The sequence below is a fragment of the Leptotrichia massiliensis genome, from assembly GCF_900104625.1.
GTDB lineage: Bacteria > Fusobacteriota > Fusobacteriia > Fusobacteriales > Leptotrichiaceae > Leptotrichia > Leptotrichia massiliensis.
In genome coordinates this window covers 576,716-634,386 of record NZ_FNVZ01000005.1, presented here as the reverse complement: position 1 = coordinate 634,386, position 57,671 = coordinate 576,716, and the positions used below count along the sequence as shown (strand labels likewise).

Below are 57,671 nucleotides of genomic sequence, written 5' to 3'. Positions count from 1 at the left end.
AGAACTTTTTTCAGGCATTGGCATATTAGGATATTTATCTTTAACAACATTACCTTCTGATCTTATTCCTATTTTTTCCATTTCATTTATAGTTCCTTGCTTTGTATAAAATTTCAGTTGAATACCATCATAACTATCTGTAAATCCTAAATTAGGTGATATTGACGTTTCTCCTGTTCCTTTTAAATTACCTGTATTTTTTAATATATCATAATGCTCTTGACCTATTGTTCTATAATAAATTTCATATATGGAATAATCATTAATAAAAAATATTAATTATTATTCATTATAAGCAACTGAAATTTCTTTTTTTATTGTAGCTGTTTTACCTTCATTTTCTATTACAAATTCTAAATCAAATCCTTTTTCCATATAGATAGATGTGGTAATTTTATATTTTTCGTTTTTGGAACCTAAAATATCGGTTATTTCTTTATCTATTGAATAAATAAATTCTTTTTTATTGACATTAATAAACTTAGCACCTTTTAAACTATCAATTCCCAATCTTTCATTTACAATAATTTCACCAATTTTTTTAACTTTATAATAATATTTTTAAAATAATCAATTTCAATATCTTCAACTTCAAAAATTTTTTCTTTATTATCAGAATAAAAAAATGAAATTGAGTAAAATCCTTCTTTTTTTACTTCTCTTGAATTATTAAAATAAATAAATATAACTAATATAACTAATATAATTAATAATAATACAATAATTTTTTTCATTTTATTTTCTGAAACTTTCTATCCAACTTTCAAAAAATTCTTCTTGTTCCTTAACACTGCCAATTTTTAATTCACTATCGTAATCAAAAATATCTACTACATCAGATAAAGTAGCTTGTTTTCCCATTTGTAATTTATACGCCTTTGTCCCTCCAAATTCTTTTTGCATTCCAGAAGGATAAACATTAATAACCGAAGCATTACAAAGTAAATAAATGTTATTTAATTCTAATTTTTTTCGCAATTCTACAACAGAATCAAAGATATTATCACTTTTTGAAAAGTATATTGTTCTTTCAATTTCTATTTTTAAATTAATTTCATCTTCAATTTCTGATAAAAATAGTTTATTTTTTTCTATTTTTCCATTATTAATAATGTTAATCTCCAATATTTCCATATTATTTTGATCTTTCATATTTACCAATCCTTCTTTCACTTTCAGTTTCTATACATTTCTCCAAAAACACCATTTAAATTTTCCGATATACTCAATTCCAGTATTTTCCAATACCAAATCCTATTCTTTTTCTCCAGTTCATTTTAATACAATTTTGTAATCTTTTTTTAATATTTTTATATTTTTTTAATTTATAAATTTATAACAAAAAAATACAAATCAATTTTTTTTAACTTCTTCTGAAAAAAGTAAAAAATCACTATATTATTCTTAATAAAATTATTATATTGTACCATTCACAATTTGTCAATATTTGGGATTCAAGCTCTGATTTAATTGCTCCAAAAACTTTTCATATCATAAAAAAAATGATATAATTTACAAAACAAATTTTATAAAAGGAGCAATCGTGAATTTATTTAATCAAGAAAAAAATAACGAAAATGAAAATATAGATAATGAAAAAAATATGAGTTTTTCTAATGTTCAAGAAAAATATACAAAATTGAGAAATGAAATCGAATATCATAACAATCTTTATTATAATGAGGACAAGCCTCTTATTTCGGATATGGAATACGACGCTTTAATGCGTGAATTAAAACAGCTTGAGCAGGAATATCCAGAATTACTGAAAAATGAAAAAAATGGAGAAAGTTCGCCTACTGAAAAAATTGGGGGTACTGCGAGCGAAAAATTTTCAAAAGTACGACATCGGGTACCTATGCTTAGTCTGTCGAATACTTATAATATTTCTGAAATTGAGGATTTTGATAAAAGAATCAAAAAAATTATTTTATCTGAAAATGTTAAGGAGCATTCAAAGGAACTAGAGTATATTCTGGAACTGAAACTGGATGGGCTTAGTATAAGCTTGATTTATGAAAATGGAGCGCTTATTCAGGCTGTAACACGGGGAGATGGGCAAGTTGGGGAAGATGTGACTGAAAATATTATGGAAATTACAACTATTCCTAAAAAATTGAAGGAGAATATTTCGTTGGAAGTTCGTGGAGAAATTATCTTGCCAATTTCAAGCTTTAACCGAATAAATCAAGAACGGGAAGATGATGGTGAAGATATTTTTGCAAATCCTAGAAATGCGGCTTCAGGGACAATAAGACAGCTTGATAAGACAATTGTTGCAGAACGTGGGCTTGACTGCTATCTCTATTATCTTGTAAATGCTGAAAATTACGGAATAAATACTCATTTGGAAAGTATTGAATATATTGAAAAACTTGGATTTAAAACAACAAAAATATTTGAGAAATATACTGATTTTAAAGAATTGGAAAAATCTATCGAAAAATGGCATAACGACAGGAAAAAACTTGATTATGAAACAGATGGGCTTGTTATAAAAGTAAATAATTTTGCACTTTACGAAACACTTGGCTACACAACTAAAAGCCCACGATGGGCAATTGCTTACAAATTTCCTGCTGAACAAGTAAAGACTAAATTAATGGACGTAACTTTTCAAGTTGGAAGAACTGGTGTAATTACTCCTGTTGCTGAACTTGAAGCCGTGAATTTATCAGGTTCTGTTGTGAAAAGGGCAAGTTTACACAACTTTGATGAAATTCGCAGAAAAGATATAAAAATTGGCGATAATGTTATTGTAGAAAAGGCGGCAGAAATTATTCCGCAAGTTGTAAATGTTGTGTTTGACGATAGGACTGGACAAGAAATTGAAATTCAGGAGCCAACAAATTGTCCTGTCTGCAATAGCGAGCTTGCACACGAAGAAGGACTTGTCGCCTTAAAATGCCACAATCCACTTTGCCCCGAAAAAGTTAAACGCCAAATTGCCTATTTCGTTTCTCGTGATGCAATGAATATTTCTGGACTTGGTGACAAAATTGTCGAAAAATTTATTGAATTAGGAAAAATAAAAACAATAGTCGATATTTATTCGTTGAAAAAATACCGTGAAGAATTGGAAAATCTGGAAAAAATGGGACAAAAAAGTGTAGATAACTTAATAAATAACATTGAGTCCAGTAAAAATCGTGATTTTTCAAAAGTTCTCTACGCACTTGGAATTCCTTTTGTTGGAAAATTCAATGCGAACCTTTTAACAAAAACTTTTAAAAATATTGAAAATCTGAAAAATCAGTCAATCAAAAATTTACTGGCTGTAAAAGGTATTGGCGATAAAGTGGCAGTTGCTGTAAATACTTTCTTAAATGATGAAAATAATTGGAAAATTATCACAGATTTAAAAAATATTGGATTGCAATTTGCTGTTGATGAAACTAATTCAGAAGAAATAGCAGATAATCCAATAAAAGACAAAAACTTCCTTGCAACTGGAAAACTACAAAAATACAAACGAAACGACATAAAAGATATTATCCTGTCCAAAGGCGGAAATTATCTGTCAGCAGTTTCAAAAAATCTAGATTTTCTAATCGCTGGGGAAAAGGCTGGAAGTAAACTGGAAAAAGCTGAAAAATTGGGCGTTCGGGTGCTTACGGAAGATGAATTTGAGAAGGAATTTTTGGAAATTTAATTTTTAACATATCACCGAACACTTTCAATGTTAAATAAATTCAATAGGTTTAATAAATTTTATTTATAAAAAAATAGGGATTTCTTTAAATTACAGTAATCCCTATTTTTATTTCAATGAATTGTTATTTTATTATATCATTCGTTTCTTTGTCTAATTTATTTTGAGTCATCAATTAACCATTTTCCATTTTGTTTTACAAGTTTTAATGTTATCTCTGTTCCACCTTGATGACCTTTTCTACCATCAACAACAAAATCTTCTTCGTATTTATCTTTTAAATAAACTGTTTTAGACTTAGAATCATATTTTTTCAATTGAAATCCACTTTCTTCTCTTATATCCATTATTCCTGATCCTAATAAAGGGTCATAGTCATAATTAATATCATCATTTTCTTTTAAAAATTTCTCATCAGCAGGAGTTAATTTCCCTTCAAGTGATTTTTGACTTAATTCTATATATTTTTCTCTTCTTCTGTATTCTTTTCTGAATTTTTCTGTAATTGGAGCTTTTGCAAGCCATTTATCAAGTTCATCAGGATCTCTAATTTCTATATATTCATTCATAAAGTTTATTGCTGTATTTATCGCTTCTTTATCCTCACTACTTAATTTTGTATTTGCCTGATTACTTTCTTTAACTGTTTTTTGAACTTTACCTACTTTTGATTTATTTCTTGTAACTGACATTCCTAAACTTGCTACGATCAACATAGCTATTCCTATTTTTTTTAACATTTTTATCACTCGCTTTTATTTTTTATATTTATCATAATTTTTCAAACTATTATTTAATTTTCCAGCACTATAAAGAGAAACATTTATAAATGTATGGTCTACTGCTCTATATATTTCAATGAATATATTACTTCACTATCTCATTTGTTTCTTTGTCCAATTTATTTTGAGTCATCAATTAACCATTTTCCATTTTGTTTTACAAGTTTTAATGTTATCTCTGTTCCACCTTGATGACCTTTTCTACCATCAACAACAAAATCTTCTTCGTATTTATCTTTTAAATAAACTGTTTTAGACTTAGAATCATATTTTTTCAATTGAAATCCACTTTCTTCTCTTATATCTATTATTCCTGCTCCTAATAAGGCATCATACTCATAATGAATATCGTCATTTTCTTTTAAAAATTTCTCATCAGCAGGAGTTAATTTTCCTTCAAGTGATTTTTGACTTAATTCTATATATTTTTCTCTTCTTCGGTATTCTTTTCTGAATTTTTCTGTAATTGGAGCTTTTGCAAGCCATTTATCAAGCTCATCAGGATCTCTAATTTCTATATATTCATTCATAAAGTTTATTGCTGTATTTATCGCTTCTTTATCCTCACTACTTAATTTTGTATTTACCTGATTACTTTCTTTAACTGTTTTTTGAACTTTACCTACTTTTGATTTATTTCTTGTAACCGCCATTCCTAAACTTGCTACTATTAACATAGCTATTCCTACTTTTTTTAACATTTTTATCACTCGCTTTCATTTTTTATATTTATTCATAATTTTTCAAACTATTGTTTAATTTCCCAGCACTATAAAGAGCAACATTTATAAATGTATGGTCTACTACTCTATATATTTCAATTATTTTTTTTGAATTATATAATAATAAAGCTCCTTTACGCTCTTTTATATTCATTTTTTCTTTAGAAATCTTATTTATATTTTTTTTATAAGCTTCAATTATTTTTGCATGTTCCTCATCTGTTGTTACTGAATCAAAAATTGTCGAATACAACTTATTTTCAGAAAAAGCAAAACTGTTAAATTGTCTTTTTACACCTAACGGATCCTCTACATTTGCATAATAATAAACAGCATAACTACCATTATCGTGTGAATTTGACAACGGTTCACTTTTCACAATATTTCTCAATTCTTTTGGAGAAATTTCAAAATTAATTTTATTTGTAACTTTTTCTCCAAATACTATTGCTGATAATAGCAACATCATAAATAATAACATTTTTTTCATAATTAGTTCTCCTTTATTTTTTTTTTAATTATTTTATTTTTGATTCATCAATTAACCATTTTCCATTTTGTTTTACAAGTTTTAATACTATTTCTGTTCCACCTAAATAACCTTTTCTACCATCAATAACAAATTCTTCCTCATACTTATCTTTTAAACGGACTATTTTAGATTTAGGATTATATTCTTTCAGTAGAAATTCACTTTCCTGTACTAAATCTCCTATTCCTAATCCCAATAAAGGATCGTATTGATAATAGGAATATATATCATTATTTTCTTTTAAAAATTTCTTTTCAGCAGGAGTTAATTTTTCTTTAGGTGATTCACTTGTTACTGCATACAATTCTTTTTCCTTTAAATCTATATATTTTTCTTTTCTAAAATATTCCTTTCTAAATTTTTCTGTAATTGGAGCTTTTGCAAACCATTTATCGAACTCATCAGGGTTTTTTAATTGTATATATTCATTTGCAAAGTTTATTGCTATATTTATTATTTCTTTATCTTCATTGCTTAAGTTTTTATTTACCTGATTACTTTCTTTAAATGTTTTATGGAATTTAATTTGTTTTGATTCATTTGTTGTAGCCGCAATTCCTAAACTTGCTATAATTAACATTGCTATTCCTATTTTTTTTAGCATTTTTTATCCCTTGCTTTCGTTTATATTTTTTTTAAATATTAATTTTATAATTAACCTGCTGGATAATATTCCAATACATTCTTTATATTACCATTTTTATCAGTAATTACAACCTTTTTAGTTTTTTCATCAAATCCAAAGTACAATTTAGGATGTTTTTTCCCATCTTGACCAATATAGTTGTCTATATAATAAATTCCTTTTACAGCTGTTTTTCTTATTTTATAATATGAAACATAAGCTTCAGAATTTTCATCAAGACTTTCTTTAATGGTAAAACCATTTAAATTTTTGATATTATTAAAATCTGATACTAACGGAAGACCATTTTCAGGTTTTTCATCATAATATGATGATAGATAAAAGTTATTATTTTTAGCAGATTCTAATTTCCCTATTTTAAAGCTATATGTGTTATATACACCCTCTACACCATCTTTTTTATCCAACCAGCTAAAATTCATTATACTGATTTCCTGTTCGGGAACTTTATTTTCTTTTTCAATTTTCTCCCAGCTTTTTCCTGTTGTAGTAATTTTTGCTGCAAATGCCATTGCACTTAATACAAGTAATCCTGTTAAAACTAATTTTTTCATGTTTTTCTCCTTTCCCTTTGATAAATCTATTTTAACAAATGAACCTTAAAATTAACTGAAAATTTTTAAAAAAATTAAATTATACTTGAGCGTATTTAAAATTGAACTACTAAAAATTATATAAATTTAAAAAATAGTCGTAGCTTTTGAGTACTATTTTAAAGAAGTTTTACTATACAATAAAAAAATTGTAAATCAAGAAAATTTCAAATACAGTTTTTTTATTACTCCTAAGTTTGTTTATGATAATTTAGTGTTTTTATTATGATTTATAACACTAATACATAATTGGTAACGGAGTGTATTCTCTTACACTACTATCTTTTTTCTCTGTCAGTTCCTTAAGTCTTTCAAAATCATATCTGTAAATAGTATCTTTTATATCCGTTATATTTATTTTACTTAAAGTTTTTGATGCTTCTTCAAATTTTCCTAAACGACGCTCAGTTTCAGCTTTTAAAATTATAGATAGATTATATTGAATTTTATCAGCACCATTATTTTTAGAAATCATTTTTACTAATTTGTCAGCATAGCTTAGTGCTTTTTTCAAATCATTTTCTGTTGCTAAATTTTTTTCATCATAGACATCACCAATACTTCTTATAGGCTCGTCTAAATAATATGACACAATTGAACTCCAGTATTCTGATGGTGCTTTAGAAAATATCTCGTCAATTGCCTTTTCATTTCCTAAAGATTTGTATAAATCTACCAGTCTGAAAAGTTCTTTCTCTGAATAACGTTCTTTATTTTTCTTAATAGCATCCTGTAAGTAATACAACGCTTTTTCTCTAAATTCTTTTTTTGTTTTTTTATCAATACTTTCCTTATTAAAATCCATATAGTCATAACCATAATAGTTTATTTGAGATTTTTCTATATCAGAGAGAGTGTAGTAAAAATTTGCTATTCTTTCCAAATGAATGTTCTTATCCTGTTTTTCCACTAAGGCATTTGCTTTACCAAATTCTTTGTTACTAATATATAAATAAGCTAAACTCCAAGGAAATTCACTTTCATTTTCCATAGGCAAAGATTTTTCAAGATAACTTATCCCTTTTTCCAAACTTTCCTTTAAAGTATTAGTATTTTCAAAATTCCAATTAATTTGTGCTCTATACGCTTTGTAATACGTTTCACCTATTTCCTTATCTGAAAATCCTCCTGCCATTTCATAAAATCTTCCTAAATAATATTCTTTAGGCAAATTTTTAGGAATAGCCTTATACTCTTTTGAGTTTATTATTTTTTTATATTTTTCCAATTCTTCTTTTGTAAATTCATTCTTGAACATTACAAATTTATTAGTCGGACATTGTGGCGAATAATCAATGCTTCTAAACTTCTCTTTTCCTATTGGACAAATATAATCCTTTTCTATTGCTGGTACAGAAAATCCATTTGTAACATAAAGTGTTAATCCTGCCACAACCAATGCTAATAAAATTCTTGCTTTCTTCTTCATAATAATTCCCTGCTTTCTTATCATAAATCTACCTTAAATATTATGATATGTTTAAATTTAAAAAGATTCAAGTATATCTTAGCAAATTAACCTTAAATTTAACTGAAAATTTTTACTTTTTTAGATTTTATTTTTTCAATTTCCATTTTAGAATTTCACCTGTTGACAAATTAATTTTAAAATTATACTCTATATAATTGGCTTTTATTGTACCCTTATAGATTGATTTTTCAGCATTTACAAGTATAATTTCTTCAAATGAAGCATTATTCAGATCGTCATAAACATTTTTCTTCAATTGCTCTAAAATGATAATTTCCACATTTTTTTCTTTCCTACTGAAGTTGTATTTAGCTCTGTCATAACTTTCTTCCTCAGTTATTCTTTTGCTAAATTCTAATTTACTCTGCATATCAGCATATGCATCAGGTTCAGTCCTTTGTTCTATTGGTGCTGGTGACGGTGCTGCTGCTGGTGCATTTTTCGCTTGGAATGTTATATCTTTTCCAACTCCCCAACGAGAATCAGATATAAGTCTTTCAGTAGAACTATATGTGATTACTTTTCCTGTATTTGCATCAACATTATATCTATATCTTTTATTTTTATAATAAAATTCAATTGCATAAACATATTTTTTATTTTCTTTTTCTAAAATAAGTTTTGTCAATTTTGCATTATTTGAATGTATTTTAGAATGTTCAAAAACAATTTTTTTGGCTCTTTCCAAATTTATTCTCACTCTATTGTTTCTTATTGTTACAGTCGTTATTTCTGCAGAATACAAATTTATGTCAGCTGAAGCAGACAACATTGCTAAAATTAAAAATGGTGTCATTCTTTTTTCTAGTATTTTCATTTTTTTCCCTTTCTATAAATAAAAATATATTATATTAATCAAAATAACCTACTTAGTCAGGTTACAAAATTTTTTCAGGTAAGTAAAAAGTAAAAACAGTTCCTTTCCCCAACTCACTTTCTACCATAATTGTCCCTTTATGCTCTTCAATTATCCATTTTACAATAGAAAGCCCAAGTCCTGAATTATCACTGGAACGGGAAGAATCAACCTGATAAAAGCGATTCCATATTTTATTAATATGTTCACTTGAAATTCCAATTCCGTCATCAATAATTTTACATTGTATTTTATCTGAATTTTTTATTTTGTCTAAAGTTATTGTTATCATTCCATTTTCATTCCCATAAGTAATTGCATTTGAAATAAGGTTTATAAAAACTCGTGTAAGCATATCCTTGTCAACATCTGCAAAAATATCATTTTTCTCATCGTAAATAATTTTAATATTTTTTTCTTTAGCATAATTGCTTTCAACTTCAATAACTAACTGAATAATTTCATTCAAATTCTCATTCTTGATATTAAGTTTTTGATTTTTTTTATCCATTCTGGCAAGCATAAGCAATTCAGAAATTAAACTTGACATCTTTTTGGATTTTTCTAAAATATTTTTTAATATATCTTTTGATTCTTCATTTAAGTTCAAATATTTCAAACTATATTCACTTTGCATACGAATTGCTGAAAGTGGAGTCCTTAATTCATGAGCAACATCCGATGTAAACTGAGCCTCTCTATCAAATGCCTCCTGCAAACGATTAAACATCTGGTCAAAAGTTTCTGCTAAATCATAAATTTCTCTTTCCCCATTTTGCAAATTAATCCTTTGAGACAAATCATCTCCCTTTGAAATCTTATTAACTGTTTTAACTATTTGCTCAATTGGACTAAAGGATTTTTTTGTTATAAATTTTCCACTTAAAACTGAAACAAATATTAAAAATGGAAATATAACAATAAATATTAAAATAATTAGTTCTATATTTTTTTCAAGGCTGGAAAAAGGTGTAATTCCCCTAATTAATATTTCTCCGTGTCCGATAAAATTTTTCCTTATATCATAAACGTACCATTTTGAATTTGAATTTTTCTGTTTTACTATTTTTACTTTATTGCTTTCATCAGAATTTTGAGAAACTTCTAAATCAATATCTGTGTTTCCGTATATAAAGTTAAGATTTTTATCATAAATTGAAATAAAAATATCATCGGTTATTACGCTAAGATTATTGTCAATTATTAACTCCCCATTTTCAAGTTCAATGCTCTTATTGATTTTCTCTACTGTTGTTTCAAGCCTTTTATAAACAGAATTTTTCACAGCAATAGAACTGATATAGAACATGGCTCCCAAAAAGCACAACACAATTATAATTATCATGCTTGTATACCATAACGTAATTTTTGTTTTTATTGAAATTCTTTTTTTATTATAATTAATCTTATTATTCATTTTCTTCCTTCAAGACATATCCTACACCTCTTATAGTGTGAATTAATTTAGGCGTAAAATCTGTATCAATTTTTTTTCTTAAAAGCCTTATATGCACTTCTATTACATTACTGTTTATTTCAGAGTCAAAATCATAAATATGCTGCTCAATTTTTTCTTTTGAAATAACTCTTTTTTTGTTTCTTATCATATATTCTAATATTGAAAATTCTTTTGGAGACAACTTTATTTTCTTTTCATCCCTGAATACAGTATGCATATTGCAGTCAACCGTAAGATTGGCTATCTTAAAAACATTTCCTACTGAATCAGACTTTATGCTATTTTTTCTAAGAATTACACGGATACGTGCAAGCAGTTCTTCAAAATCAAATGGCTTTATCAAATAATCATCAGCTCCATAATCCAGCCCTTTTACTCTATCCTGAACACTTTCTCTCGCAGTAAGGAACAATACAGGAGTCTGTATTCCCTTATTCCGTATTCTCTTCAACACTTCAAACCCATCTAATTTAGGAAGCATTATATCTAGTATCAGCACATCATATTCTGCAGAAAAAATATAATCTAACGCCTCTTGCCCATCAAAACAACTATCAACACTATAATTCTCTTTTCTTAGCGTTCTAGCTATAATGTCATTTATCATTCTCTCGTCTTCTACTATCAAAATTCTCATTTTCCAAATCCTCGTTCTCATTATTTTGTTTCCAATTAAATATTTTTTATTTATTCAAAATTTATTTAATATCATCCTATTAAATTAATTGTTTTCTAAATTTGATTTTAAAGTGATTCTGTTATGTATTCATTCTCAAATTCTTTTGAAGCATGCTCCAGCACTTTAAAGTTATTTACTCTTCTATACATTTTTTTCTGCGATTCACTTAATTTCTCAAGATTTTTTGTAAAAATATTATATATTTTTTCAGCTTTTGCAAGTATAATATTTTTATTTTTTTCACAATATTTCAATTGATTTTTTAATAATCTAAAATATTTTATGTCATCTGTATTTAAACTCTTACTTAGCATTTCTAAATCCAATTTATTTCTACATATATCATTATTGATAACAGGTATCATATTGTTAAAATTAATAATTCCTAAGTTACCTTTATCTATTTTGAAAAAATCTATATTAGTTTTCATTCTTTTATGTTTTTCTTTTGGAGAAGATAATGGTGCAAAATACTCTTTGTTATTTACCTTAAAAACTATTCCTATAAATGGTCTGTTTGCTTTTAATGAAACTTTATTTTCATAAATCCCTAAATATTTTAAATAATTTGACGTTAATGTTATAAAATATAATTTATCCTTTTCATTCATCTAATTTCCCCTTTCATTTAAAAAGGCGATACACAACAATATCGCCTAAAAAATACTTTAAATTAATGACTAATAAATCAGGAAGACTTAGACTACTCGCTCCTTTAGGGTCTAACTTTTTAATACCTGACTGAACCAGGAAGACTCAGACTTGCTCGCTCCTATTATGACCTAACTTTTTAATACCTGACTGAACCAGGAAGACTTAGGTTTACTCACTCCTTCATGTCTAACTTTTTAATACCTAACTTTTATTAATCCTTTTCAAGTATATTATATCTTATTCTCGTTTATTTTTCAAGGCAAATTTTTAATTTTTTTATAATTTTCTAACAAATCAGTTTTTTAATATCTTCTAACTTCTATTTATACTCATTCAAATCAATCCCCTGATCCATCGCGGCAAATACGCATCCACAGTAACATTGCCTATACACATCATATTCTGCACACATATCAACTGAACGTTTGTATCCGTTATTTTTCTTAAAGTCAGATGGCAGATATTTTACATCAAAAATTTCCTGAATTTCGAGTCCCAACGTGTTTATCAGCTGGCTGTTCTTATGCGGACTTAACGTCAAGGCGCTTCCAAAATAGTCAAACCCCAATTCCTGAGCCTTTTTTGCCACAATGTCAAGCCTCATCTGAAAACAGGCAGTACATCTTGCTCCACCTTCCTTCTCCTTTTCCAGCCCTTTCACAGCTTTATAAAAGACCATCGGCTTATATTCATCTTCAATAAATCCAACATTATTTCCAGTACGCTCGTTGAACTTCTTAATAAATTCCTCCTGTACCAAGGCTCTTTTCATATATTCTGCCTTTGGATGAATGTTATTATTTGCAAACAGAACGGTCACGTCTGCATATTGCGTTAAAAATTCCAGCGTATAAGTACTGCAAGGCGCACAGCAACTATGAATCAATATTTTAGGACGAATATCCTTGTTTTTCCAATCTGAAATCAGTTTTGTCAAAATCGTATGATAATTAATTTTCTGATTAGGATTCATTCTTTCCAGAATTTCCTTTGCATTTTTTATATCCCTTTCAATATAACTTTCCGTATTTTTTGTACTTTCCAATTGTTCAATATTTCCAATATTTTTCATTAAATTATTTTCTCTCCCAAATTTTTTTATATATTTATACTAAACCCCATTTAAAAAATAGTAATAAAATTCTATAATAATTAATTTAATAGTCTTGTCAAAAAATGCTTTAATTCTATGGATTTCATGATTTTTACTATTTAAATGGGAAATAGTATTAAATAATCATAATTTTACTTTCTCTACAATATTATAAAATTAGACTTGTCTACATAATCAAGCGTTTTGAATTATTAAACAAGTCTACTAAAATTTTAAAAACTATTTTTTATTATACTCTTCCAGTGCCTTTTTCAACACTTTCATTCCATTTTCAATTTCAATCAAGTTATGTGTACAAAACGAAAATCTAGCTTCCTTTGTACCTTTTCCTGGCGTTGTATAAAATCCAGGCCCTGGTGCAAACGATAATGTTTGGTTTTCATATCTAAATTCAGTCAATAGCCAGATTGCAAATTTTTCAATATCATCTACTGGAAGTTCTGCAATTAAGTATAATGCACTGCTTGGCTTATATGTTACAACTCCTGGTATTTTTATGATATTATTATAAATCATATCACGTCTTACTTTGTATTCTAATTTTGTATTGTCAATGTAAGTATCCAACGTATTAATTAAGTTTGTACTTGCATATTGCTCAATTGTCGATACTGATAGTCTCGCTTGACAGAATTTTAGCGCTTGTGCTAAAAAGTCTTTATTTTTAGAAGCAATAACTCCTATTCTTGCCCCACATGCACTATAGTGTTTTGAAATACTGTCAACTAAAATCACTCTATCTTCAATTTCTTTTATTGACATAAACGACTGATAACTTTTCTCAATTTCTTCATCATAAATAAACTGTCTATAAACTTCATCAGTAATAATATATAAATCATGTTTTATTGCAATATCCCTAATTAACTCCATTTCTTCTGTTTTGAAAACAATTCCAGTAGGATTGCTTGGATTTGAAAACATTATTGCCTTTGTTTTTGGAGTAATTAATTTTTCAATTTCTTCTCTTTCTGGCAAGTGATAATGATTTTCAATAGATGTTTCAATTGGAACTAACTTTGCGTCGGCAATTCTCAAAAAACTGTCATAATTTGTATAATATGGTTCTGGGACTAAAACTTCATCTCCTGGATTACAAATAGTTTGCAATGTAATTTGAATAGCCTCGCTTCCACCTTGAGTAATCAATATATCTTCAGGCAAAATATCAATTCCAACTTTTGCATAAGATTTTGAAAATGATTCCCTCAATTCAATGATCCCTGCCGAATTTGTATATTTAACGATTTTTTCCTTATAGTTATTTAATCCTTCAAAGAATGTATCTGGCGTTTCTACATCAGGCTGCCCTATATGTAATTGATATACTTTCACACCAGATCTATTTGCTTCATCAATATATGGCACTAATTTTCTAATTGGTGAATAGTGCATGTCTAAAACTCTTTTTGAAAATTTTTTCATATTGTAATTTCCTTCCTCATGTAATTTTCTAAAATTTAATTTTTAAAAAGGGCTAAATTACCCCTTGATTAATTATTTACTATTATATTTATCATTTAATGCTTTTAAGATCGCATAAGTTTCCAAATCAAGTTTTCCATCATACTTAGACGGTCTAAAATGATATTGGAATACTTTTATTACATTTTTAGTTTGCTCGTCCCATTTTCCTGTTGTACTAATTGTATATCCAAATTTATTAAATTCTGCTTGTACAGTGGCAGCTGGTAATGTATTCCAAGTACTTGAATATTCAGTTTCGTAAAATGATTTTTTATCATTATCATACCACATTCCTATGTTATGTTTTCTATACAATTCTTCCCATGGAAATAATGGACCTGGATCAGGCTTTCTTTGAGGAGCAATATCTGAATGTCCCAAAATATTCGTTGCAGGAATTTCATATTTATCCGCTAAATATTTTACAAGAACAGCAACTTCCTTAATTTGAAAATCTCTAAATGGCTCGAAATTTCCACTTACATTTCCATTATTAACAATTTCAATTCCAATTGAACTATCATTTAGATTTTTACTGGTTTTCCACTCACTTGCTCCAGCATGCCATGCTCTTTTATTTTCATCCACTAAATAGTATACTGGATCATTTTTTTGATCTGATATTAAATAATGAGCACTCACTTCGTTGGTTGTCAATGCTTTAAGTGACCCTTCTCTGTTCATCGCTGTATAATGTAAAATTATAAATCTTTGTCTATAATTTTGTCCTGTTGAAGTGTAAGAAGAATCAACTGTTATTGAACCTGCTGAATTTTTAATTGTTTGTGTGCCACCTCTTCCAGACTGATTGTTATTATTTCTACTACTGTTATTATTACCTGTCTGATCTTTCATTACTTGTCCATTTTCATCAATACGTATATTTATTGGCGGTTTTTTTACATCATTCGAAACATCTTTATTATGAGCATTCATAATACTTCCAATTGACAAAATTGACGTTAGTAATAATAATTTTGTTATATTTTTTTTCATTATACTTAGTCCTCCTTATATTCTATTTCATTAAATTATTTAACATTTTCAAGTTGTGGATTATCAGTTTGTTTAAAACTGTATTTTATAATGTTCTTTAAAAGAATATAATAACCGATTGCCAAAATAGCAATAATAATTCTTATAATAGCTGTAATATTTCCATCAAAGTCTAACCAGATCATTACTGAAACTGCTCCATTTAATAATGATATGATAAGTAAAAATATATTTCTTCTGCTCCATGCAATAAAACCAAATACTATTGCTGAAAAAATAAATAAAACTCTTGTTCCACCAAAAAATAAAACATACGAATTCACTGTTGAAACAACATCATTCATATATGGAGAACTTTGTAAGATAACACGTGAAATATTTACACAAACTAAACTTATTAAAAATAATGCAAAACAGATTAATAAATCCCGTATATCTTTTTTTTCTTCTAATTTAATAGTTTCTGGAGTTTTGCCATTTGAATCATTACTAATACTCTTGTTTTCTAGATAAAAAACCGAATAAAGCAACATAATCCAGAAAAATACTTCTACAATTCCAAGCCATAATGTTATATTAAAAATTTTGGCATTTGTATATTCATGATAAATAGAATTATAGAAATTGTAATTTACAAAAATGTAAAAGAATGATACTATTATTGCCAATATTTTTTTATAATAAAAAAACATAGTTATTCTCCCGAAAATTTATTTATCCAGCTCAAATAATTTGAGTCTGTAATATTCAATGCTTCTATATTTGCTTGAAAATTAACATCATCATCATATATTTTAAATATGATTGGTGCAAGTATTTTTAATGTCTGTGTTTCAAATATTCCGTGAATATTCATACTATAAATAATTGGTTTTTGAAATTTTAATAATTGACTGTTTGTTTGTTTTATTTCATACAAAAGTTCTAACAAGTTGATTTTCTTCAAGTCATTATTTCTATCTTCAAGCACCACATCAATCTGATCAGAAAGTAATTTTTTGTATCGCCACGATTGATGCTCCTTATGAACTTTGCTTTGAATCAAAAATTTCATTTTTGGTGAAAATAAAACTAGGTTATTCATATTTTTTTCATATTTTATCGCAAAATCTCTTTCAAAAAAACTGCTTACTGATTTTAATAAATCATTTTGAACATTATAAATCGTATTTTCATCATAAATTTTATTAATCAAACTTGACTTTTGTTCATTAAAAGTATCGTATAAATAAATTTCAATTTCATATTTTTCAACATTCGGCATTTTTAAAATATTCCCAGCCAATACAAAATTTAAATTATTGTTCTGTTGTCTTATTAGTTTCATATAATCTGTACTGTAACGTTTTTTAGATACAAAAAGATTTTCATTATTATAGGCAATTGCCAACTGATAATTTAAGTTTGTCTTATAATGTAAATTTTCATTTAAATATAAAGGCAGAGAAATTGCAAGATTTTCAGCCAATTCTGATTTTTCTCCAATTGATGTAAATGTCAAAATAAGAATATTTGGTTTTACACGTCTATTTTGGTTCAACATAAATTCAGGATGGTTAAATTCATAATACCAAAGAGGTTTATTTGTTGAAAAAAATCGATTTGCTGTTTTCTCTTGTTTATCTTTATTTTCTGCCTTCACTTTTAACTTCCAAAAATAATCCTCGTAGTACATAAATTTTTTGTAATGCTCTATCCAAGGGAATTTTGAAGTAAATTTACAAAGTTCTAGTCCTTCTTTATACATATCTTTTACTTTATAATATTTTAGTACATTTAAAGCAGTGTGGGCATTATGATTTTCAGGATTATAATATGCCAATACATATTGCTTAAATTCATCATAAAGCTCGTTCAAAATATAAATACTTGATGTAATATACATTACTTCTGAATTATATCCAGACTCTTTCAAAGCCGTTATCAAAAAATAATTTCCAGTTTCCTTATCGCCTTTTTTGAAATAAACAACCGCTTGCATCATTTTTGCTCGCCAGTTTCCTCTTATTGCAGACAATTTTTCCATTTTATTTTCATATTCGCTACTGCTTCTTTTTTTCACAATATCAAAATATTTTTTAAATGCTGTTGCAGAATTTGGATTTATTTCTAATGCTTCATAATATTTTTTTTCAGAATCTGCAGCACGTCCACAAAGTTCCAATGCTTCAGCATAAGCTATACAAAGTCCTTCCGTCATATTATTAATATTTAGATTTTTTTCATAAAGCTCAACAGCATTTTGATAAGCTCCCGTTCTCACATGATAAGTTCCAAGCAAAATTAGTTTTCTTTCAAAATCTTCATCAGCCGCATAAAATCTTAACACAGCTTCTTTTATTTCAGGATAAACTTCTTTTGAAAAAGCATCCTGTATTATAGGATATAATCCGTCCATATTACTCCAGTTTTTTCTTACAGCTGGATATAATTTCTTATTAAGCCAGTCCTTTTTAGGCATTTTAAATTCTTTTCCAAATTCATCGTAATAAGAAATTTCCTTAAAATCATCTGAATAATTATTATTTTCCATAACTTCTGATTCATTATTTACAATATCGTAAATTTCTCTTCTAATTTGACGGTTGGGTTGATTAACATTAGTATTTATATTATTTTCATTTATTTCATTATTTTTATTTCTCCTCTTATCAGAAGATTTAAAAAAATCAAAAATCCCCATATATCCTCCTATCTAAAATAACTTTTTGCCACAATTTCTTTTTCAATCTATTTTTAAAAATATATTTACATAAATTTTTATAAAAATAGTTCTATCTTGTATCCTTTACTTAAATATGGTTTAAATTAAAACTTATCCATTTTCAACTATACTAATTTTATCACAGATAAGATAAAAATACAACGGAGTAAAGATGAAAAAATTAAAAATTACTTTTTGAAAAATTTACACAAAATATTGATTATTTAACTCTTTTAAACAAAATGATTAAGATAACCTATTCCTAAAGTCTTCATATTCAAATTTTCTAATGACCTCAACTCCACCTTTTTCTGTATAAACTGCAATCACAGGCAAATTTATCCCATTGAAAGTATTCGTCTTCACCATGCTGTAATGTGCCATATCAGTAAAAATAAGCTTATCTCCCACTTTTACAGGATTATCAAAGGAATAATCTCCAATTACATCTCCAGCAAGGCAAGTAGGCCCTCCCAATCTATAAGTATATTTCTTCTCATTTGGCATTCCTGAGCCGAAAATAAATGGACGGTATGGCATTTCGATTACATCAGGCATATGGCATGAAGCTGAAGTATCCATTAACAATATATCCATCTCATTTTTTGTAATCTCTAAAACTTCTGAAACTAAAAATCCTGTATTCAAGGCAACTGCTTCTCCTGGCTCCAAATACACTTCCACATCATATTTTTCTTTTATATAATTTATACATTTTACAAGTTTTTCAATATCATAATCTTCTCTTGTAATGTGATGTCCTCCACCGAAATTAATCCATTTCATATTATGTAAATATTTTCCAAATTTTTCTTCAAAAATTTTTAATACATTTTCAAGGGCATCCGAATTTTGTTCACAAAGTGCGTGAAAATGAAATCCATCCAATCCTTCAAGCTCATCTTCCTTAAAATTTTCAAGTGTTACTCCGAATCTCGAAAATCTTCCCGCTGGATTATAAATCTCAGTTTCAACTTCTGAAAATTCTGGATTTAATCGAAGTCCACAGCTAATTTTTTTATCATTTTTTTCTTCAAATTCCCTTACTCTACTCTTAAATTTTTTCCATTGATTAAAAGAGTTAAAAACAATATGATTTGTTATCTCCATTATTTCATCAAACTCATCTTCCCTGTAAGACGGATTAAAAATATGAGTTTCCAATTTTTTGTTAGGATTTTTTAACTCCATTTCCTCGTACCCAAGTCTTGCCTCAAATAGGGAGCTTGCAGTAGTTCCATTTAAGTATTCACTAATTAACGGATAGAAATAAAACATCGAAAATCCTTTTTGTGCAAGCAATATTTTACATCCTGTTCTATCAATTACACTTTTTAATGTTTCAAGATTTCTTTTTAGCAGCCTTTCATCAACTATAAACGCTGGTGTTGGCAAGTTTGTTATATCCATATCAAGATATTTGTTTTTTGACACTTTTTATCATCTCCTTTTATACTTTACACTTCTCTTATCAATATTATAATTCAAATGTATTTAAAATTTATTCCTTATTATATCACACTTTTCTCAAAATCTATAAAAAAAGATTATCCTAAATTTAATTTTTTAAGATAATCAATTTTTATTTTTATTTAAACATAATTCTAATCTGTTCTCAGTGCTTCCATTGGCTCCAATGCCGCGGCTTTTTTCGCTGGATAAACTCCAAAAATTAATCCTATCATTGTAGACACCAGTATGCACACAAATACTATAACTGGACTTAAAATTGGCGAAGTTTGTATAAACATTCCAACCAAAAGTGCTAACGAATACCCAATTACAACTCCAATTATACCTCCAAAAAATGTCAAAATAACTGCTTCTATAAGAAACTGAATAAGAATATGCCCTGTTTTCGCTCCAATCGCCTTTCTAAGTCCAACTTCTCTTATTCTCTCGGTAACACTTACAAGCATTATATTCATAACTCCTATCCCACCTACAAATAATGAAATAGCAGCAACTCCGCTTATAAAAAGTGAAAGCATATTAAGAATATTGTTAAATTCATCCAGCCCTTGACTTGTTGAATTTACATTGTAAACATTAGGCTCACTCCCTCTTGTTTTTAGCTTTTCTTTTACAACTTCCATTATTCTGCTCATTTCATTAGCATCCGTAGTCTTTATCTGAAGAGCAGTGTATTTATTCTGCTCATTTCCTTCCAAATGGTTTAAATAATTATTAGGAAGAAGTCCCATAGCAGGCATTTGAGCTCCACCTCCCAGACTTGCATAAGGATTTTTAAACACTCCAACAATTGTCACAGTTTGACTATTTTTTCTAAAATTTAAAGTCAATTTCTTTCCTATCGGATTTTCACCAGCAAATAGTTGATCAGCTGTTATATTATCTATTATTACATATTTTCCATCTTTTCTATATTCATTTGGTAAAAATTTTCTTCCTTTTATTATTGTGTAATCTGAAATTTTAAAATAATCTTCTGTGACTCCCGTTCCAGTAAACATCTTATCTGAACCATCATTTGTAGATAATCTTGCAAAAGTGCTAGAAGTTGGAGTAACAGCTTCAACACCTTCTATATTCTTTAATTCTTTAATATCCTTAGGTGTCAATAAATCCTGCGACTTATAAGTCTGCCCTGGAGAAGTATCAATTGACACTTCAAAGTTTGATACTCCAAGTTTATTCAAATCTCCGGTAATATTCTCTTTAACTCCCGCTCCTAATGAAGACATCATTATAACTGAAGATATACCGATTATTATTCCAAGCATTGTCAAGAAGGAACGTACCTTATAGCTAAATAAATTTGATACTGATAATTTTAGTAATTCCATAAAATCCATTTACACTACACTCCTCTCCGATGCTGAACAATTTCATCCTTTTCTATTACACCGTCTTTTAATCTAATAATTCTTTTACAATGCTCTGCCACATCTTCTTCATGTGTAACCATAACTATCGTTGTTCCATTATCATTCAATTTTTTAAAAATTTCTAGAACTTCTTCTCCAGATTTTGAATCCAGATTTCCAGTTGGCTCATCTGCTAAAAGGATTTTTGGATTATTTATTATTGCCCTTGCAATTGCTACCCTTTGTCTTTGCCCTCCTGACATTTCATTAGGTTTATGATGAATTCTTTCACCAAGTCCCACACTTTCCAAGGCTTCTGTTGCCCTCTTTAGTCTCTCAGCTTTTTTTACTCCAGCATAGAGAGCTGGCAAAGCCACATTTTCCAAGGCAGTCATTTTAGGCAATAAATTAAAAGTTTGAAAGACAAATCCTATTTTTTTGTTTCTTATTTCAGCAAGAGCATTTCCTTTTATAGTCGAAACATCTTGATTATCTAAAATATAAGTTCCAGATGTAAGGCTGTCAAGACAGCCCAAAATATTCATAAGAGTAGATTTTCCACTTCCAGATGGTCCCATAAAAGCTACATATTCACCTTCACTTACAGAAAGATTAAGCCCCTTCAAAACCTTTAATTCCATGCTTCCATTTTTATATATTTTTACTATATCGCTTACTTTTATCATAAAAATTACCTCTAAAGTTTATTTTCCTATCTTGGTGGTGGTCCTCCAGGTCCTCCACCTTTTCCTGTTTGTTTTTCCTCCTTAAATATTACACCATTAGGAGCTACTTTCTGTTTTGACGGATCTGCAATTTTTATTTTTTGTCCGTCTTTCAATCTCTCATCCGCAACAGTAATTACTCTTTCTCCTACTGATACTCCTGATTCTACAGCATAAAAAGAATCATCATTTATTCCAATTTTAACTTCCCTTTTTGAAACTTTGTTGTCTTTTCCTACAACAAAAGCGTAATATTTACCATTTTCATTAATAACAGAGCTATATGGCAGTTTTGTTACATTTTTACTTTCTTTGTAAAAAATTGTTGCCGTTATTGTAGCACCTGGTTTTAAACCTTTAGTTTCATTTATTTGGATTTTTACAGTAGTATTACTTTCATCAAGTGTTGAGCTTTTTTCAGCCACTCCAGAAATTTGCAAAACAGATCCTTCTATTTTCTCTCCGTCCGGCAATGAATCTGAAGTAATCTCAACTCTTTGTCCAACTTGAATATTTTTTACCTCATTGTCTGAAAGGCTTACCTCTACCCTCATGTTTGTTGAATCCGATACTTTAAACAAAGTCGTTTCAGTATTTACACGGTAATTTTCATCTGCAGTCATTTCTGTAATAACACCATCAACTGGACTTGTTATTTCATCTTTTATAAGCGACAGATCTTCCTGCAATGTAGCCAGTTCTAATTTTGCTGTCTTTAATGATGTTCTCGCATCTTCAATACTGGCCTTCTGCTCACTGTCAACCGTATCCAAATCCAGCCTTGAATTTCTTAGATCCTTTCTTGCATTGTCTACATTAACCCTTGTTTCTCCACCAACTTTATACAATTCTTCAGCATTATATAAATCTCTTGATTTTTGCTGAATTTCCAAACTTTTAGACTCTTTCTTTCTTCTAAGTGACCCTTGGGCATCAACCAAATTTCTTTCATATTTTTTAATTTCTAAATTTTTCATTTGTATTTTTCTCAAAGTCTCATTTTTGTCAACTGGATAAAATGTCAAAACTACATCGCCTTTTTTTACATTATCCCCTTTTTTAAAGAACACTTTGTTTACTCTTTGGCTTGAAGTTGTAAATACTGAAACCGCATTATCTGATACAACTTGTCCATTTTTTGAAACTGATAGCGAAATATCTCCCCTATCAACAGTTGTCACTTCATATTCAGGCTCAGCTTCTTTTTTTCCGCACGCAACTGCGGCAAACAATATTACAGCAAATATTGTCATAAATTTATAAAAATAATTTTTATTTTTTGACTTTTTCCTCTTTGATTCAATAGTTTTAACTATTTCAGAAAATTCTGTATTTATTTCCACAAAATCACCGCTTTCCTAATTTTTATTTTTATTTTTTACATTAATAATCTCTATTTATAATATTTTATTTTTTTAGTAAATGCCGCAAGTTCATTTTTGGCGGTTTCATAGTCTATCACAGCTTTTTTATAGTTATTCCGCTTTTCCACGTAGTTGGAATATGTGTCAACTCCCAGTTCGTATTTCTTAGCATAAATTTCATATTCTTTTTTCTTAATATTCATTGTATTTTGAGCTGTCAGCTCATTTGTCTGGTAAGTCGTGTAAGTTATCATCTGCTGTCCAGCATTTGACACTAGCTCATTTTTTTTCTGTTCATACTGCAGTTTTAATTTATCTGCTTCATTCTTCAAATCCTCAAGAGTATCATTGTGTATTTTGAAAGTTTTTGACACAGATAACCCAACAACAACAGAATGATCCTTTAACGAATATCCAATATCTCCTGATAATTTAGGATACTTATAGTCAATATTTTCCTTTCTTAACTGTTCATTGTTCAGCTGTGAATTCAATTCTATTGTTTCAGCTTCTGATAATCTAAGAGCATAGAAATCATCCTTTTTCAGCTCAACTTTTTTCAAGTCATCAAGTTTCTCTTTTTCAGGCAAAGCAACATTGTAAACTGTAAACCGTTCCCCTAGAATCTGCAGTTCCCGTCCAAGATTTTCATATTTGAGCTGAGAATTTTCATATTCTGTTTTTGCCAGCTCATAGTCATACTGCGTCGCCGTTCCCAGTTCCAATTTTTTAGTCTGAATAGTATAATCTTTTTTAGTATCTTCTAACGTAAGTGCTTCCTGCTCAATTTCTTTCTGCTTATTTTTATAATTTTTGTATAAATCTATCAAATCACGTATTTCTGAATTTTTTGTAGTTTCATTGCTAATTTTCTGTATATTTCGTGAAATTTGATTAGTTTTTTTATTATAATTAACATCACTATACCCAAAATAATCATTTAAAGTTTTAGAAATACCAATTTTATTTTCTGTAAGTTCACTGCTTCTAAAATTATATGCATTTCTATAATAAAACATCCCATACTTTACATTATTTTGCATAGTTAGACCATTTGCTACTCCGTGTAATGTATAATTATTGTCTGAAGTTACACTAACTTCATTCCACTCCCCATTTTTTAAAGCTCTGTCCTTTATATCAAACTTTCTCATATTTTTTTCATTAATTTTTGTCGTATACGAATTTTTTTCATACTCAGAAATCAAGTCATCCACATTAACTGCAAACCCTACTACACTAAACGTGAATAATGCTGATAAAACCTGTATTTTTCTATTTTTAAAATTCAAAAATATCTTAACCATGTAATCTCCTTCCCTCTAGAATGAACAGCTTATTTTTATCAAGATTTATTATAACACCTATTTCATAGAATATCATTTTTTTTTGACAAATTTATGTCATTTTTTTAAATTTTTTATTTAATTAACCTTAAAATGAATCGATTATTTTTTTATATTTTTAAGTACTAAATTTGTTTAACAATGTAATTTATCAAATTGTATAGTCTTTGAGTATTTAAATTAGTGATTTTAAGATAAAATTATTAAACAAACTTAATTTTTAAAATATTGAAATATAATAAATAAAATGATATACTTTTATAAAATAAGCAAGATTTATAATTAGTTTTTAATAAAAAACAGCAACATAAATTAAATGATATAAATTGGAGGATGATTTAATGGAAAAATCAGCATTTTATCATAGAACTGAATCTGAATACGCCTACCTTTATACAGAAGATGAAATTCACATTAGACTAAGAACTAAAAAGAACGATGTTGCTCAAGTAATACTTCTCTATGGAGATACAGCTCTATTTGACTTTACGCAAGATTATCAGTATCATATTTCAATGTCAATAATTACAAGCGATCTTTGTCACGATTACTGGCAAGTCAGTGTAAAAGTTGATTATCGTCGGATTTCATATTTATTTGAAATAATAGGCACAGATGGGGAAAAAGTATTTTTTGGTGATATGGGAGTTGTTGAAAATCAGCCATATCAGTACCAAGCTGGGGCAAATAGTTTTAAAATACCATATTTACATGATTCTGATAGGGTAAAAGTGCCTAAATGGGTTCGAGAAACTGTATGGTATCAAATTTTTCCAGAGCGTTTTGCTAATGGAAATCCTGAAATTTCCCCCATAAATAGTTTGGCTTGGGATACAGATATTTCGCCTAAGCACGATGATTTTTTTGGTGGTGATTTGTATGGGATACTCCAAAAACTTGACTATTTACAAGATTTGGGTATTACAGGTCTTTATTTCTGCCCTGTATTTGAAGCTCCAAGTAATCATAAATACGACACTGTCAATTATTTTGAAATTGATAAGCATTTCGGAGATAAAGAAATTTTCAGAAAATTAATTGAAGAAGCTCATAAACGAAATATGAAAATTATGCTGGATGCTGTTTTTAACCATATTGGAAATCATTCAGCACAATGGCACGATGTTATAAAAAATGGAGAAAATTCCATTTACCGTGACTGGTTTTACATTCACAGTTTCCCAGTTTATACAAACACAGAAAAAATTCCAGATATTCACCATTACTTAAATTACGACACCTTTAAATTTAGTCCAAAACTTCCTAAACTAAATACTTCAAATCCTGAAGTTAGACAATACCTGCTCGATATTGCAACTTATTGGATAAAAGAATTTAATATTGATGCATGGCGACTAGATGTGGCAAATGAGGTTGAACATCAATTTTGGAAAGATTTTCATAACACAGTAACAGCTATTAAACCAGATATTTACATACTCGGAGAAATCTGGCACAATTCACATACGTGGCTAAATGGTGATGAATTTCACGCTGTAACAAATTATCCTCTTGCTGCTAGTATAAAAAATTATTTTCTAACAAAGACACTTTCAGCAGAAGAATTTAAGAATCAGATTAACAGCCAACTTATGTATTATCGTCAACAAACTAATGAAGTTATGTTAAATATGCTTGACTCCCACGATACCGAGCGTATCCTCACTACAGCCAAAGAAAATCATAATGCCGTTAAATCTGCACTAGTCTTTACGTTCCTGCATTTAGGATCTCCATGTATTTATTATGGTACTGAAGTCGGTATGAAAGGTGGTTCAGATCCTGATTGCCGTCGAGTTATGCCTTGGGATGAAAATAAGCAAGATACAGAAATGAAAAATTTTATTAAGAAATTGATTGCTTTAAGAAAAGAGTACATAAACTGGATTATTTATGGAAAACGAAACATTGAAATCCTTGAAAATAATATTTTGCAAGTTACAATTAATTATAATAATTTTAAGCTTACTATAAGCTATAATAACACAAGCAATATTATTAAATTGGAAAATACAAAAAAAATTCTTTTAAGTAATTCTAAACTTATTTCAGAAGATAGCACTATTCTTCTTGAACCTGATACCTTTGCAGTGCACTTATATTAAAACAAACTTAAGTTTTAGATTACCAATTTTAAATCAAATTTTAGAAAATTCCTCTTGTACGAGAGGATTTTTTATTTCAAAAAATTCAAAAGAAAAAAATAAAGATAGAATAAAAAATTTCTTACTCCATCTTTATTATTATAATTTGTTTTGTTTAGTTAAATTTTATAATTTAATTCTTGAACTAGATTTTCCTAAAACTATTAAAACTTATAAAGTTAATTTTAAATTGCATTTACTAAAATGCTTGTTAGTCCAGAAATTTTTACATTTTTCCCGTCTACGTTTACATTTTTTTCTGTATCAGATAAATTATGTAAAACAATTACTGATTTATTTTTATAAGTCCTTTTATATGCTAATATCTGGTTATCATTAACATTTACTATTTTTAAATCACCATATTTCAAAGCTTCATTTTCATTCCTTAGAGCTATCCATTTTTTGTAATAATTGTATAGTGAATCAGGATTTTTCTTTTGAACTTCCAAAGAAGGTGTATTTGTATTATTTTTTATTTCTTCCCAGTTTGTCTGTCCTACTTCACTTCCCCATAAATAAGGTTCTCTTATTTCTTCATCAGGTTTGCTTCCTTTCATTCCCAATTCTTCTCCATAATATATAAACGGATTTCCAGATAAGGTTAATAGTATTGAAGCTACTAATTTTTGATGCCTTAAATCAAGTAAGCTATTCGCAATTCTATTTTGATCATGATTTGTTAAAAATGGTGCATCAATATAATTAGATGCGACTTTTCCATAAGTTTCATATATTTTTGATAATTTATCAGAAAAAATCGTAGCATCTTGGGAATTTATAGCTTCGGCTATACCGTTTTCTGATATTCCAAAATCAAAATTTGAATCAAAGGCTGTATAATAAGGAGCAATCTTATTTGTATCATTCCAAACTTCACCTACAATATAAATATTCGGATATTCCTTTTCAAGACTGTTTCTAAATTCCTTCCACCAGTTTATATTTTCCTTTTCCAAATCAACCTTTTCAGGATATTCCCCTTCACCATATATATGATACGCTCCATCTATTCTATAACCATCTATTTTAGCTTCACTAATCCAATATTTTGCAATCTTTTTTACTTCTTCTCTGACTTGTTTATTACTGTAATTTAAATCAGGCATGCCTTCCCAAAATATAGCATAATACTGCTCTTCATTATTTAATTTATTCCAACTTTTATGATCCATTGCATAAGAATTTAGATTTAAAGACTTATCATTGTTTTGGGCTACTCTATAATAAGACTTATATTTACTGTCTTTATTCTGAACCGCATCTTTAAACCATGGATGTTCCTTGCTTGTGTGATTTACGGGTAAATCAAGAATAATTTTTATCCCTTTACTATGTGCTTTTGAAACTAGATTTTTCAAATCTTCTTTTGTCCCGTATTCTGGATCAATGGTATAATAATCAGTTACATCGTATTTATGATAACTAGGTGATTTAAAGATAGGAGTTAGCCATATTCCCTGTATCCCTAATTCCTTTAATTCATCAAGTTTATCAGTTATTCCTTTAATATCTCCTATTTTATCATTATTACTATCTGCATAAGATCTTACAAATATTTCGTAATAAACTCCTGATTTTTCAATTTTACTTTTTTCAGTATTATTAAAGTCTTTTATATTTTTATTGTGACATGAAAAAATACTTAAAATTAATGCTGCTATTAATAAAATCCACCTATTTATTTTTTTCACAGATTTAACTTCCTTTCGTTTTGGAAAATCAAGATTATCCTTTTGAAGCTCCAGCTGACAGTCCAGCTACAATATTTTTCTGTAACAGTACAAACAATAAAGTTATCGGTATCGCAACAAGTATTGCTCCTGCCGCGAATAATGTATAATTACTATTATTTAGCCCTGAAATCCATTCAAAAAGCCCTACAGCTAATGTCTTTTTCTCTGGACTCAAAAGAATCATTTTTGGAAATATAAAATCAAACCAAGGTGCAGTAAAATTAATTAATGCAATAAATACTAATATCGGTTTTGCCACTGGCATAATTATTTGAAAAAATGTTCTTAAAGGTCCTGCTCCATCAACTCTTGCCGCTTCATCCAAGCTCGCAGGTATTCCATCAAAATATCCTTTTGCAAGCCATGAATTGTATGGAATTTGCCCTGCTATATATATTACAAGAAGTCCTAAATATGTATCAACCAAATTAAGTCTTTTTAAAAACGCATATATTGCAGTCATTGCTAAAAACGATGGAAACATTTGTAATATAAGAACTGTTACCATTGTCTGCTTTTTCCCTTTAAATTTGTATCTTGAAAAAATATACGCTGTTAACGTTGTTATAAATAATGAAATTATCATATTTACTACCGCTATGAAAAGGGTATTTAAATACCATCTCGGATAATCTGTTTTAAATAGTTCTGCATAATGAGCAAAAGTTATCTGTTTTGGAAAAATGTCAGTTCCAAATATTGAAGTACCAGGTCTAAGCGATGCTCCTACAATCCATATTACAGGAAATATTACAATAAGTGATATTACAACAAGCAATATGTATATAAAAACAGTTAATATATCAAATTTTACTTTTTTTTCTGCCATTTTACAACACCGCCTCCTGATTAAATGTTTTAGATCTTGCCAATGTTAATAAAGATATACTTGCTACAAATAAGAATATAAATATAGTTACTGTTGCTGCTAAACTAAATAAGTTATTATCCATTGTAAGTTTATATATCCAAGATACTAATATGTCGGTATGTCCTGCATATCTTAGGCTAGAATCTGCTGGAAGTCCATTTGTCAACAGATAAATTGCTCCAAAATTATTAAAGTTAAAAGCAAAAGTCAATATCATTGTAGATCCTAGTTGAATCCACAACATTGGAAATGTTATATTTTTAAATTTTTGCCATTCAGTCGCTCCATCTATATCTGCTGCCTCATATAACGAACTCGAAATATTAGTCAATGCTCCTGATATTAATACCATAAAATATGGTGCTCCTAGCCAAGTATTTACCAATATTGCGATTATTTTTGCACCTGTTGGATCAGTCAAAAATGGAATATTTGTATGCAACAAAGCATTTATCGGTCCTAATCCATTAAACATAAGTCTAAATACTAATAACGATACAAAAGAAGGAACTGCATAAGGAAGTATGAATATTGCTCTCCAAAGCCCTTTAAATTTTATTCTTCTACTGTTAGTTATAATTGCCAAAAGTAATCCTGCCGCAAAATTAAATATAGTAGTTAAAATAGCCCAAACTAGAGTCCATCCTGCAACTACAAAAAAAGTTTTAGATAATTCTTTATATTTTATAAGTCTTACGAAATTATCAAATCCTACCCAATCAAACAGATTTTTAGGTGGAAGATGATCTGGTCCTGAATAGTTTGTAAATGCTATCAAAACTGTCAAAAGCATAGGAAAGAATACAATAAAAATTGTTCCTAAGGCTCCTGGTGTTAAAAATGTTGGCATAAAAAATTCATCCATTACATAATCTCTATATTTTTCACCTTTTGGTAAACTATTTCCTGCATCAATGAATTTTCCAAGTTTTTTTGCATCTTTTAAATTATATACATAAAAAATTGTAAACAAAATTAATATTATAAAAAATAAAGCACCATTTACCAAATAATCAAGCGAATTGTCTCCAGCTGTAGTTTTAAATATAGTTCGTACTTCAGGTTTATCTCCCAAACTTACAAATTTGTAAAGTACATTGCTAAATAAACCTGCTAAAAGTATTCCTCCCATTAATAAATGCATTATAACAAAAAGAACTCCCTTAACTATATGTCCAGCTAGAAATTGCCCAGCTCCCGGTAAAAGTGCCGAAGCTATTAAAAATTTCTTTTCTTTATTCATTTTACTTCCACACTTTCTATATTTATTTTGTGTCTAAATATCTTAAAATCATACAAAAATTTTAAATAATAAAATTATTTTAGCCAAACTACTTCTTATCTTAAAGTTCAAAAAGCAGTTTGACTATATATTGTTTATTAAATCTCTAACTAAAAAGTTTTTTAATTTATTATTTTATTTTTTTGTTGCTGCAACTTGGTCTTTAATTGCTTTTACAGCGTTATCAAGTGCAACTTTTGGTTGTGCTTTTCCTGCCCAAGCATCTCCTAAAGCAGCTCCCATTGGTGTCCATACTGCTCCCATTTCAGGTACTGATGGCATTGGTTCAGCAACTGAAATTTGTGCTAAGAATGCTTTTGAAATATCATCAGTTGGTTCAAAAGTTTTTAATGGAGGAATTTGCCCTGTCATTTCAAATCTTTTTTGAAGCATTTCTTTTGAAGAAGCAAATTGTAAGAATAACACTGCTGCTTGTGGATATTTAGTAGTAGAATTAATTCCTAATATTCTTACACCTGAGAATGATTTAGGTTTTTTACCATTAATTGTAGGTAATGGTACTACACCGTATTTTACTTTAGAATCTTTTAAATCACTCAAGAACCAAGGTCCATTTATCACTGCTGCAACTTTTCCTTCATTAAATAATGCTTTTATAACATTTCCATTTACATCTTCAGCTTTATCAGCAGAAATTTCTTTTAATTTTAACATTGCTTCAAGTCCTTTTACAGCACCATCATTATTAAGTCCCATATCGTTAACATCTGTTCCATTTTTAAACACATAACCTCCGTCAGCTGAAAGGAATGCGTAAGAAAAATAGAAATTCGCTGGTTCAAATAAAATTCCAAATTTTTGTGCACCTTTATTAGTCAATGATTTTGTAGCTTCAATTAATTTTTCAAATGAATCAGGTGCTGTTGGTAATAAGTCTTTATTATAGAACAATGCATAAGTTTCCATTGCTAAAGGTACACCATAGTGTTTGTTGTCCATTGCTTTAGATCCACTTACAGCTCCTGGATAAAAATCTTGTTCCACTTTATTTACCAATTCAGGTACATCATCCAATGTGAATAACAACCCTGCACTTGCAGCTGTTCCTATATTATCATGCGGGAAAACTACCAAGTCAGCAGCTCCAGAATCTGTTTTTCCTTCAGTTTGTAATTTTTTTACTACATCTGGTGCTTCTACATTTTCATAAGTTACTTTTACATTATATTTTTTTTCAAATTCTTCAGCTACATATTTTATCCAATCTGCTTCTTTTCCTTTAGATTCCCAAACTTTTAAAGTAGCTCCATTTTCTGGTTTTATTTCTGTCGCTGGTGCAGCTTGTCCGCCTCCATCTGTTTTTTCAGCTTCTTTTTTTCCACAAGAAAGTAAAATCATCATAGCTGAAATAATTAAAAATATCTTTTTCATTTTTATATCCTCCAATTTGTTTTTAAATCAATAATTTTTTATTAGAACCAAACTTCTGTTTGAACTCCAAACAATACTCCTTTATTATGTCCTTTACCATCTAAGTCTGTTCTTATGATTTTCTTATCTCCAAAACCATGTCCATAAGTTACAAATGCTCTAATTTCAGGACGTCCCCAGAAGTTTCCTGTATCAAGTTTCAAAGTAGGTGCTACTGTTAATTTGAATAGTCCGCTATCATAGTTTGTTTGTCCTTTACGAACTTTTACATAGTCAATTCCTGTTTCATATTGCATAGCAAAATGACTTGTTATTGGATTAGCAACTCTTACTCCTGCTGTTACCCATTGTTGTCTTTGGTCTTTTGTTCCCCAGAAGTTTTTGTCATATCTGTACCCTAATTCAGGCATAATTTGCCATCTGTCTGAAAGATTTGCTTGTCCATATGTGATTAAGTTTACAGACACAGCATCTTTTCTACTGTCTCCCCACGAAGTAGCACTTCCAAGTCCACTTGCAGAACCAAGTCCTACCCCACCTTGCAATACAATTTTAGAAAATCCATTATCTTTAAATCCATAGAATCCTGGTAAGCTATAAGTAATTGCAGCTTGTGTCCCCCATTCAGCTATATCTCTGTCAGTAGAATCTGATCTCATTGTATGTCCTGCTAATTCAAATGCCCAAGAACCTACTGAATATTTAGTGTGAAGTGTATATTCAGGATGTTTTCCAGGATCTGTTGCTATTACTGCAACATCAGCTGTCCCTGAACCAAGTTTTATGTTTTGAACCCCTGCTCCTGTTCCTGAGAAGTCTTTAATATAATAATCATTTATATGAATGTCTTCTCTAGCATAATATCTTTTCCCAGCCCAATATGTTGCTCCACCATTTGGTGTTATATCAACATAAAATTGTCTAGTTTTAAATGAATCATTTTCAGAACCTGGATCATTTGGATTTGCTGAAGACCATGTTTTATAGTCGTTTCCTGAACCTGCTTTTGTTGAAAACATAAAATGTACTGATCCTTGTGCTCCGTTTACATCAAATTTTTTCACTAATTCCATTTCTGCATATGTATCATCTTCATTACCAAGTCTATATTTTTTTGCAAATCCTTCATCTTGCACTTTGAAAGCAGATCCTTTTTCACCTTGTTGATCTATAAGAAGTCCTGCTCTCCCATAACCATGAAATTCAAATCCATCAGTTAAACTTGCCATACTGAATGCTGGTGCAGGAGCTGGTGCTGGTACTTGTTTTTCAGCTATTTGTTTTGTTAATTCCTGTTTAGTTTCTCTTAATTCTCTTTCAAGTCTTTCAACTCTTTCTTCCAATGATTCGGCATTTACAAATGAGCATGCCAATAAAAATGCTGTTAGTGCTAAAAGTAATTTCTTTTTCATGATAAAATCCTCCAAAAATTTTTATTTTATATTTATTAAATTTAAAGTTAATTTACAAAATAAATTTAGATTGTTGTGAATTGTTAATTTATATTTTTTATTTGTTAAAATTATTTATTGAAGTTCAACACGTTTGTTTTTCTTAAAATGTTAAAATCCTATTCCTTTTAGTAAATTAACTTTTTGTTAGCTATTTATTTTAGTTTATTATATACGTTAACTTCTGCAAAAATCTAATTATTTTAAAATTAAATAAAGCAGTTACAATATTTTAATTTATAAATAAATTGTGTTAACCAGTATTTTATAAACTTATGTTTTCTTCTGTTTGTGCATCAAATATGTGTGCTTTTGAAGTATCAAATCTAAATATTTTTTTCGTTTTGCTACTTTTAATTTGCGTAAAATTTGAATTTAGTCTACAAGTAAATTGCTGATCATTAAGTGAAAAATAAATATATTCTTCATTTCCCATTTGTTCTACAACATTTATTTCTCCCTCTTTTGAAAAACTGTCCTCTACTTCAGAAACTGTTATATTTTCAGGCCGTATTCCAAATACAACTTTCTTTCCAATATGGTTTTTCAATTTTTCAGCTTTCTCACTTGCAATTTCAATTTGTGTTCCATTTAAATCGATGTAGACTTTTCCTTCTCTTTCCACTAATTCACCATCTATAAGATTCATAGTAGGGGATCCAATAAATCCAGCTACAAACTTATTAGCAGGATAATGATATAGATTTAAAGGTGTATCAACCTGCATTATTCGTCCAGATTTTAATACTGTAATTCTGTCACCCATAGTCATTGCTTCAACCTGATCGTGAGTAACATATATCATCGTTGTTTTAAGTTCCTTATGAAGCTGTGCTATTCTTACACGCATTGAAACTCTTAATTTAGCATCCAGGTTTGATAACGGTTCATCAAACAAAAATACTTCTGGTTCTCTCACAAGCGCTCTTCCAAGTGCAACCCTTTGTCTTTGTCCTCCTGACATTTCTTTAGGCTTTCTGTCCAAAAGATCTGTTATCTCAAGTTTTTCTGCCGCTTCTCGTACTCTTCTGTCAATTTCATCTTTTGGTGTTTTTTTCAATTTTAGTCCAAATGCCATATTTTCATAAACTGTCATATGAGGATACAAAGCATAATTTTGAAATACCATGGCTATTCCTCTATCCTTTGGTGGAACGTCATTTACTAGCCTGTCACCTATATATATTTCTCCACCAGTTATTTCTTCAAGCCCTGCTACCATTCTTAGTGTAGTTGATTTTGCACATCCTGACGGCCCTACAAATACCATAAACTCGCCATCTTCTATGTCTAAGTCTATGCCGTGAACAGCTTTAAAGCCGTTTGGATATTGCTTTTCAACTTTTTTTAATACCACTCTTGACATTAATACTCCTCCTAAAACTTAAATAATACTTTTTTTATCCTTTATGTTCTAAGTATACCTTAATTTTTTCTATTGTCAATACCTATACGTAAATCTTTTTTTAAAATTTTTAATTTCATTCTTTAAATCCTCTTATAAATACTGAAAATACGGCTTTTTTTTCTAAAATATTTTTTATAATTACAAATATTTTAAAAAATTACTATTTTATTAGTGAAATAATCTTTGATTTTATATTTAGCATTTTTAATTATTTAATCTTATCTCGCAAGTTGTTAAATTTATACTTTAAAATTCAACATACATTCTATTGAAAATATAGATTTACAATTTCACACATTTATTATATAATAATCTATAAAATAAATTATCAGGTTAAGAAAAGGAGTATTTTATTATGGCAAGTTACAAAAATTTTGACTTCAAAAAATTATATTTTCTTGTATATATTGCTTTAATTTTGCTAGTGGTGTTTATAGCTTTTAAGCTAGGAATATTTTTATTTCCATTCACAATAGCATTATTTTTGTCAATCTTAACACGTCCATTTACAAGATTTTTAGAAAAAAAATTGAAATTATCAAAAAAACTTTCAACAATAATTTCCATTGTAACATTTTTAATTATATTTTTTGGAGCAATTGGATGGGGGTCATTAAAGTTAATAAGTGAAATCTACAAATTATCACAAAATCTTAACAATTACAGCGAGATGGCACAAAAACTATGGTCTGACAATATGACAAAAATCGATACTTACTTAGGAAATTTCCCCTCAGGTTTTACAAGACAGGTAAATGATACTATAAACAGCTTTATTTCATCAGGTTCTGCACGGCTTGGAATATTTATAAAAGGATTGATAAATTTCATTACTTCTATTCCAACGTTGATTTTATATATTTGTATAACAATTTTAGCAACTTTTTTCATAAGTCTTGACAGAGATAAAATTGTAGCTTTTTTAGAACAACAGTTGCCAAAATCTTGGCTGGATAAGGTTTTTAATATTAAAACAGACATGTTTACGGTTCTTGGCTCTTATATAAAAGCTCAGATTATCTTAATGACAATTTGTTTTTTTGAACTTTTAATATGGTTAAACTTGTTATCATTCCTAAAATTAAACGTTCCTTATCCTTTACTAATGTCAATTATAATTTGTCTAATCGATGCTTTACCAATTTTAGGAGCAGGGACAATTTTAATCCCATGGGCTATAATTTCTTTTGCTTTAGGTGATATTAAATTAGGAATTATGTTAATAATAATCTATCTATTTGTTTTATCAGTGAGACAAATGCTAGAGCCAAAATTGGTAAGTCAAAACTTGGGAGTTCATCCATTAATCACACTGATTTCAATGTATTCAGGTTTTAAAATTTTTGGAGTAATTGGATTTCTAATAGGACCTGTTGTAATGATTATTTTAAAAAATGTATTTTCAAGAGAATTGGAAGTTGGATTTTTTAGGGATATTTTTAGTGATTCCTCTGACAATATTCAAAACAAAATACATAAAGAAAATAAAAAGAGCCGCAATTAAGCGACTCTATTTTTTTATTTGAAAATAAATTTATAATTTTATGCTTTTTCAGCCATCATATCCTTAACTTTCATAAGCCTTGTGATGCTTGATCTTTCATTTTCATCAAGTTTCATCTGAATATAACGGATTGTTTCTTCAAGCTGTGGAATCGTCATATATTCCAGCGCGTTTACACGCCGTCTTGTTTTTTCCACTTCATCTGCCATAAGCTGACATGCCTTTTCGATTTCTGCCAGTTCCAGCAAGTCTTTCATTACCCGATTCAAGCCATCAACAGCATCATCTAAATCAGCAGATGTTTGAGCATATCCATAAGGATAAGATACTTCTGCATTTTCCATATCTCTATTAAAAGTCATTGTTGGTACAATTACACTCATTACATTTTTAGTTTTTATATTTGCCAAAAGTTTATCTTCCGAATATGCAATAGCATTTTCAAGCATTTCATCAGACATTACTCCTCTTGCAAGTAAAAAATCCTTAAATGAATTTTGTAATTTTCCTTCCACTTCTTCACGCAATTTTCTATTTTGTTTTATTAAAATAATAAATTGACGCATAAGTTCATCTTGCTTGTCCTTTAACAGTTTATGTCCACTTTTAGCAGTTTTTAGACGTATTTTTAAACGGCTCAGCTCCATTCTTGTAGGATTTACATTTAATCTTGCCATAGTCTATTCATCTCCTGCAGGCAAATATTTTTCCAAATATTCGTCTCTAATTCTTTTCAACTCTGTTCTTGGTAATATTTTTAGTAAATCCCATCCTAAATTTAAAGTGTCTTCAATAGTTCTGTTATTGTCAAACCCTTGAGCTACATATTGCTCTTCAAATGCAGTTGTAAATTTAACAAACGCCTTATCAGTTTCAGACAATGCTGATTCCCCTAGGATTACAGCCAGCTCCTTAGCTTCCTTACCAGTTGCATAAGCCGCAAATAATTGGTTCATTGTATCTGCATGATCTTCTCTAGTTTTTCCTTTTCCAATTCCTTTATCCTTCAATCTTGAAAGTGATGGTAAAACATTTATTGGAGGCATTAAGTTCTGTTTGTATAAATCTCTTGACAAGATTATTTGCCCCTCTGTAATATATCCAGTCAAATCTGGAATTGGATGTGTCTTATCATCTTCTGGCATTGTTAAAATAGGTATTTGCGTAATTGATCCTTCACGCCCTTTAATTCTTCCTGCTCTTTCATAAATTGTGGATAAGTCAGTATACAAGTATCCAGGGTATCCTCTTCTTCCAGGAACTTCTTTTCTTGCCGCCGAAACTTCCCTTAATGCTTCACAATAGTTAGTCAAGTCAGTCAAGATTACAAGTACGTGCATTCCTTTTTCAAATGCCAAGTATTCTGCACAAGTAAGTGCCATTTTTGGTGTAGACAAACGTTCAATTGCAGGATCGTTAGCCAAGTTCATAAATAATACCGCCCTGTCAATTGCTCCTGTTTTTACAAAATCTTCCGTAAATGTCTGAGCTTCTTCAAACGTGATTCCAATCGCTCCAAATACCACCGCAAATTTTGAATCTGTTCCCAAAACTTTTGCCTGTCTTGCGATTTGAAGTGCTAATTCTGCATGTGGAAGCCCTGAACCAGAGAAAATTGGTAATTTTTGCCCTCTAACAAGGGTGTTTAGTCCATCAATCGCAGAAACTCCCGTTTGAATAAATTCTGACGGATAATCACGTGCAACTGGATTTATAGCCGTTCCATTTATATCCAATGTTTTTTCAGGAATTATTTTTGGTCCATTATCTTTTGGTCGACCCAATCCATCAAATACACGCCCTATCATATCTTCTGATACTCCAAGCGACAAAGGTCTACCCAAAAATCTTACTTTTGAATCCTTTAAATTAATTCCAGCCGAATTTTCAAATAACTGTACTACGGCCTTATCGCCATTTACTTCAAGCACACGTCCACGACGAAGCTCACCGTTTTGTGTTTCAATTTCAACAAGTTCCTCGTATTTTATTCCTTCAACACCTTCAACAACCATCAACGGCCCTACTATTTCCTTGATAGTTTTATATTCCTTAAGCATTTGCTACACCTCCTTTATTTACAAGTTCATCAATTTCTTTTTCCAATTCTTTTGCTATTTCTTCAATTTTATCTAACTCTGCCTCAGGTAAATATTTTGCTCTTGCGATTCTTTCTCTTACAGGCATTGCAACGATTTCATTTAAATAAGCTCCATTTTCAAGTCCTCTTAATCCCTCATCATAGAATTTCAATACTATATCAAGCATTTTATCCTGTTTTTCAAGCGAAGTATAAGTATCTGACTCCATAAATGCATTTTGCTGCAAGTAATCTTCCCTTATCGATTTTGCAATTTCCAGTTTAAGCTGATCTTTTTCTGACAAAGTATCCTTACCAACCAGTCTAACTATTTCCTGTAGACTGTTTTCTTCTTGTAATAATGAAATTGCACGTGCTCTATTTTTAGAAAATTTAGACCCTACATTCTGATCCATCCAGTTATCAACTTTTCCTTGATACAATGAGTATGAATTTAACCAGTTAATTGCTGGGAAGTGACGTCTATACGCTAGATTTGCATCTAATCCCCAGAATACCTTAACAATACGAAGTGTTGCTTGTGATACTGGCTCTGAAATATCTCCACCTGGAGGAGAAACCGCTCCGATAACTGTAAGTGCTCCTTCTCGTCCATCTTGTCCAAGACAAATTACTTTCCCCGCTCTTTCATAAAACTCAGCAGCTCTTGAACCTAGATACGCTGGGTATCCTTCATCTCCTGGCATTTCTTCAAGCCGTCCAGACATTTCCCTAAGAGCTTCTGCCCATCTTGAAGTGGAATCCGCCATTATTGCAACAGAGTATCCCATATCTCTAAAATATTCTGCAATTGTAATTCCAGTATAAATACTAGCTTCTCTGGCTGCAACTGGCATATTTGAAGTATTTGCTATAAGTACAGTTCTTTTCATTAGTGATTGTCCTGTTTTTGGATCTATTATTTCTGGAAATTCCATAAGAACGTCTGTCATCTCATTTCCACGCTCTCCGCATCCTACATAAACTATAATTTCAGCATCTGCCCATTTAGCCATTTGGTGCTGCACAACGGTTTTTCCAGATCCAAAAGGTCCTGGTACACATGCCGTTCCACCTTTTGTTACAGGAAAGAATGTATCAATTACTCTTTGTCCTGTAATTAGTGGTGCTTCTGGATTTAATTTCTGCTTGTATTTTCTTCCACGTCTTACTGGCCATTTTTGCATCATTTGAACTTCTACCAATTCACCTTTTTCTGTTTCAATAACTGCAATTGTATCAACTACTGTGTAGCTTCCACTTTTAATAGTTTTCAAAGTTCCTTTAATTCCTGCTGGAACCATAATTTTATGGCTTACAACAGAAGTTTCCTGAACAGTTCCAAGGATATCTCCAGTTTCAACTTCTGCTCCAGTAGATAAAACAGGCTCAAATTCCCATTTTTTATCTCTATTTAAAGGATTTACTTCTACCCCTTTATCCAAAAAATCTCCTGCTATTTCCTGATATTCCTTTAGTGGACGCTGAATTCCATCAAACATCGCTTCAATAAGTCCAGGTCCCAATTCAACACTCAAAGGCTCTCCAGTTGTAAAAACCTCTTCTCCTGGACCAATTCCAGATGTTTCTTCATATACTTGAATAGAAGCCTGATCGCCTCTCATTTCAATAATTTCACCTATCAATTTTTTCTCTGAAACTCTTACCACATCATATACATTGGCATTTTCCATACCTTCTGCAACAACAAGAGGTCCAGATACTTTTATTATTCTTCCTGTTTTCAATGAATTTCTCCTTTCATCTAAAATATATTAGATCCTATCGCTTTTTCAACGTACTCATCTATCTTTTTAAGCCCTATCCCCAAACTTCCTTGATTATTCGGAATCAAAATAACAGCTGGAAATACTTCACGATTGTATCTTTCAATAGTACTTTCTACCATAACTGCAACTTGCTCTGTTACAAAGATAATACCATAGTTATTACTTGCCATTTCATCTATTGTACTTCTTGCTTCTTCTTTTGTAATAACTGGATACACGTCAATTCCCAATGCTTTAAATGATAAAATAGAATCTTTATCTCCAACTACACCTATTTTATGCATAAGTTTCACGCAACCTTTCTCTTATTTTATCCGAACTTATATTGTTTATCTTGCTTACCATTATCATTCTTATTGCATTAATTTCACGCTCTTTTGCAACTAGATATGTAAATAATGGCTCTGGTCCAAATACAACATATTTTGATTCTTTATTTAATTCCATCAAGTAATTATCAGAAATTTTTTCAAGTTCTGATAATCTTTTTGTTTCACTAAATACTTCTAGTCCTTTTGTTAGATATATTCCCAATTTTTCCTTCTTGAACTTATTCAAAATAGTATCTGTATTGTCATTTATTGACTCAACAATTTTATTTTTTGAAATTGTCCCACCTTCAAAAATAACAGTTTCCAGAAATCTTGCATCACGATTTTGTTTTTTCACTCTAAATAAAGTTATCATATTTTGAAAATCAATCAGTCCTTCAACATAATCAGTAATAACTTTCACATCAATTTCTCTTGATAGTCTTGATAAATTTTTAAAATAATGTTTATCTACGAGTATATCAATTCTTTGGGGATCATGATTTTCTTCAAAGTCCTTCTGTACTTCGTTAATCGCATCCAAAATTTCCTGTGGCAAATCATTGCTTTGCAATTCAAATTTTGTCTTAAATTTCCCAGCATCAATCGTCCCAGCCTGCATAAGCAGACTTGAAAAATCTTTTCCTGTTATTTTACTTTTTAATAATACCTTTAGATTATGATAATCATATTTAAGAGATAAAATATCAACAATTGCAGTATTTTTAACCATACTTCTTACAATGGAAAAAACACGTTCTGTTTCTCTTTTCAGTATTGTTTCATAATCTTGACTGCCTTGAATATCAGCCATATCTTGAGAATATTCCGTTTCTCCCAATAATTTTAGCACTTCTTCGGGAGTTTCGGCTTCTATCATACGTTCTAGCCTATTTCTAGTCAAAAGCCTCTTTTCAAGTACTCTAATAGTTACGACACTTTGTCCGTAATCCATTCTATCCATTTTTTTCTCCCTTGTTTACAAATTCCAGTTAATTATAAAATTTATTTTGTAAAAGAAAATATAAAACTTAAATTTCTATAAATTTTATTTACATTATGAAAAAAGAAGCTTGGAAATTTCAACTTCCAGTTCATCTCTCATAAAATCCAGTTTCACTTCAAAAGTGTAATTTTCCTGAATGCCATTTTCTTCAATAATAAATCCCGAAGTTACAAACTCATCTTCCTTAACTTTTGCAGTTGAAAACTCTTGTTTCACTTTATCTGCAAATTCTTTTTTTACAATTAACTCTTTTCCAGCTATAGAACTTTTATCAATATTCTGATTCAAATAATTAATATAATCACTCTCATTCATATTAACAAGTTTTTCCTTTAATTTATCTATAACTTTGTTAATTACTGTCTGTTTTGCCTTTAATTTTTCATTTCTAGCCTTTAAATTTGCGCTCGACTTAATTCTGTCTGAAAGCAGTTCACGCTCTCTTCTTGCATTTTCAAGCAATGTTTGTTTTTTTGCAATAGCTTTTTTTATTTCCAAATCGTATTTTTGCTTTGCTTTTTCCTCAGCACTTTTTACAATTTTATCGGCTTCCTCTTTAGCATCATTTAATATTTTTGATGTTAAATTATTTAAATTAGACATATTCACTCCTTACCATATTTAAGGGGTATAGCTACCCCTTTTAAAATTAGAATCTTCCTAGTAGCATAATTGATACAACGAATGCCAATAATGCATAAGTTTCAACCATTACTGAGTAAATAATACCTTTTGTATTTTGTTCTTCATTTTTTGCAAGCAAGCTAATACCAGATGCAGCAACTCTTCCTTGTGCGATTGCCGAACCATAACCTGCTATTGCGATTGGTAAACAAGCCATTAAAATTCCTAATCCAGTTTGTAAAGGCATTTCAGGTTTTAATTTTCCTAACACCATAAGTCCAATAACGAATCCATATAACCCTTGTGTTCCTGGTAATAATTGCAATACTAACGATTTACCAAATTTTTCAGGTTCCTCACTCATAAGTCCAGTAGCTACTTCCCCAACGATACCTACACCTTTTGCAGACCCAATACCTGCTAATAATGTCGCTAATGCCGCACCTAATGTCGCCATTACGATTCCTCCATTTTGTACTAAAAATTGTGAAAAATTCATTTTATTTCCTCCTAATTTTTTCTATTTTTTTTTGTTAAATATTTTTACTAAACTTAAATTATAAAATTAATCATCAAGATTTATATATTTATTTTCTGTTCTAAAATCTTTAAATGGTTTTCCTCCACCTTCGTAAAATTTTCCAAAATACTCTACATACATAAGTCTCGAAGTATGAACATAAGCACCTAGAAAAGATAAGAACATATTAAACAAATGTCCTACTATCAGTATTACTGGAATAAAAATCATACCAAACCAATTTCCACCGATCATTCCTGCTATCATATTTATAGCTGACGCAATAAATCCACCAGAAAGCCCCAAAGCCATAAGTCTTGAATAGGATACGAAATCTCCTACATAACTTGAAATTCCATAAAGGCTGTAAAGTCCGCCACCTAATTTTGCACCGACTCCTTTAGCTTCACGTCCACCAGTAAGTACGATTCCAGCCATTCCGGCAATCATTACCCACATTGACACGTTTGCCACAACTGCTGACAAATTCATTAACTTAAATATTAGGAATAACATTCCTCCAATAAGAGCCATATACCAAAACAATACATCATAAACTGCTTCCAATGATTTACCATCTCTAATTAACATATATGCTTTTATTGCCAGTCCAACAAATATATGAACTACACCAAATACAATTGAACCTATCAATAAATCGTTATATTGTGACGCTGGATCTACCAATCTCCACATTCCTGGAATTGTCGCTCCAAAATATGAACCATATAAAAGTCCCCAGAAAATAACAGAAAAACTTAAATAAAAGAAAAACTTAATAGATTTTCTCATTTGAGAACTTAAATTCACTACTTTTAAAACAAACATTGTTGCAAGCAGTAACACAAGCCCATAACCTACATCTGCTCCCATCATTCCAAAAAATAAGATATAAAACGGCGTAAACAGTGGCGTTGGGTCAATTTCATTATATCTTGGATATGCATACATTCCAGTCAAATTTTCAAATGTACTTGCAACTTTTCCATTTTTCAGCTTAATAGGCACTGTCGCATCATCCCTATCCGCATCTGTAAATGTCAAGTAATAATTATCCCCAGCCTCATCTTTTATCACTTTCTCAAATTCACTTACTTTTTCAGTTGGAATCCATCCTTTTATCAAAATAGTATTTTCAGTCTGTGCTAATTTTTCTGATTCAACAATTCTTAACTTTTTATTTTGCATATATTCGTAAACTGCCTGTAAATCAGTCAAATCTTCACTATAAGTTTTAATTTGAGCTTTTAGTCTTCGTTTTTCCTTCTTCAGCTCTGAAATTTCCTTTTGCAGTTCATTTTTATAATCTTGTGGAACTGCATCAATGTCAAGATTTTCCACTGTAAAACTGCTATTTCTAAAAACTTCAGCCAACTTTTCCTTTTCACTTTCATCAATACTTGCAATTACAAGATAATACACTTCATCTTTTACTATTTTCAGCTCTTCATAATAAGTTTTATCAAGCTCAGAAATACCATCGATAAAGCTTCCTTTTAACTTTATCGGTACTGTACCTAAAAATGTATTTACTTTTTTCAAGTTCTTTAATTCTTTAGGATTTACATCTAGTCGTTCCCACAAATCAATTTCATCATAACGCATGTATTTTTTAGAAATTTCGGATTTTATTTGTGAATATTGTGTTCCAATTTTATTCAGTTCAGAAGAAACTTTCTTCCAGTCATAAGTCAATGCTTTTCTTGCCAATTCATCAAATGTATAATTTTCATTTCCATGAATAACATCTCTTAAACGTGTTTTTCTTTCATCATATTTTTTAATAAGAGAAATCGCATTGCTTAACTGATAAAGACGTTCATCAATGTGTGTCAGCTCTTCATTATTTACATATTTAGTAACACCTTCAACAGCATCTTTACTAAGTTCCCCATTTTCATCATGCAACTCAATATCTACAAAATTTACTTCTTTAAATTTTTGAAGTTTCTTTAATACTTTAGCCCTTTGTTCTGCGAAAACAACCAAATCAAACTTGCTCATTTTAACTATTGCCATTATTTCACAATCCTCTCTGCTAATAAATTAACAACTTCATCTATTTTCTTTTCGTCAATTTCAAGAATTTTGTTTACATTTTCTTCTTCACTGCTCAAAAGAGATTTTACTCTTTTTTCAGCATCATCCATTGACTCTTTTTTCAAATTTTCTACTTCAAGATTTGTCTCAGAAATTAGTTTATCGCCGTCATCTTTTATTTTCTGCTCAATATTTTTCAAAACATCTTTTGCCTTTTCATTTGCATCAGCAATAATCTTATCTGATTCACTTTCAGCATCTTTTATTTTTTGTAAAACTTCTTTTGCCAAGATATAACCTCCTTCAAAATTTATTTTTACTTTTTTATAACTATAATAATATTACTTTAAAACAAAACTTCACAACTATGATTACTGCTCTCAAACCTATAATTTACCTTTTTTTATTTAGTAATTATACTCGATTTTTTTAATGTTATATTTCTAAAAACTAAATTTAGGATTGAACAAAATGAACAGAATCTCAAAATTTTCTTAAAATAGTTTTACTATAATTATAACAAAATAAGTTGACTGCTTAGTCATTATATTAATATGTTACCAATTTTTTCAGTTATTGTCAATAAAAAAATATAACACCTGTACTTTTAATGTTATATTTTATTTAGTTTAATTATTCAAATCTATATATATTGGAGAATTTGGAAATTCGAAACCTCTTTCTTTGGCTTTTATTTCCTTAGTTTTTAAATCTTCCTTGTTGACCATTTGAGTATCTAGTAATGCAATTTCTTTTTGTAACATTACTACTTGTTTTTCTTTGGTATTAATTTCTCTTTGTAACTCAGAAATATTAAATGAAACAAAAACACGAAGTAAAGCTACTATTGTTACAATAGCGACATAAATACTAACTATAACTATTACTCTCATATTTAACCCCGCTGTTCTGGAAAGTTTTTTTCTAACTTCTGTAGGAGCTACTATTCTTTCTCTTCTTGCATCTTCTTTTGATCTTGCTGTATTCGTAATTTTTGGAACATCAAGGATTTCCATCTGCATTTTTTTGTTTTTTGAAACACCATTCATAACTGTTTATTCACTCCTTTCAAAAATTCTCAATTTTGCTGAATGTGCCCGATTGTTTTCTTCTAATTCTAATTTTTTAGCAATAATTGGTTTTTTTGTAATTATCTTTCCCAAACTTTTTTTATTACATACACAAATTGGTATATCTTTTGGACAAGTACACGGATCTTCATATTCACGAAATTTTTCCTTTACAATTCTATCTTCCAATGAATGAAAAGTAATTACTAATAACCTACCATTTTTATTAAGTAGTTCTACTGCTTTATCCAATGTTTCGCTCAGTACTTCAAGCTCCTTATTTACAAAAATTCTTATAGCTTGAAATGTTCTTTTGGCAGGATGCCGTTTCATACTTTTTCCTATTGATTTTATAACAATATCCGCAAGTTCCAAGGTTGTTTCGATTGGCTTATTTTTCCTGTATTCTACAATTTTTTTTGCAATTTTACGAGATTTTGGCTCTTCACCGTACTTATAAATAATATCTGCGATTTCCTTTTCAGAAAAATCATTAATAACTTCGTAAGCACTTATTTTTAGGCTACTATCCATACGCATATCTAATCGTGCATCAAATCTATATGAAAAACCTCTTTCGGCATTATCCAGTTGATTTGAGGAAACTCCTATGTCCATAAGTATTCGATCCACTTTTTCAAAGCCTGCAAGATAAACAACTGTATCAATATTTCTAAAATTGTCTTGAAATATCTGCAGTTTATGTCCGTATTTTTCAAGCCTTTTTTTTGCAAACTCAATGGCTTCCATATCCTGATCAATTGCAACAACTTTTGAATTTTCAGAAGAATTTTCTAAAATACCCTCTGTATGCCCACCGCCGCCAAGTGTACAGTCAACATAAACAGCGTCTTTTTTCGTTATTATATTATCAATCACTTCGTCAAACAGCACGGGCTTATGGTATTCCATATTTTCTTCCTTTCTTAGACATTTTTAAAATATACAAATCTAACATTTATAAAACTTTTTAAAACCAATTTTAGAATGTAAACTAATTTCATGCAAACTCCTAAATTTCTAATTTATTTTTGGTTTTATTTTTAAAATTATTTCAAAATAGCTGTATATTGTACTTAAATCAATAGTTTGTAATCTTGTTAATTATCAAATCATTTTATTTCTTTCATAATTACTGAAACATTTTAGCATACTTTTCTTATTTTTTCCATATAACTTTTTAAAATTTATACTTTTATTTACAAATTTATTTATAAACAATCTCATCAGCAATTTTTTCTGCTTCTTTTTTACCCAAAAGTTCACTAATAATTTCAAAGGCAAAATCCAATGCAGTTCCTGCACTTCTGCTCGTTATAATATTGCAATCTGTAACAGCTCTGTCTTTTCCTAACACTGCCTTACCTTTTACCAGTTCATTTTCACACGCTGGAAAACACACCGCATTTTTTCCTTCCAAAATTCCAAGACTAGATAATACCGTAGGTGCCGCACATATTGCCGCAATTTTTTTATTTTCATTGTCTTTTGAAAATTTTAACACATTATCTAACAGTGTCTGTGAATTAAAATAATTTCCGACTCCAGGACCACCAGGCAATATCAGCATATCATATTCAGAAAAATCAATATCATCAATTATCTTATCTGCCAGTATTTTCATTCTTCTCGCACTCTCCACAAGGTTATCCTTTGTGATTGAAACTGTATCTACATTAATCCCTGCCCTTTGAAGCAAATCAATTGGAGTTACTGCTTCAATTTCTTCAAATCCATTTGCCAAAAACACTGCTACTTTTTTATTTTCCATATTTTTACTCCTCAGTTATTATACTTATTATTTTTTAGAAATAAAATCTAATATCGAATAAAATTATGGTTTAAACAATTTTTTCGTTTGTCTTCAAAATAATTTTATTCTAAAATAATAATCCCGATTTTAAGGCAAAAAAGGCTAAGAAACTAACTAGCCTTTTTTGTTATAATTTATTATACTTTTGCTACAACTTCTTCAGGTGTATCTTGTTGTAAAATTAAATCTCTGAATTTTTTCGCATCTGCATAATTACTGTTTCTAATTATTTTCTTAACAGTTAATCCTGATGATGCACTCATACTAAATGAATCAAGCCCCATTCCTAACAATAATTTAGTTGCTCTTTTATCTCCAGCAAATTCTCCACACATACTAACATTTATATTTGCTCCATGTGCAGCATCAATTACTTTTTGAATAGCTTCTAATACCGCAGGGTTAAATGAGTTGTATAAGTTTGCAACCATTTCATTTCCTCTATCTACTGCTAAGAAATATTGTGTCAAGTCATTAGTTCCTATTGAGAAGAAATCAACTTCTTTTGCAAATTTGTAAGCAATAATAGCTGTTGAAGGAGTTTCAACCATTATTCCCACTTTTATATTTCTATCATAGATTTTTCCAATTTCATCAAGTTCTCTCTTACATTCTTCCAAAATAGCATTTGCTTTTCTTATTTCATTAATTGAACTAATCATTGGATACATAATTTTGATTTGTCCATATTGAGATGCTCTTAAAATCGCTTTTAACTGAGTTTTGAACATATCTTTATTTTCTAGCGAAATTCTGATTGCTCTATATCCTAAGAATGGATTTAATTCTTTTGGTAAATCTAAATATGGTAATTCTTTATCTCCACCAATATCCATTGTTCTTATTGTTACAGGTTTTCCTTGCATTTTTTCAGCAACCACTCTGTATGCTTGATATTGTTCCTCTTCTGTTGGGAAGTGATCAGAGTTCATAAATAAAAATTCTGTTCTATATAATCCAATTCCTGTTGCTCCTGACTCAATTACAGCATCAACATCATTAGGGCTTCCAATATTTCCCCAAATATCAACTTTTCTACCATCAAGAGTAACTGCATCTTCATGAATTAATTTTTTCAATTCTTCTTTTTCTTTTCTTATCGCTTCTTGTTTTTTAATATACTCATTTACCAAATCTTCAGATGGTTCCAGGTATAATTCTCCAGTTTCTCCATCCATAACAACAACTTCACCATCTTTTACTTCATCAAGTATTCCTTTTACCCCAACTACTGCAGGTAATTCAAGTGATCTTGCCATGATTGCAGAGTGAGCTGTTTTTCCTCCAATTTCTGTAATAAATCCTATACAGTTTTCCAAATCCAATTGAGCTGTATCAGATGGAGTCAAGTCTTCAGTTACAACAATTGTTCCTGGCTCTAAGTTACTCAAGTCATGAATTTTCATTCCTAACAAGTTCTTAAGCCATCTTTTACCTATATCTTGTAAATCAGCGGCTCTTTCTCTTAGGTATGGATCATCTAATTGTGAAATCATATCACAATATTCATTAATTCCATCGTGTAACGCTTTTGCAGCTGGAAGTCCTTCTCCTTTAATTTTATCTTCAACTTCCATAATCAAATCTTCATCTTCAAGAAGCATAATATGACCATCAAAAATTGCTGCTTTATCTTCCCCCATTTTCTCTTTTACTTTTTCTCTGATTGCAATTAATTGAGTTTTAGACTGTTTCAATCCAGCTTGCAATTTTGCCAATTCAGACTCAATTGTTGAATCTGCCTCTTTTGTTTGCGGAATAACAATCTCCTCTGCGATAAAAAGTAATACTTTACCTATAGATACTCCCTCTGAAGCACCAATTCCTGTCATTCTTTTCATTGTTTTCTCCTCTATATATAAATTTTTTTATTACAAACAAATTCAAAAAACTATAATCTACCTCTATTAGCCTTTATGTAATCCCTCAGCATTTTTACAATTTCACCTTTTCCAAATTTTGTTGCCATATCCATTGGGGTTCCACCATGCTTATCTGTAATTGTGGGATTTGCTCCATGTTCCAACAACATTTTGACAATTCTGGAATTAGCTTTTAATGTTGCATCTTGGAGTGGAGTCCATCCATCCGCATCACTTCCAACATTTGCAAGTCTTGCATCTTTTTTTAACAATATTTCCACTGCTTCGGCATTTTCATAATATGCTGCTGTTCCAAGTGTAGTTCTATTAAAAATTGGATGTTTTTCATATAAATCTGCACCATTTTCAATAAGAAGCTTCAAAATTTCATTATTTTTAGCTTCAATGGCTACAATAATTGGTGTATATCCATCCTTGGTTTTTGCATTTACATCAACCAATTCACCATTTCCTTGAAACAATAATGCTTCATCTAAATTTACACCGTACACTCCTTCTTTTCGATTTGCAAACTGGTCTTTTATTTTTTCTCTATTATTAATATTATCTTTAGTTGCAAGATAAAATCTAACAAATTTATTATTATGTCCACGTATAGCATCCAATACTGATTTTATTAGTTTTTCCTGTTTTTCTTCACCTCTTATCTTTTGTACTAGATTTTCTCCAGTATTATATTTAAAAGTTACAGGAAATAGTATTTGATAAAAAAATACAAAAAACATAATAACAATTATTTTAAAATTTTTAAATAAAAAAAACTTGTTCACTTTTTATACCTCACTATATTTAATATTATACCATATCATTTTAAAAGTGCAAATATTTTTTCAGTTTTTTCCAATTTATAACAATATTTATATAAAATTAAAATTAGAAGTTATGCTCATTTTAGGCAATTTCTAAATTTTTTCATAAATTCCTAAACTATAAATATTAATCTATATCATCTACATTAATTCTTCCTTCCAGTGATCTTCCCAGTGTTGCCATATCTGTATATTCAATATTTCCTCCCATTGGAATTCCACTGGCGATTTTTGAAATTTTTATATTTTTATCTTTTAAGAATTTTGTTAAATAAAGACTTGTTGTTTCCCCTTCTAAATCAGGATTTAAGGCAAGTATAACTTCTTTTATACTCCCATCCAGCCTTCTTATCAATTTTCTCAAATTCAAATCTTCGATAGTAATTCCATTTAGTGGATCAATTTTTCCGCCAAGCACATGATAGAGCCCATTGTATGTTTCTGATTTTTCAAAGGCAATTACATCTCTTACTCCTTCAACAACACAGATTACTTCCGTATCTCTTTTCTCATTAGCACAAATCTCACAAATATCATTTTCCGATAAATTTCCACAAATTTCACAATGTTTAATATTCGTATGTGAATCTTTTATTATTTCAAGCATTCTGTCAATATCAGCTTCGCTTTTTTCAAGCATATCAAACGCAATTCTTGCTGCACTTTTTCTCCCAATTCCTGGTAATTTTGCAAAAACATCTATCAAATCATCAAGTTTTTTCACTTTTTTATTCCTTTCCTAAATTCTGCAATCCAATCGTTTTAAGTATATTTCATTAAGTTTAAGTCTATAAAAGTTCTAAGTATATAAACAGAGGGAAAGGCATAAGACCGTTTCCCTCATAAAATATTTATAATTGCTTGTTGTGTGTAGTATGGTTAAATAATCAGATTTTTAATTATTCTCCAACTCTTTCTACTCTAAATGTATTAGTTGTTCCTTCTTTAGAAATTCCAGTTACCATTACCACTAAATCACCTTTTTTAGCTTCTTCATGGTTAGCTGCAATTTCTCTTGCTTTTGCGAAGAAATCATCTGTTTTATCTAATCCTTTTGCTACGTAAGCTCTAACTCCTCTTACTAGTGCCAATTGTCTAGCAGTTTGTTCGTTGTCAGTCAACGCGATAATTGGTACAGTTGGTCCATATTTTCTAATCATTCTTGGTGCTCTACCAGTTTTTGTCCAACATACGATTAATTTAGCATCCAATGCATGAGAAGTACTTACTGCACCACTTGAAATTGCTTCTGTAACAGTAATTTCTGATCCATCTGGAGTTTCGATAGTTTTGAATTTTTTAAATTCGTCTGTTCTTTTTGAGATAGTTGCCATCATTTTAACAGCTTCCACTGGATATTTACCTTTTGCAGATTCTCCTGATAACATAACTGCATCTGTACCATCTAAGATAGCGTTAGCAACGTCTCCAGCTTCTGCTCTTGTAGGACGTGGGTTTCTTATCATTGAATCTAACATTTGTGTTGCTGTAATAACTGGTTTCCCAGCTTTGTTACATTTTCTAATCATCATTTTTTGCATAAACGGAACTTCTTCAGCAGGTACTTCTACTCCTAGATCTCCTCTAGCAACCATGATTGCATCACTTAATTCCAAGATTTCATCAAAGTTATCGACACCTTCTTGGCTTTCGATTTTTGAGATAATATGGATATTTTTTCCACCATTATCATCTAACACTTTTCTTACTTCAGCAACGTCAGATGCTTTTCTTATAAATGAAGCTGCTACAAAGTCAACACCTTGTTCACAACCAAATTTCAAGTCAGCAATATCTTTCTCAGCCAACGCTGGCAATCCAACTGAAACATCTGGCAAGTTTACACCTTTAGTTTCTCCTAATTCTCCAGTGTTTGTAACAACACAGTGAACTTCTCCAGCTGCTTTATCAACACTTTCAACTTTTAATCCAACTAAACCATCATCCAATAAAACTGTTGTTCCTTCATATAAGTCATCAACAATTCCAGGATAAGAAACTGCAAATTTTTCAGCATTTCCAACAAAAGTATAGTCTGTAGTAATTGTTACTTTTTTACCAGTTTCTAATAATACATCTTTTCCATCTTCTAATTTACCAGTTCTGATTTCAGGCCCTTTAGTATCTAATAAAATTCCTACTTCTCTACCTGTTTTTTTCATTACTTCTCTAATATTTTTAATTCTTGCTCCATGTTCTTCAAAATCACCATGTGAAAAGTTTAATCTCATTACGTTCATTCCACTTTCCACTAACTTTGTTAACATTTCAGCACTTTCAGTTTTTGGACCAATGGTACAAACAACTTTAGTCATTTTAATTTTCATTTTTCCTCCTAAAATTTGATTTAAAATTTCATTGCCTTATTATCAATGAATTCTCACTTTGTGTAAGAAATTTCATTTATTTTAAAAAAATCAGTCTTTCATTAACAATTATAATGATAATATGTTTGCTATTGCATAATCGGCAACAGATGCTTTTGAATAATTTTCCCAAGCGTAAGATAATTTATGAGTTGTTACTTCTTCACTTTGAATTCCAACCATTAATCCACCTTGTCCTTCTTCAATAAGCTCAACAGCTCTTACTCCTAATCTTGTTGCTAAAATTCTATCAAATGCAGTAGGTGCTCCACCTCTTTGTATATGTCCTAAAATAGTAACTCTTATGCTTGTATCAACTTTTTTGGCTAACTCATCTTTAATTTTCATAACATCTCCTACACCTTCAGCAACAACGATTATATCATATAATTTACCTTCTTCACGTCTTTTTTTAATTACTTCTGATATTTTATCAATAGATGTTTGAGTTTCTGGAATCATAACTCCACTTGCTCCTCCTGCTATTGCAGCATAAAGAGCCAAATCTCCACAGTTTCTTCCCATTACTTCTACTAAATATGTTCTTTCGTGAGAAGTAGCAGTATCTTTCAATTTTGAGATAGCGTCTAATATAATATTTAATGCTGTATCATAACCAACTGTATAGTCTGTTCCAGCTACGTCATTATCAATAGTCCCTGGTATTCCAATTGTTTTAATTCCATGTTCTTCATACAAATAATGTGCTCCATGGAATGAACCATCTCCTCCAATTACAACTAGTCCGTCTATTCCATGTTTTTTCAAATTAGCCGCCGCTTTTGCTCTAACTTCAGGATCTTTAAACTCTGGCAATCTGGCTGATAATAAAATTGTCCCACCTTTATCAGCAATTCCACTTACATCTAACAATGTCAATGGAAAAATTTGATCTTCAAGCATACCTTTGTATCCTCTTCTTATACCATAAACTTCCATTCCTTTGTTTATTGCAGCTTTAGTGACAGCTCTTATCGCTGTATTCATACCTTGTGAATCTCCTCCACTTGTTAAAATTGCGATTTTTTTCATTGTATTTTTTCTCCTTCTATACATATAATTACAAATTTATTAACTTAAAAAAATCTTTATAAATCTTACATTTTTATATTAGCATTTTTAATTTCCATTGTCAAATAATTTTTAAAATTATTTTATTTAAGCCTGTTTTTTTAATGGTTTCAAAATAATCTAGCAATAAGTTTTTTTATGTATGAATTACAATATCATCCATACTTTTTCCATCCTGAACTACCCATTCCACTGCCAACCTACTAAAATATAAAATACTTTCATTTACAATTCTTTCATACCCATTCATTTTTATTTCAACATTTGCCCAGTTTAACCTATATATATAGTCAAGCATATCCATAATTTTATTTTTGGAACGAATCTCACATTTTCTTGCAAATGATTTTAAATTTTCATTTTTTATTCCATTTATTAAAATTGAAATATCACAAAATGTATTAAAATCCTGAAATTCAATATCTATAATTGATAAAACCCATAGTAGCATTTTTGCTGACTCAAGTCTAAAATAAAACTCTGCATTCAAATCCTTATCCTCACTTAAATTTTCAATAAAATCTTTTTCACGCTCTGATAAAACTTGCTTAAACTGGTACTTTTCTTCAAAAACATCTACCATTGCAGCCAACTCTTTTTTACCATTTTCTTTTTTCTCAAGATATGTTTCTGCAGCAAGGCGTGTTACTACTATTGCTACAATTCTTCTTATAATATCCCATTTTTTATATATCTTTACATCTTTTTCAGAGATGCTCACTTCCATTTTTTCATCATAAGGAAGACCGTTTTCTCTCAAAATTTCAATATTTTTTTTCATTCTTTCGGCATCATTGTCAGTCATTTCTATTTCATATTCAAAGAACATTTTATCTGAAAGGGGTGGAATAAAGTCTGAAATCTCCCATTTTTCATTATTCTGAACCATTCTTTTTCTATTATAGTGATAATGTTTCAAATTTTTTTGTATAATAAATTTATAGAATTCCCCTAAAAAAACTGCCAGTTGATCTAATAATTTCCCATTTTCTTTCTCTTCTTCTTTACTTACTGCTTCAAAAATTACAAACAGACTGTTATACTCAAAAAGCTCTTTCTCATCTATATTTTTAAAAGTTTCTGACTTTAATTTTTCCAAAAATATTTCAAGTCCTATTTGCTGTTTAAGAAGAAAATCACGCTTTGGATTTATTAATACTGTAACTTTTCTCCCATCCTTTAAATAAAGAAAAAATTTACTGGTATTTCCAGTTAATTCTTCTCCAGTCTCTGTCGTAATTGTTTCAATTTTATCAGCATTAATTTCCAAAAAGTTTTTTACAAGTTCTTCTTTTGACTTTTCTTTTGAAAAACATATTCCTGATTTTGTTTTTTTCTTTCTTTTAAAAAAATTCCACAGATTCATCTTTTCTCCCTTTCCTAATTTATTTTTATCGCTTAAAATTATCCAGTTCCTTTTCAATAATTGAAACGACTGTTGTTTCTGCAGGTATCATACTCAAAATTTTTTGATACAAATCTTCTCTTTTCTCCCTGCATACTTGTAGGAATAGCAGACATTCTCTTTTTTTTCTCAATCTTAGACTATATCCGTCATTCAGATATATATTGAAGTTTATCGTTCTAAAAGTTCCTTTCTGAATAAGTATTCTTGTTAAAAGACATATTTTTACTTCATCAATATTAAAATAAATTTCTTTCTTTTTTATTCTTTTTATAAAAGTAAATATAAATTCTCCGTCTAGTTCTTCTAAATTTTCCACGTTAAATTTGATTTTTCTCATAGTTATTGCAAAAACTGTATAAACTATATAAAAAATCAATATTATGACAGGTAGTGGCAGATAAAATTTGTTCATACTATCCTCCCTTCGTAAATTTTTACTTACCTAAAAATTATTTTTTATCTTGAAAATACGTTACCGCCAATATTGTTTTCATATCAGTTGACATTTTTGTAATATCCTTCACATTAACCCATACTACTTCCACTTCTTCCCCATGATCAAGTGACTGCTCTATTGGTTTAATATCATCAGATTTTAGTCTCGCACTGAAAAAATACAATCTTTCAGTAGTGTATCCTGGCGATACATACAGTCCTTGTGGCATTTCTTCAATGTCTGTCACATCTTTTTCTAAATACCCAGTTTCCTCTTTCAACTCTCTAAATGCAGCCACTCTAGGCTCCTCATTACCATCAATTAGCCCAGCACAAACTTCAATTTCATAATTTTTTGGCCCTGGTCTGAACTGTTTCACTAAAATTACTTTTTCTTTTGTTTCGTTAAATAACACAAAACAAACTGCATCAGATTTATCTAAATACTCCAAAGTTATCCCTGTGGTAGGATGTATCATTTTTGCACCTTTTAAAAATCTAAAAGTATTATCCATTTTTACCTCCTAAAGTTTATTTTCCTTTTATTTAAAAAATACTCTCAATTACATTTAGCCCAATTTCCTTCGCAAACTCTCTCGCAATTTCCATCTCCCTGTCTTCCATCCTGTTAAAATCGTGTGCATCTGAACCGATTATCGTTCTAACATTATACTGCTTCACAATTTCCCAAAATTCCTTGTACGGATACATGTATCTATCCCAGTCTGGATGTCTTTCAAATGTTTTTCTTATTCCGTTTGCATTCACTTCAAGTGGTACATCCATTTTTTCTGCCGCTTTTGCAATCATATGTGCTGCTTTTTTACAACTTTCATCCCAAGTTCGATAATTTATTACATACAAATCTGGATGTGCAATGTAGCCAAATTTTCCACTTTCTATAGCTTCCACCATAAATTTAGCATACGCCAGAACATCTTCTCCTGTCTGTATCTTCCAAGCATTATAATTTGTACTATCTCCGTCTTTTCTAAAGGCATGCAACCCTAAAACAAGATAATCCAATTTTTCTCTATATTTATCATATTTTTCAATAAATTCTGGAAAATATTCGATTTCTAATGATTTATAAATCTTAATCTTATCTCCGTATTTTTCCTGAGCTTCTTCTATTTCCTTCAAATATCCGTCAAAATCTTCTTCTTTCATTCTATTATTTTCATAATATTCAGACATTGGAGCGTGATCTGAGATTCCAAGTTCAGTATAACCTTCCCTAATTGCAACTTTTACATAATCTTCCACATTTCCAACGGCATGTTCACATCGGTAATTGTGAGTATGAAAATTTGTCTTGTTCATAAGTTTCCCCATTCTATCATTTTCAATTTTTTTCTTTTGTATATTTTACCAATTATTTTGAAAAAAATAAAGGTTTTAAATAAATTTATTTTGTTTTTAGTGAAAATTTTTGATATAATATAGATAAATTATAAATATTTAAGGAGGAAATTTTTTGATTTCAACAAGTAATTTATCTGTCCAGTTTGGTGGACGAAAACTTTTTGATGAAGTAAATATTAAATTTACAGAAGGAAACTGTTACGGTATTATTGGACCGAATGGAGCTGGAAAATCAACTTTTTTGAAAGTGTTAACTGGAGAACTTGATTCTACTTCTGGAGAAGTTATTGTAGAAAAAAATAAAAGACTATCATTTCTAAAACAGGATCACTTTGCTTACGAAGATGAAGAAGTGTTAAATGTAGTAATGATGGGACACGCAAAATTATACGATATTATGATGCAAAAAAATGCTTTATATGCAAAAACCGAATTTACAGAAGAAGACGGAAATTTGGCGGCTGAACTTGAGGGAGAATTTGCAGAGCTAGATGGCTGGGAAGCCGAAACAAATGCTGAAAAATTCCTTATTGGTTTAGGAATTCCTGCTGAACTGCATCACAAACTTATGAAAGAATTAACAGAACCAGAAAAAGTAAAAGTATTGCTTGCACAAGCTATTTTTGGAAATCCTGACATTTTATTATTAGATGAGCCTACAAATGGACTTGACTTGCACGCAGTAAAATGGTTAGAAGATTT

The 57,671-nt window shown here is 29.6% G+C and carries 55 protein-coding genes (2 of these 55 running past the window's edge); 4 read left to right on the top strand and 51 right to left on the bottom strand.

Annotated features, from left to right (window positions below; all coding sequences use genetic code 11):
• The 4 genes from BQ5344_RS12520 to BQ5344_RS06825 form a co-directional block, all read right to left on the bottom strand.
• A protein-coding gene (locus tag BQ5344_RS12520; protein WP_268872972.1) for a hypothetical protein crosses the window boundary here: on the bottom strand, positions 1-81 show its 5' portion. It extends 48 nt beyond the left edge of the window; the window shows 81 of its 129 coding nt (coding positions 1-81); its start codon is at positions 79-81; the stop codon falls past the left edge of the window.
• Between the two features lie 201 nt (positions 82-282).
• On the bottom strand, positions 283-510 hold the full coding sequence (locus BQ5344_RS06835; protein ID WP_071124688.1) for a hypothetical protein: 228 nt from the start codon (positions 508-510) through the stop codon (positions 283-285).
• A gap of 8 nt (positions 511-518) precedes the next feature.
• A complete protein-coding gene (locus BQ5344_RS06830; RefSeq protein ID WP_071124687.1) occupies positions 519-734 on the bottom strand; it encodes a hypothetical protein in 216 nt (71 codons plus the stop codon).
• A gap of 1 nt (position 735) precedes the next feature.
• A complete protein-coding gene (locus BQ5344_RS06825; RefSeq protein WP_083378265.1) occupies positions 736-1,152 on the bottom strand; it encodes a hypothetical protein in 417 nt (138 codons plus the stop codon).
• 451 nt (positions 1,153-1,603) lie between these two features.
• Here BQ5344_RS06825 and ligA point away from each other — a divergent pair, with 451 nt between their 5' ends.
• On the top strand, positions 1,604-3,652 hold the full coding sequence (ligA, locus tag BQ5344_RS06820; RefSeq protein ID WP_407936217.1) for an NAD-dependent DNA ligase LigA: 2,049 nt from the start codon (positions 1,604-1,606) through the stop codon (positions 3,650-3,652).
• A gap of 158 nt (positions 3,653-3,810) precedes the next feature.
• Here the strand turns inward: ligA and BQ5344_RS06815 are convergent, their stop codons facing one another.
• From BQ5344_RS06815 to BQ5344_RS06720, 20 genes are all read right to left on the bottom strand, one after another.
• Positions 3,811-4,392 (bottom strand): YqhG/Tai3 family protein, encoded by a 582-nt coding sequence (locus BQ5344_RS06815; protein ID WP_071124685.1) that lies wholly within the window; start codon positions 4,390-4,392, stop codon positions 3,811-3,813.
• 161 nt (positions 4,393-4,553) lie between these two features.
• A complete protein-coding gene (locus tag BQ5344_RS06810; RefSeq protein WP_071124684.1) occupies positions 4,554-5,135 on the bottom strand; it encodes a YqhG/Tai3 family protein in 582 nt (193 codons plus the stop codon).
• Positions 5,136-5,163: 28 nt separating this feature from the next.
• The gene (locus BQ5344_RS06805) at positions 5,164-5,646 is read right to left on the bottom strand and encodes a hypothetical protein (protein ID WP_071124683.1); all 483 of its coding nucleotides are present in this window, start codon (positions 5,644-5,646) and stop codon (positions 5,164-5,166) included.
• Positions 5,647-5,674: 28 nt separating this feature from the next.
• Positions 5,675-6,292 (bottom strand): hypothetical protein, encoded by a 618-nt coding sequence (locus tag BQ5344_RS06800; protein WP_071124682.1) that lies wholly within the window; start codon positions 6,290-6,292, stop codon positions 5,675-5,677.
• A 50-nt stretch (positions 6,293-6,342) separates the two neighbouring features.
• Positions 6,343-6,888, bottom strand: a complete 546-nt coding sequence (locus BQ5344_RS06795; RefSeq protein WP_071124681.1) for a hypothetical protein — start codon at positions 6,886-6,888, stop codon at positions 6,343-6,345.
• 277 nt (positions 6,889-7,165) lie between these two features.
• Positions 7,166-8,380 (bottom strand): hypothetical protein, encoded by a 1,215-nt coding sequence (locus BQ5344_RS06790; protein WP_071124680.1) that lies wholly within the window; start codon positions 8,378-8,380, stop codon positions 7,166-7,168.
• Between the two features lie 103 nt (positions 8,381-8,483).
• Positions 8,484-9,215, bottom strand: a complete 732-nt coding sequence (locus BQ5344_RS06785; RefSeq protein WP_071124679.1) for a PepSY domain-containing protein — start codon at positions 9,213-9,215, stop codon at positions 8,484-8,486.
• A gap of 61 nt (positions 9,216-9,276) precedes the next feature.
• A complete protein-coding gene (locus tag BQ5344_RS06780) occupies positions 9,277-10,671 on the bottom strand; it encodes a HAMP domain-containing sensor histidine kinase (protein WP_071124678.1) in 1,395 nt (464 codons plus the stop codon).
• Positions 10,664-11,350 (bottom strand): response regulator transcription factor, encoded by a 687-nt coding sequence (locus BQ5344_RS06775; RefSeq protein WP_071124677.1) that lies wholly within the window; start codon positions 11,348-11,350, stop codon positions 10,664-10,666. The genes BQ5344_RS06780 and BQ5344_RS06775 overlap by 8 nt, the downstream gene beginning before the upstream one ends.
• A gap of 107 nt (positions 11,351-11,457) precedes the next feature.
• Positions 11,458-12,003 (bottom strand): type III toxin-antitoxin system ToxN/AbiQ family toxin, encoded by a 546-nt coding sequence (locus tag BQ5344_RS06770; RefSeq protein WP_071124676.1) that lies wholly within the window; start codon positions 12,001-12,003, stop codon positions 11,458-11,460.
• 362 nt (positions 12,004-12,365) lie between these two features.
• Positions 12,366-13,118 carry an epoxyqueuosine reductase QueH gene (locus BQ5344_RS06765; protein ID WP_106394732.1) on the bottom strand — a complete coding sequence of 251 codons (753 nt, stop codon included), beginning with the start codon at positions 13,116-13,118 and terminating at the stop codon, positions 12,366-12,368.
• Between the two features lie 261 nt (positions 13,119-13,379).
• Positions 13,380-14,585: a pyridoxal phosphate-dependent aminotransferase gene (locus BQ5344_RS06760; RefSeq protein WP_071124675.1), complete on the bottom strand. Its 1,206-nt coding sequence runs from the start codon at positions 14,583-14,585 to the stop codon at positions 13,380-13,382.
• Positions 14,586-14,657: 72 nt separating this feature from the next.
• Positions 14,658-15,623 (bottom strand): N-acetylmuramoyl-L-alanine amidase, encoded by a 966-nt coding sequence (locus BQ5344_RS06755; RefSeq protein ID WP_071124674.1) that lies wholly within the window; start codon positions 15,621-15,623, stop codon positions 14,658-14,660.
• Positions 15,624-15,658: 35 nt separating this feature from the next.
• Positions 15,659-16,315, bottom strand: a complete 657-nt coding sequence (locus BQ5344_RS06750; RefSeq protein ID WP_071124673.1) for a hypothetical protein — start codon at positions 16,313-16,315, stop codon at positions 15,659-15,661.
• A 2-nt stretch (positions 16,316-16,317) separates the two neighbouring features.
• A complete protein-coding gene (locus BQ5344_RS06745) occupies positions 16,318-18,306 on the bottom strand; it encodes a tetratricopeptide repeat protein (RefSeq protein WP_071124672.1) in 1,989 nt (662 codons plus the stop codon).
• A gap of 267 nt (positions 18,307-18,573) precedes the next feature.
• Entirely contained in the window at positions 18,574-19,761 is a 1,188-nt protein-coding gene (gene nspC / locus BQ5344_RS06740) for a carboxynorspermidine decarboxylase (RefSeq protein WP_083378218.1), read from the bottom strand.
• Between the two features lie 170 nt (positions 19,762-19,931).
• The gene (locus BQ5344_RS06735) at positions 19,932-21,143 is read right to left on the bottom strand and encodes an ABC transporter permease (protein ID WP_071124671.1); all 1,212 of its coding nucleotides are present in this window, start codon (positions 21,141-21,143) and stop codon (positions 19,932-19,934) included.
• Between the two features lie 5 nt (positions 21,144-21,148).
• Complete coding sequence (locus BQ5344_RS06730; RefSeq protein WP_071124670.1) at positions 21,149-21,841, bottom strand: ABC transporter ATP-binding protein; 693 nt, start codon at positions 21,839-21,841, stop codon at positions 21,149-21,151.
• 26 nt (positions 21,842-21,867) lie between these two features.
• The gene (locus BQ5344_RS06725; protein ID WP_071124669.1) at positions 21,868-23,223 is read right to left on the bottom strand and encodes an efflux RND transporter periplasmic adaptor subunit; all 1,356 of its coding nucleotides are present in this window, start codon (positions 23,221-23,223) and stop codon (positions 21,868-21,870) included.
• Positions 23,224-23,273: 50 nt separating this feature from the next.
• A complete protein-coding gene (locus tag BQ5344_RS06720; RefSeq protein WP_071124668.1) occupies positions 23,274-24,551 on the bottom strand; it encodes a TolC family protein in 1,278 nt (425 codons plus the stop codon).
• 380 nt (positions 24,552-24,931) lie between these two features.
• Between BQ5344_RS06720 and BQ5344_RS06715 the strand changes: the two genes are divergently transcribed.
• Positions 24,932-26,695, top strand: coding sequence for a glycoside hydrolase family 13 protein (locus tag BQ5344_RS06715; RefSeq protein ID WP_071124667.1), 1,764 nt, complete (start codon positions 24,932-24,934; stop codon positions 26,693-26,695).
• A 224-nt stretch (positions 26,696-26,919) separates the two neighbouring features.
• On the opposite strand, the gene BQ5344_RS06710 is transcribed toward BQ5344_RS06715, so the two are convergent.
• The 6 genes from BQ5344_RS06710 to BQ5344_RS06685 all read right to left on the bottom strand — a co-directional run bounded on the left by BQ5344_RS06710 (position 26,920) and on the right by BQ5344_RS06685 (position 34,832).
• The gene (locus BQ5344_RS06710; protein WP_235846128.1) at positions 26,920-28,428 is read right to left on the bottom strand and encodes an alpha-amylase family glycosyl hydrolase; all 1,509 of its coding nucleotides are present in this window, start codon (positions 28,426-28,428) and stop codon (positions 26,920-26,922) included.
• A 34-nt stretch (positions 28,429-28,462) separates the two neighbouring features.
• Positions 28,463-29,299, bottom strand: a complete 837-nt coding sequence (locus BQ5344_RS06705) for a sugar ABC transporter permease (protein ID WP_021769418.1) — start codon at positions 29,297-29,299, stop codon at positions 28,463-28,465.
• 1 nt (position 29,300) lies between these two features.
• Positions 29,301-30,584, bottom strand: coding sequence for a carbohydrate ABC transporter permease (locus BQ5344_RS06700; protein WP_021769417.1), 1,284 nt, complete (start codon positions 30,582-30,584; stop codon positions 29,301-29,303).
• A gap of 174 nt (positions 30,585-30,758) precedes the next feature.
• Positions 30,759-32,015 (bottom strand): sugar ABC transporter substrate-binding protein, encoded by a 1,257-nt coding sequence (locus BQ5344_RS06695; protein ID WP_071124666.1) that lies wholly within the window; start codon positions 32,013-32,015, stop codon positions 30,759-30,761.
• A gap of 41 nt (positions 32,016-32,056) precedes the next feature.
• The gene (locus tag BQ5344_RS06690) at positions 32,057-33,427 is read right to left on the bottom strand and encodes a carbohydrate porin (RefSeq protein WP_071124665.1); all 1,371 of its coding nucleotides are present in this window, start codon (positions 33,425-33,427) and stop codon (positions 32,057-32,059) included.
• A gap of 304 nt (positions 33,428-33,731) precedes the next feature.
• Positions 33,732-34,832 (bottom strand): ABC transporter ATP-binding protein, encoded by a 1,101-nt coding sequence (locus BQ5344_RS06685; RefSeq protein ID WP_071124664.1) that lies wholly within the window; start codon positions 34,830-34,832, stop codon positions 33,732-33,734.
• 397 nt (positions 34,833-35,229) lie between these two features.
• On the opposite strand from BQ5344_RS06685, the gene ytvI reads away from it, so the two are divergent.
• Positions 35,230-36,378, top strand: a complete 1,149-nt coding sequence (gene ytvI / locus BQ5344_RS06680; protein ID WP_071124663.1) for a sporulation integral membrane protein YtvI — start codon at positions 35,230-35,232, stop codon at positions 36,376-36,378.
• Positions 36,379-36,416: 38 nt separating this feature from the next.
• Here the strand turns inward: ytvI and BQ5344_RS06675 are convergent, their stop codons facing one another.
• The 21 genes from BQ5344_RS06675 to BQ5344_RS06575 form a co-directional block, all read right to left on the bottom strand.
• The gene (locus tag BQ5344_RS06675; protein ID WP_021743256.1) at positions 36,417-37,055 is read right to left on the bottom strand and encodes a V-type ATP synthase subunit D; all 639 of its coding nucleotides are present in this window, start codon (positions 37,053-37,055) and stop codon (positions 36,417-36,419) included.
• A 3-nt stretch (positions 37,056-37,058) separates the two neighbouring features.
• Positions 37,059-38,438 carry a V-type ATP synthase subunit B gene (locus BQ5344_RS06670; protein ID WP_021769345.1) on the bottom strand — a complete coding sequence of 460 codons (1,380 nt, stop codon included), beginning with the start codon at positions 38,436-38,438 and terminating at the stop codon, positions 37,059-37,061.
• Positions 38,431-40,206 carry a V-type ATP synthase subunit A gene (locus BQ5344_RS06665; protein ID WP_083378217.1) on the bottom strand — a complete coding sequence of 592 codons (1,776 nt, stop codon included), beginning with the start codon at positions 40,204-40,206 and terminating at the stop codon, positions 38,431-38,433. The genes BQ5344_RS06670 and BQ5344_RS06665 overlap by 8 nt, the downstream gene beginning before the upstream one ends.
• A 17-nt stretch (positions 40,207-40,223) precedes the next feature.
• Positions 40,224-40,532 (bottom strand): V-type ATP synthase subunit F, encoded by a 309-nt coding sequence (locus tag BQ5344_RS06660; protein WP_071125502.1) that lies wholly within the window; start codon positions 40,530-40,532, stop codon positions 40,224-40,226.
• Positions 40,525-41,523, bottom strand: a complete 999-nt coding sequence (locus BQ5344_RS06655; protein ID WP_071124662.1) for a V-type ATP synthase subunit C — start codon at positions 41,521-41,523, stop codon at positions 40,525-40,527. The genes BQ5344_RS06660 and BQ5344_RS06655 overlap by 8 nt, the downstream gene beginning before the upstream one ends.
• A gap of 93 nt (positions 41,524-41,616) precedes the next feature.
• Complete coding sequence (locus tag BQ5344_RS06650; RefSeq protein ID WP_071124661.1) at positions 41,617-42,168, bottom strand: V-type ATP synthase subunit E; 552 nt, start codon at positions 42,166-42,168, stop codon at positions 41,617-41,619.
• A 46-nt stretch (positions 42,169-42,214) separates the two neighbouring features.
• Complete coding sequence (locus BQ5344_RS06645; protein WP_006803739.1) at positions 42,215-42,688, bottom strand: V-type ATP synthase subunit K; 474 nt, start codon at positions 42,686-42,688, stop codon at positions 42,215-42,217.
• Positions 42,689-42,754: 66 nt separating this feature from the next.
• Positions 42,755-44,728, bottom strand: a complete 1,974-nt coding sequence (locus BQ5344_RS06640; protein WP_071124660.1) for a V-type ATP synthase subunit I — start codon at positions 44,726-44,728, stop codon at positions 42,755-42,757.
• Positions 44,728-45,039, bottom strand: a complete 312-nt coding sequence (locus tag BQ5344_RS06635; RefSeq protein WP_071124659.1) for a hypothetical protein — start codon at positions 45,037-45,039, stop codon at positions 44,728-44,730. The genes BQ5344_RS06640 and BQ5344_RS06635 overlap by 1 nt, the downstream gene beginning before the upstream one ends.
• Positions 45,040-45,378: 339 nt before the next feature.
• Positions 45,379-45,798, bottom strand: a complete 420-nt coding sequence (locus BQ5344_RS06630) for a hypothetical protein (RefSeq protein ID WP_021769338.1) — start codon at positions 45,796-45,798, stop codon at positions 45,379-45,381.
• Positions 45,799-45,804: 6 nt separating this feature from the next.
• Positions 45,805-46,731 carry a 16S rRNA (cytosine(1402)-N(4))-methyltransferase RsmH gene (gene rsmH / locus BQ5344_RS06625; protein WP_071124658.1) on the bottom strand — a complete coding sequence of 309 codons (927 nt, stop codon included), beginning with the start codon at positions 46,729-46,731 and terminating at the stop codon, positions 45,805-45,807.
• Between the two features lie 295 nt (positions 46,732-47,026).
• Complete coding sequence (locus tag BQ5344_RS06620) at positions 47,027-47,590, bottom strand: DJ-1 family glyoxalase III (RefSeq protein ID WP_071124657.1); 564 nt, start codon at positions 47,588-47,590, stop codon at positions 47,027-47,029.
• Positions 47,591-47,769: 179 nt separating this feature from the next.
• Positions 47,770-49,473 (bottom strand): phosphoenolpyruvate--protein phosphotransferase, encoded by a 1,704-nt coding sequence (ptsP, locus tag BQ5344_RS06615; protein WP_021769335.1) that lies wholly within the window; start codon positions 49,471-49,473, stop codon positions 47,770-47,772.
• Between the two features lie 50 nt (positions 49,474-49,523).
• Complete coding sequence (locus BQ5344_RS06610) at positions 49,524-50,285, bottom strand: ankyrin repeat domain-containing protein (protein ID WP_021769334.1); 762 nt, start codon at positions 50,283-50,285, stop codon at positions 49,524-49,526.
• A gap of 166 nt (positions 50,286-50,451) precedes the next feature.
• Entirely contained in the window at positions 50,452-51,048 is a 597-nt protein-coding gene (gene recR / locus BQ5344_RS06605; protein ID WP_071124656.1) for a recombination mediator RecR, read from the bottom strand.
• Between the two features lie 175 nt (positions 51,049-51,223).
• Complete coding sequence (gene pykF / locus BQ5344_RS06600) at positions 51,224-52,651, bottom strand: pyruvate kinase PykF (RefSeq protein ID WP_021769332.1); 1,428 nt, start codon at positions 52,649-52,651, stop codon at positions 51,224-51,226.
• A 108-nt stretch (positions 52,652-52,759) separates the two neighbouring features.
• Positions 52,760-53,722 carry a 6-phosphofructokinase gene (gene pfkA, locus BQ5344_RS06595; RefSeq protein ID WP_021769331.1) on the bottom strand — a complete coding sequence of 321 codons (963 nt, stop codon included), beginning with the start codon at positions 53,720-53,722 and terminating at the stop codon, positions 52,760-52,762.
• Between the two features lie 175 nt (positions 53,723-53,897).
• Positions 53,898-55,127 carry a DUF4272 domain-containing protein gene (locus BQ5344_RS06590; RefSeq protein WP_071124655.1) on the bottom strand — a complete coding sequence of 410 codons (1,230 nt, stop codon included), beginning with the start codon at positions 55,125-55,127 and terminating at the stop codon, positions 53,898-53,900.
• A gap of 25 nt (positions 55,128-55,152) precedes the next feature.
• A complete protein-coding gene (locus BQ5344_RS06585) occupies positions 55,153-55,581 on the bottom strand; it encodes a hypothetical protein (RefSeq protein WP_021769329.1) in 429 nt (142 codons plus the stop codon).
• Between the two features lie 37 nt (positions 55,582-55,618).
• Complete coding sequence (locus tag BQ5344_RS06580; RefSeq protein ID WP_071124654.1) at positions 55,619-56,119, bottom strand: NUDIX hydrolase; 501 nt, start codon at positions 56,117-56,119, stop codon at positions 55,619-55,621.
• Between the two features lie 31 nt (positions 56,120-56,150).
• A complete protein-coding gene (locus BQ5344_RS06575) occupies positions 56,151-56,927 on the bottom strand; it encodes a histidinol-phosphatase (protein WP_071124653.1) in 777 nt (258 codons plus the stop codon).
• Between the two features lie 154 nt (positions 56,928-57,081).
• Here BQ5344_RS06575 and BQ5344_RS06570 point away from each other — a divergent pair, with 154 nt between their 5' ends.
• Positions 57,082-57,671: the 5' portion of an ABC-F family ATP-binding cassette domain-containing protein gene (locus BQ5344_RS06570; protein ID WP_071124652.1), read on the top strand. It continues 1,030 nt past the right edge of the window; 590 of the gene's 1,620 nt are visible here — the first part of the coding sequence; the start codon lies at positions 57,082-57,084; its stop codon lies beyond the right edge, outside the window.

Excerpts from the sequence above, each read along its gene's own strand:
- BQ5344_RS06830 (WP_071124687.1), bottom strand. The coding sequence starts at position 734 with ATGAAAAAAATTATTGTATTATTATTAATTATATTAGTTATATTAGTT.
- BQ5344_RS06825 (WP_083378265.1), bottom strand. The coding sequence starts at position 1,152 with ATGAAAGATCAAAATAATATGGAAATATTGGAGATTAACATTATTAAT.
- ligA (WP_407936217.1), top strand. The coding sequence starts at position 1,604 with ATGAGTTTTTCTAATGTTCAAGAAAAATATACAAAATTGAGAAATGAA.
- BQ5344_RS06815 (WP_071124685.1), bottom strand. The coding sequence starts at position 4,392 with ATGTTAAAAAAAATAGGAATAGCTATGTTGATCGTAGCAAGTTTAGGA.
- BQ5344_RS06810 (WP_071124684.1), bottom strand. The coding sequence starts at position 5,135 with ATGTTAAAAAAAGTAGGAATAGCTATGTTAATAGTAGCAAGTTTAGGA.
- BQ5344_RS06805 (WP_071124683.1), bottom strand. The coding sequence starts at position 5,646 with ATGAAAAAAATGTTATTATTTATGATGTTGCTATTATCAGCAATAGTA.
- BQ5344_RS06800 (WP_071124682.1), bottom strand. The coding sequence starts at position 6,292 with ATGCTAAAAAAAATAGGAATAGCAATGTTAATTATAGCAAGTTTAGGA.
- BQ5344_RS06795 (WP_071124681.1), bottom strand. The coding sequence starts at position 6,888 with ATGAAAAAATTAGTTTTAACAGGATTACTTGTATTAAGTGCAATGGCA.
- BQ5344_RS06790 (WP_071124680.1), bottom strand. The coding sequence starts at position 8,380 with ATGATAAGAAAGCAGGGAATTATTATGAAGAAGAAAGCAAGAATTTTA.
- BQ5344_RS06785 (WP_071124679.1), bottom strand. The coding sequence starts at position 9,215 with ATGAAAATACTAGAAAAAAGAATGACACCATTTTTAATTTTAGCAATG.
- BQ5344_RS06780 (WP_071124678.1), bottom strand. The coding sequence starts at position 10,671 with ATGAATAATAAGATTAATTATAATAAAAAAAGAATTTCAATAAAAACA.
- BQ5344_RS06775 (WP_071124677.1), bottom strand. The coding sequence starts at position 11,350 with ATGAGAATTTTGATAGTAGAAGACGAGAGAATGATAAATGACATTATA.
- BQ5344_RS06770 (WP_071124676.1), bottom strand. The coding sequence starts at position 12,003 with ATGAATGAAAAGGATAAATTATATTTTATAACATTAACGTCAAATTAT.
- BQ5344_RS06765 (WP_106394732.1), bottom strand. The coding sequence starts at position 13,118 with ATGAAAAATATTGGAAATATTGAACAATTGGAAAGTACAAAAAATACG.
- BQ5344_RS06760 (WP_071124675.1), bottom strand. The coding sequence starts at position 14,585 with ATGAAAAAATTTTCAAAAAGAGTTTTAGACATGCACTATTCACCAATT.
- BQ5344_RS06755 (WP_071124674.1), bottom strand. The coding sequence starts at position 15,623 with ATGAAAAAAAATATAACAAAATTATTATTACTAACGTCAATTTTGTCA.
- BQ5344_RS06750 (WP_071124673.1), bottom strand. The coding sequence starts at position 16,315 with ATGTTTTTTTATTATAAAAAAATATTGGCAATAATAGTATCATTCTTT.
- BQ5344_RS06745 (WP_071124672.1), bottom strand. The coding sequence starts at position 18,306 with ATGGGGATTTTTGATTTTTTTAAATCTTCTGATAAGAGGAGAAATAAA.
- BQ5344_RS06735 (WP_071124671.1), bottom strand. The coding sequence starts at position 21,143 with ATGGATTTTATGGAATTACTAAAATTATCAGTATCAAATTTATTTAGC.
- BQ5344_RS06730 (WP_071124670.1), bottom strand. The coding sequence starts at position 21,841 with ATGATAAAAGTAAGCGATATAGTAAAAATATATAAAAATGGAAGCATG.
- BQ5344_RS06720 (WP_071124668.1), bottom strand. The coding sequence starts at position 24,551 with ATGGTTAAGATATTTTTGAATTTTAAAAATAGAAAAATACAGGTTTTA.
- BQ5344_RS06715 (WP_071124667.1), top strand. The coding sequence starts at position 24,932 with ATGGAAAAATCAGCATTTTATCATAGAACTGAATCTGAATACGCCTAC.
- BQ5344_RS06705 (WP_021769418.1), bottom strand. The coding sequence starts at position 29,299 with ATGGCAGAAAAAAAAGTAAAATTTGATATATTAACTGTTTTTATATAC.
- BQ5344_RS06700 (WP_021769417.1), bottom strand. The coding sequence starts at position 30,584 with ATGAATAAAGAAAAGAAATTTTTAATAGCTTCGGCACTTTTACCGGGA.
- BQ5344_RS06695 (WP_071124666.1), bottom strand. The coding sequence starts at position 32,015 with ATGAAAAAGATATTTTTAATTATTTCAGCTATGATGATTTTACTTTCT.
- BQ5344_RS06690 (WP_071124665.1), bottom strand. The coding sequence starts at position 33,427 with ATGAAAAAGAAATTACTTTTAGCACTAACAGCATTTTTATTGGCATGC.
- BQ5344_RS06685 (WP_071124664.1), bottom strand. The coding sequence starts at position 34,832 with ATGTCAAGAGTGGTATTAAAAAAAGTTGAAAAGCAATATCCAAACGGC.
- ytvI (WP_071124663.1), top strand. The coding sequence starts at position 35,230 with ATGGCAAGTTACAAAAATTTTGACTTCAAAAAATTATATTTTCTTGTA.
- BQ5344_RS06675 (WP_021743256.1), bottom strand. The coding sequence starts at position 37,055 with ATGGCAAGATTAAATGTAAATCCTACAAGAATGGAGCTGAGCCGTTTA.
- BQ5344_RS06670 (WP_021769345.1), bottom strand. The coding sequence starts at position 38,438 with ATGCTTAAGGAATATAAAACTATCAAGGAAATAGTAGGGCCGTTGATG.
- BQ5344_RS06660 (WP_071125502.1), bottom strand. The coding sequence starts at position 40,532 with ATGCATAAAATAGGTGTAGTTGGAGATAAAGATTCTATTTTATCATTT.
- BQ5344_RS06655 (WP_071124662.1), bottom strand. The coding sequence starts at position 41,523 with ATGGATAGAATGGATTACGGACAAAGTGTCGTAACTATTAGAGTACTT.
- BQ5344_RS06650 (WP_071124661.1), bottom strand. The coding sequence starts at position 42,168 with ATGTCTAATTTAAATAATTTAACATCAAAAATATTAAATGATGCTAAA.
- BQ5344_RS06645 (WP_006803739.1), bottom strand. The coding sequence starts at position 42,688 with ATGAATTTTTCACAATTTTTAGTACAAAATGGAGGAATCGTAATGGCG.
- BQ5344_RS06640 (WP_071124660.1), bottom strand. The coding sequence starts at position 44,728 with ATGGCAATAGTTAAAATGAGCAAGTTTGATTTGGTTGTTTTCGCAGAA.
- BQ5344_RS06630 (WP_021769338.1), bottom strand. The coding sequence starts at position 45,798 with ATGAATGGTGTTTCAAAAAACAAAAAAATGCAGATGGAAATCCTTGAT.
- rsmH (WP_071124658.1), bottom strand. The coding sequence starts at position 46,731 with ATGGAATACCATAAGCCCGTGCTGTTTGACGAAGTGATTGATAATATA.
- BQ5344_RS06620 (WP_071124657.1), bottom strand. The coding sequence starts at position 47,590 with ATGGAAAATAAAAAAGTAGCAGTGTTTTTGGCAAATGGATTTGAAGAA.
- ptsP (WP_021769335.1), bottom strand. The coding sequence starts at position 49,473 with ATGAAAAGAATGACAGGAATTGGTGCTTCAGAGGGAGTATCTATAGGT.
- pykF (WP_021769332.1), bottom strand. The coding sequence starts at position 52,651 with ATGAAAATTAAAATGACTAAAGTTGTTTGTACCATTGGTCCAAAAACT.
- pfkA (WP_021769331.1), bottom strand. The coding sequence starts at position 53,722 with ATGAAAAAAATCGCAATTTTAACAAGTGGAGGAGATTCACAAGGTATG.
- BQ5344_RS06590 (WP_071124655.1), bottom strand. The coding sequence starts at position 55,127 with ATGAATCTGTGGAATTTTTTTAAAAGAAAGAAAAAAACAAAATCAGGA.
- BQ5344_RS06585 (WP_021769329.1), bottom strand. The coding sequence starts at position 55,581 with ATGAACAAATTTTATCTGCCACTACCTGTCATAATATTGATTTTTTAT.
- BQ5344_RS06580 (WP_071124654.1), bottom strand. The coding sequence starts at position 56,119 with ATGGATAATACTTTTAGATTTTTAAAAGGTGCAAAAATGATACATCCT.
- BQ5344_RS06575 (WP_071124653.1), bottom strand. The coding sequence starts at position 56,927 with ATGAACAAGACAAATTTTCATACTCACAATTACCGATGTGAACATGCC.